This window comes from Paracandidimonas lactea (assembly GCF_021653995.1).
Lineage (GTDB): Bacteria > Pseudomonadota > Gammaproteobacteria > Burkholderiales > Burkholderiaceae_B > Allopusillimonas > Allopusillimonas lactea.
In genome coordinates, this window is sequence record NZ_JAJJOZ010000007.1 from 228,834 (window position 1) to 274,252 (window position 45,419).

General features: G+C 61.5%; 45 protein-coding genes and 1 tRNA gene. 27 read left to right on the forward strand and 19 right to left on the reverse strand.

Going from position 1 to position 45,419, the window contains the following annotated elements; translation table 11 throughout:
• Window positions 1-192 precede the first annotated feature (192 nt).
• From LOL23_RS13985 to LOL23_RS13995, 3 genes are all read left to right on the forward strand, one after another.
• Window positions 193-1,473, forward strand: coding sequence for a 3-isopropylmalate dehydratase large subunit (locus LOL23_RS13985; protein WP_160979029.1), 1,281 nt, complete (start codon window positions 193-195; stop codon window positions 1,471-1,473).
• Window positions 1,470-1,979, forward strand: a complete 510-nt coding sequence (locus tag LOL23_RS13990; protein ID WP_237173759.1) for a LeuD/DmdB family oxidoreductase small subunit — start codon at window positions 1,470-1,472, stop codon at window positions 1,977-1,979. The genes LOL23_RS13985 and LOL23_RS13990 overlap by 4 nt, the downstream gene beginning before the upstream one ends.
• A 255-nt stretch (window positions 1,980-2,234) precedes the next feature.
• Entirely contained in the window at window positions 2,235-3,113 is an 879-nt protein-coding gene (locus LOL23_RS13995) for an isocitrate lyase/PEP mutase family protein (RefSeq protein WP_160979033.1), read from the forward strand.
• Here LOL23_RS13995 and LOL23_RS14000 read toward each other — a convergent pair.
• The 3 genes from LOL23_RS14000 to LOL23_RS14010 all read right to left on the reverse strand — a co-directional run bounded on the left by LOL23_RS14000 (window position 3,092) and on the right by LOL23_RS14010 (window position 7,354).
• A complete protein-coding gene (locus LOL23_RS14000; protein WP_160979035.1) occupies window positions 3,092-3,868 on the reverse strand; it encodes a GntR family transcriptional regulator in 777 nt (258 codons plus the stop codon). The two genes, LOL23_RS13995 and LOL23_RS14000, sit on opposite strands and share 22 nt — an antisense overlap.
• A 29-nt stretch (window positions 3,869-3,897) precedes the next feature.
• The gene (locus LOL23_RS14005; protein WP_160979336.1) at window positions 3,898-4,833 is read right to left on the reverse strand and encodes a Bug family tripartite tricarboxylate transporter substrate binding protein; all 936 of its coding nucleotides are present in this window, start codon (window positions 4,831-4,833) and stop codon (window positions 3,898-3,900) included.
• Window positions 4,834-5,008: 175 nt separating this feature from the next.
• The gene (locus tag LOL23_RS14010) at window positions 5,009-7,354 is read right to left on the reverse strand and encodes a cytochrome P450/oxidoreductase (protein ID WP_237173761.1); all 2,346 of its coding nucleotides are present in this window, start codon (window positions 7,352-7,354) and stop codon (window positions 5,009-5,011) included.
• Between the two features lie 234 nt (window positions 7,355-7,588).
• Between LOL23_RS14010 and LOL23_RS14015 the strand changes: the two genes are divergently transcribed.
• Complete coding sequence (locus tag LOL23_RS14015; protein ID WP_160979039.1) at window positions 7,589-8,392, forward strand: IclR family transcriptional regulator; 804 nt, start codon at window positions 7,589-7,591, stop codon at window positions 8,390-8,392.
• Window positions 8,393-8,657: 265 nt separating this feature from the next.
• On the forward strand, window positions 8,658-9,638 hold the full coding sequence (locus LOL23_RS14020) for a Bug family tripartite tricarboxylate transporter substrate binding protein (RefSeq protein ID WP_160979041.1): 981 nt from the start codon (window positions 8,658-8,660) through the stop codon (window positions 9,636-9,638).
• Window positions 9,639-9,757: 119 nt separating this feature from the next.
• On the opposite strand, the gene LOL23_RS14025 is transcribed toward LOL23_RS14020, so the two are convergent.
• The 5 genes from LOL23_RS14025 to LOL23_RS14045 form a co-directional block, all read right to left on the reverse strand.
• Window positions 9,758-12,613, reverse strand: a complete 2,856-nt coding sequence (locus LOL23_RS14025; RefSeq protein ID WP_160979043.1) for an adenosylcobalamin-dependent ribonucleoside-diphosphate reductase — start codon at window positions 12,611-12,613, stop codon at window positions 9,758-9,760.
• 109 nt (window positions 12,614-12,722) lie between these two features.
• Window positions 12,723-13,487 carry a YggS family pyridoxal phosphate-dependent enzyme gene (locus LOL23_RS14030; protein WP_160979045.1) on the reverse strand — a complete coding sequence of 255 codons (765 nt, stop codon included), beginning with the start codon at window positions 13,485-13,487 and terminating at the stop codon, window positions 12,723-12,725.
• Entirely contained in the window at window positions 13,484-14,473 is a 990-nt protein-coding gene (locus LOL23_RS14035; protein ID WP_160979047.1) for an LLM class flavin-dependent oxidoreductase, read from the reverse strand. The genes LOL23_RS14030 and LOL23_RS14035 overlap by 4 nt, the downstream gene beginning before the upstream one ends.
• Before the next feature lie 44 nt (window positions 14,474-14,517).
• Window positions 14,518-15,282, reverse strand: a complete 765-nt coding sequence (locus tag LOL23_RS14040; RefSeq protein WP_160979049.1) for an alpha/beta hydrolase family protein — start codon at window positions 15,280-15,282, stop codon at window positions 14,518-14,520.
• Window positions 15,283-15,317: 35 nt separating this feature from the next.
• Window positions 15,318-16,535, reverse strand: a complete 1,218-nt coding sequence (locus LOL23_RS14045) for a DUF3182 family protein (RefSeq protein ID WP_237173762.1) — start codon at window positions 16,533-16,535, stop codon at window positions 15,318-15,320.
• Between the two features lie 321 nt (window positions 16,536-16,856).
• Between LOL23_RS14045 and osmB the strand changes: the two genes are divergently transcribed.
• The 3 genes from osmB (at window position 16,857) to LOL23_RS14060 (ending at window position 18,484) form a co-directional block, all read left to right on the forward strand.
• On the forward strand, window positions 16,857-17,072 hold the full coding sequence (gene osmB, locus LOL23_RS14050; RefSeq protein WP_237173763.1) for an osmotically-inducible lipoprotein OsmB: 216 nt from the start codon (window positions 16,857-16,859) through the stop codon (window positions 17,070-17,072).
• Window positions 17,073-17,208: 136 nt separating this feature from the next.
• Complete coding sequence (locus tag LOL23_RS14055) at window positions 17,209-17,355, forward strand: lmo0937 family membrane protein (RefSeq protein ID WP_160979053.1); 147 nt, start codon at window positions 17,209-17,211, stop codon at window positions 17,353-17,355.
• A 295-nt stretch (window positions 17,356-17,650) separates the two neighbouring features.
• Complete coding sequence (locus LOL23_RS14060; RefSeq protein ID WP_237173764.1) at window positions 17,651-18,484, forward strand: mechanosensitive ion channel family protein; 834 nt, start codon at window positions 17,651-17,653, stop codon at window positions 18,482-18,484.
• Here the strand turns inward: LOL23_RS14060 and LOL23_RS14065 are convergent.
• On the reverse strand, window positions 18,479-19,249 hold the full coding sequence (locus tag LOL23_RS14065; protein WP_160979057.1) for an IclR family transcriptional regulator: 771 nt from the start codon (window positions 19,247-19,249) through the stop codon (window positions 18,479-18,481). The genes LOL23_RS14060 and LOL23_RS14065 overlap by 6 nt on opposite strands.
• Window positions 19,250-19,379: 130 nt before the next feature.
• Here LOL23_RS14065 and LOL23_RS14070 point away from each other — a divergent pair, with 130 nt between their 5' ends.
• On the forward strand, window positions 19,380-20,372 hold the full coding sequence (locus tag LOL23_RS14070) for a tripartite tricarboxylate transporter substrate binding protein (protein WP_160979059.1): 993 nt from the start codon (window positions 19,380-19,382) through the stop codon (window positions 20,370-20,372).
• Window positions 20,373-20,485: 113 nt separating this feature from the next.
• Here the strand turns inward: LOL23_RS14070 and LOL23_RS14075 are convergent, their stop codons facing one another.
• Window positions 20,486-21,232, reverse strand: a complete 747-nt coding sequence (locus LOL23_RS14075) for an RNA methyltransferase (protein WP_237173779.1) — start codon at window positions 21,230-21,232, stop codon at window positions 20,486-20,488.
• 166 nt (window positions 21,233-21,398) lie between these two features.
• Here LOL23_RS14075 and LOL23_RS14080 point away from each other — a divergent pair, with 166 nt between their 5' ends.
• The 3 genes from LOL23_RS14080 (at window position 21,399) to LOL23_RS14090 (ending at window position 24,844) form a co-directional block, all read left to right on the forward strand.
• A complete protein-coding gene (locus LOL23_RS14080; RefSeq protein ID WP_160979063.1) occupies window positions 21,399-22,190 on the forward strand; it encodes an inositol monophosphatase family protein in 792 nt (263 codons plus the stop codon).
• 196 nt (window positions 22,191-22,386) lie between these two features.
• Window positions 22,387-23,958 (forward strand): TerC family protein, encoded by a 1,572-nt coding sequence (locus tag LOL23_RS14085; RefSeq protein ID WP_160979065.1) that lies wholly within the window; start codon window positions 22,387-22,389, stop codon window positions 23,956-23,958.
• Between the two features lie 10 nt (window positions 23,959-23,968).
• Window positions 23,969-24,844: an undecaprenyl-diphosphate phosphatase gene (locus LOL23_RS14090; protein ID WP_160979067.1), complete on the forward strand. Its 876-nt coding sequence runs from the start codon at window positions 23,969-23,971 to the stop codon at window positions 24,842-24,844.
• Between the two features lie 71 nt (window positions 24,845-24,915).
• Here LOL23_RS14090 and LOL23_RS14095 read toward each other — a convergent pair whose 3' ends face one another.
• From LOL23_RS14095 to LOL23_RS14105, 3 genes are all read right to left on the reverse strand, one after another.
• Complete coding sequence (locus LOL23_RS14095) at window positions 24,916-25,686, reverse strand: UDP-2,3-diacylglucosamine diphosphatase (RefSeq protein ID WP_160979340.1); 771 nt, start codon at window positions 25,684-25,686, stop codon at window positions 24,916-24,918.
• 14 nt (window positions 25,687-25,700) lie between these two features.
• Window positions 25,701-26,210 carry a peptidylprolyl isomerase gene (locus LOL23_RS14100; protein ID WP_202411692.1) on the reverse strand — a complete coding sequence of 170 codons (510 nt, stop codon included), beginning with the start codon at window positions 26,208-26,210 and terminating at the stop codon, window positions 25,701-25,703.
• Window positions 26,211-26,350: 140 nt separating this feature from the next.
• Entirely contained in the window at window positions 26,351-27,097 is a 747-nt protein-coding gene (locus tag LOL23_RS14105) for a tetratricopeptide repeat protein (protein WP_237173765.1), read from the reverse strand.
• A 153-nt stretch (window positions 27,098-27,250) separates the two neighbouring features.
• Here LOL23_RS14105 and cysS point away from each other — a divergent pair, with 153 nt between their 5' ends.
• The 8 genes from cysS to LOL23_RS19200 all read left to right on the forward strand — a co-directional run bounded on the left by cysS (window position 27,251) and on the right by LOL23_RS19200 (window position 34,700).
• Window positions 27,251-28,708 (forward strand): cysteine--tRNA ligase, encoded by a 1,458-nt coding sequence (gene cysS, locus LOL23_RS14110; RefSeq protein ID WP_160979069.1) that lies wholly within the window; start codon window positions 27,251-27,253, stop codon window positions 28,706-28,708.
• Window positions 28,709-28,720: 12 nt separating this feature from the next.
• A complete protein-coding gene (locus LOL23_RS14115; protein ID WP_160979071.1) occupies window positions 28,721-29,368 on the forward strand; it encodes a DNA-3-methyladenine glycosylase family protein in 648 nt (215 codons plus the stop codon).
• A 35-nt stretch (window positions 29,369-29,403) separates the two neighbouring features.
• On the forward strand, window positions 29,404-30,366 hold the full coding sequence (locus LOL23_RS14120) for an acetyl-CoA carboxylase carboxyltransferase subunit alpha (RefSeq protein ID WP_160979073.1): 963 nt from the start codon (window positions 29,404-29,406) through the stop codon (window positions 30,364-30,366).
• A gap of 6 nt (window positions 30,367-30,372) precedes the next feature.
• The gene (gene tilS / locus LOL23_RS14125) at window positions 30,373-31,419 is read left to right on the forward strand and encodes a tRNA lysidine(34) synthetase TilS (protein ID WP_237173766.1); all 1,047 of its coding nucleotides are present in this window, start codon (window positions 30,373-30,375) and stop codon (window positions 31,417-31,419) included.
• Between the two features lie 250 nt (window positions 31,420-31,669).
• Complete coding sequence (locus tag LOL23_RS14130; protein ID WP_160979077.1) at window positions 31,670-32,938, forward strand: aspartate kinase; 1,269 nt, start codon at window positions 31,670-31,672, stop codon at window positions 32,936-32,938.
• Between the two features lie 154 nt (window positions 32,939-33,092).
• Window positions 33,093-33,185: transfer RNA gene (locus LOL23_RS14135), tRNA-Ser, on the forward strand.
• A 151-nt stretch (window positions 33,186-33,336) separates the two neighbouring features.
• Window positions 33,337-34,113 carry a tyrosine-type recombinase/integrase gene (locus LOL23_RS14140; RefSeq protein ID WP_255772772.1) on the forward strand — a complete coding sequence of 259 codons (777 nt, stop codon included), beginning with the start codon at window positions 33,337-33,339 and terminating at the stop codon, window positions 34,111-34,113.
• Window positions 34,113-34,700, forward strand: coding sequence for a YjaZ family protein (locus LOL23_RS19200; RefSeq protein WP_500797217.1), 588 nt, complete (start codon window positions 34,113-34,115; stop codon window positions 34,698-34,700). The genes LOL23_RS14140 and LOL23_RS19200 overlap by 1 nt, the downstream gene beginning before the upstream one ends.
• Here the strand turns inward: LOL23_RS19200 and LOL23_RS14145 are convergent.
• The 3 genes from LOL23_RS14145 to LOL23_RS14155 form a co-directional block, all read right to left on the reverse strand.
• A complete protein-coding gene (locus tag LOL23_RS14145) occupies window positions 34,593-35,159 on the reverse strand; it encodes a transposase (RefSeq protein ID WP_237173768.1) in 567 nt (188 codons plus the stop codon). The genes LOL23_RS19200 and LOL23_RS14145 overlap by 108 nt on opposite strands.
• A gap of 48 nt (window positions 35,160-35,207) precedes the next feature.
• On the reverse strand, window positions 35,208-35,420 hold the full coding sequence (locus LOL23_RS14150; RefSeq protein ID WP_160979084.1) for a hypothetical protein: 213 nt from the start codon (window positions 35,418-35,420) through the stop codon (window positions 35,208-35,210).
• 123 nt (window positions 35,421-35,543) lie between these two features.
• Complete coding sequence (locus LOL23_RS14155; protein ID WP_160979086.1) at window positions 35,544-35,726, reverse strand: hypothetical protein; 183 nt, start codon at window positions 35,724-35,726, stop codon at window positions 35,544-35,546.
• Window positions 35,727-35,862: 136 nt separating this feature from the next.
• On the opposite strand from LOL23_RS14155, the gene LOL23_RS14160 reads away from it, so the two are divergent.
• Window positions 35,863-37,245, forward strand: a complete 1,383-nt coding sequence (locus LOL23_RS14160) for a chloride channel protein (protein ID WP_237173769.1) — start codon at window positions 35,863-35,865, stop codon at window positions 37,243-37,245.
• Window positions 37,246-37,274: 29 nt separating this feature from the next.
• The gene (locus LOL23_RS14165; RefSeq protein ID WP_160979088.1) at window positions 37,275-38,171 is read left to right on the forward strand and encodes an HpcH/HpaI aldolase/citrate lyase family protein; all 897 of its coding nucleotides are present in this window, start codon (window positions 37,275-37,277) and stop codon (window positions 38,169-38,171) included.
• Window positions 38,172-38,317: 146 nt separating this feature from the next.
• Here LOL23_RS14165 and LOL23_RS14170 read toward each other — a convergent pair whose 3' ends face one another.
• Complete coding sequence (locus LOL23_RS14170) at window positions 38,318-38,932, reverse strand: transglycosylase SLT domain-containing protein (protein WP_160979090.1); 615 nt, start codon at window positions 38,930-38,932, stop codon at window positions 38,318-38,320.
• Between the two features lie 183 nt (window positions 38,933-39,115).
• Between LOL23_RS14170 and LOL23_RS14175 the strand changes: the two genes are divergently transcribed.
• The 4 genes from LOL23_RS14175 to LOL23_RS14190 all read left to right on the forward strand — a co-directional run bounded on the left by LOL23_RS14175 (window position 39,116) and on the right by LOL23_RS14190 (window position 42,925).
• The gene (locus tag LOL23_RS14175; protein ID WP_160979092.1) at window positions 39,116-40,099 is read left to right on the forward strand and encodes an NUDIX hydrolase; all 984 of its coding nucleotides are present in this window, start codon (window positions 39,116-39,118) and stop codon (window positions 40,097-40,099) included.
• Window positions 40,100-40,362: 263 nt separating this feature from the next.
• Complete coding sequence (nadC, locus tag LOL23_RS14180) at window positions 40,363-41,262, forward strand: carboxylating nicotinate-nucleotide diphosphorylase (protein WP_237173770.1); 900 nt, start codon at window positions 40,363-40,365, stop codon at window positions 41,260-41,262.
• Window positions 41,263-41,347: 85 nt separating this feature from the next.
• The gene (locus tag LOL23_RS14185) at window positions 41,348-42,301 is read left to right on the forward strand and encodes a tripartite tricarboxylate transporter substrate binding protein (protein WP_237173780.1); all 954 of its coding nucleotides are present in this window, start codon (window positions 41,348-41,350) and stop codon (window positions 42,299-42,301) included.
• A 33-nt stretch (window positions 42,302-42,334) separates the two neighbouring features.
• Entirely contained in the window at window positions 42,335-42,925 is a 591-nt protein-coding gene (locus LOL23_RS14190) for a phenylacetic acid degradation protein PaaY (RefSeq protein ID WP_160979098.1), read from the forward strand.
• On the opposite strand, the gene LOL23_RS14195 is transcribed toward LOL23_RS14190, so the two are convergent.
• The gene (locus tag LOL23_RS14195; RefSeq protein WP_160979348.1) at window positions 42,922-44,064 is read right to left on the reverse strand and encodes an alpha-hydroxy acid oxidase; all 1,143 of its coding nucleotides are present in this window, start codon (window positions 44,062-44,064) and stop codon (window positions 42,922-42,924) included. The genes LOL23_RS14190 and LOL23_RS14195 overlap by 4 nt on opposite strands.
• A 260-nt stretch (window positions 44,065-44,324) precedes the next feature.
• Window positions 44,325-44,741 carry an IS200/IS605 family transposase gene (tnpA, locus tag LOL23_RS14200; protein WP_237173771.1) on the reverse strand — a complete coding sequence of 139 codons (417 nt, stop codon included), beginning with the start codon at window positions 44,739-44,741 and terminating at the stop codon, window positions 44,325-44,327.
• Between the two features lie 21 nt (window positions 44,742-44,762).
• On the opposite strand from tnpA, the gene LOL23_RS14205 reads away from it, so the two are divergent.
• On the forward strand, window positions 44,763-45,419 hold a 657-nt coding region (locus tag LOL23_RS14205; protein ID WP_237173772.1), incomplete at its 3' end, for an RNA-guided endonuclease InsQ/TnpB family protein.

Consider the following 45,419-nt stretch of genomic DNA (forward strand, 5'->3'; position numbering starts at 1 on the left):
GGCTTCCCTGCGCCGGCATATGCCGGCGCATCGCAAGTGCCTGTGTCCGCGGTTCGGTGTGTCTCAATGCCGAGCCGTGTTTTTTTTTGGGATCAAGTTGTATTGCTATAAATACATCTTTACAATAACGCCTGAGCTGACCCAAGCTGAGCGCGTAGGGCCGGCGCCGCTTGATTCGTTGCCAGAGAGCCCATGCAGAAGCAGACACTTGCCCAGAAGTTGATTGCCAGCGCCTGTCATCAGCCGCTGGTGCGGGAAGGCGACATCGTCACCTGCGATGTCGATCTCGCCATGTTCCACGATTCCAGCGGCCCGCGGCGCCTCCAGCCTATGCTCGAGTCGCTCGGGGCCGAGATCTGGGATCCCGCCCGTGTGGTTCTGGTCATGGACCATTTCGTGCCCGAAGAAGACGACGATTCGCGCCGCATCCTGCGCATCGCGCGCGAGTGGGCGCGAGAAAAAAGGCTGCCGCACGTGTACGACTCCATCGGCATCTGCCATGTCGTGCTGCCGCAGCAAGGGCATCTACGCCCCGGCATGTTCTGCGTGGGTGGCGATTCGCACTCGCCCACTGGCGGGGCGTTTGGCACCTACATGTTCGGTGTGGGCAGCACGGAGATGCTGGGCGTGGTCGTCACCGGCAAGATCTGGCTCAAGGTACCGCGCACCATCATGATGCACTGGTCGGGCCGCCTGCAAGCGGGCGTCACAGCCAAGGACATGATGCTGCGCATGATCGGCGAGTACGGCACGAACGGTGCCGCCTATGCCGCGGTTGAGTTTGCCGGCCCCGCCGTGCAGGCGTTGTCCATGCGTGAGCGGATGACGCTGTCCAACATGAGCGCCGAACTGGGTGCGCAGACTGGCTTGATCGCGCCTGACGGTGTGACTGCGGCCTGGTTGCGCGAGGCCGGCGTCGCCGACGCCAATGCGGACGACTACGCTCACTGGCGCACCGACGCTGGCGCACCGGTGGATCTGCGCAGCTTCGACGCCACTACGCTTGCGCCCATGGTCGCGCTCCCGCACAGCCCATCCAATGTTCTGCCTATCGGGCAGATCGGCCGCACACCCGTTCAAGTTGCCTATATTGGTGCCTGCACGGGTGCCAAGCTTGATGATTTGCGCGCGGCTGCGGCGGTCTTGAAAGGCCGGCGCGTGGATCCGGGCGTAACGCTCATGGTTGCGCCCGCGTCGGTGAAAGACCAACAGGAGGCCGAGCGCGAAGGCATCATGCGCACGCTCGTCGATGCCGGCGCCAAGGTATACGCCACATCCTGCGGCGCCTGTTCAGGCTACGGCAATGCACTCAAGGGCGCACACAATGTCGTGTCCAGTACTGCACGCAACTTCAAGGGGCGGATGGGGTCGGATAACACGCAGGTCTTCCTGGCATCGCCCTACACCGTGGCTGCGTCGGCACTCACCGGCTATATCGCGGATCCTCGCAACGTAATGGAGGACGAGGCATGACGACGCATCGCGTATGGCGGGTGGGCGAGAGTATCGATACCGACGCCCTGGCTCCGGGCGCATACATGAAATTCGATGTGGATCAGATCGCACGGCACTGCCTGGAAGGTCGCCACCCTGGCTTGGCGCAGCAAATCGCGCCGGGTGATGTACTGGTGGCGGGGCCTGATTTCGGCATTGGCTCGTCGCGCGAACAGGCGGTGGGCGTGCTGGTGGCGCTGGGCGTGCGGGCCGTGGTCGCACCGTCGTTCAGCGGCCTTTACTTTCGCAACGCCTTCAATCTCGGGCTTTTAGCTATTGTGTGCCCCGATGCGGACCAGATCGAGCAGGGTGAGCGTGTGCAGATCGATACTGCGGAATCAGTGATACGCGTGTATGCCGGCGACGCGCAAACGCCTCGGCTGATACTGGATTGCGAGCACCTGCCGCCGTTTCTTGTGGAGATGGCCGCGTCGGGCGGCCTGCTTGCGCAGCTCAGGCAGTCGCTGGCTGCGCGGCGTGTCTGACTGCGCTGCCTGCGTGCATCACGCCTGGTCGTGCAGCTCATGAAGTCGCCAGCACCTGTGAATGTGCCGCGTGCGTGTTCCGGGCCTGCCTGCATTCATTTGGCAAACAGCCTAGGTGATGAACGCACCGCGCATGTTGCAGGCCTTTACCTCCGCCGATTTGATCCTGAGCGTTTCTCACCCCATACCCATGGATGCAACGAACCTGCCGCCACGCGACGGCCTGCGCGATGATTTCTCACCCCATACCGAGGGATGCAATACATGAACATACTGAAGCAAAAGCTCAGCCAGGGCGTCGGCGTACTGGCGCCCGGTGTCTATGACAGCCTCTCCGCCCTCATCGCCGAGCAGGCCGGGTTCGACGCGATCTACCTGTCGGGTGCGTCGATCGCCTATTCGAGGCTGGGCCGGTCTGACGTGGGGTTGACCACGTACAGCGAGGTTGAACAGGTGCTGTCCCGCATCACTGATCGTACGCCACTGCCCGTCATCGTCGATGGCGATACAGGCTTTGGCAACGCGCTCAATGTCGTGCGCACCGTAAAAGGCCTGGAAAAGGCCGGCGCCGCGATGATACAGCTTGAAGACCAGTCTTTTCCCAAACGCTGCGGCCATCTGGCGGGAAAATTCGTCGTACCGGTAGAAGAAATGTGCGGCAAGTTGAAAGCAGCGCTGGACGCGCGCCGCAGCGAGGAAACGCTGATTCTGGCGCGTACTGATGCAGTCGCCGTTGAAGGGCTGCAGGCTGCGCTGGCGCGGGCCGAGGCGTACCTGGAATGCGGTGTGGACGCGCTCTTCATCGAAGCCCTCAGAACCGAACCCGATATGCGTGCGGCCTGCGCGCAGTTTGAGGGCAGGGCGCCATTGCTTGCCAATATGGTAGAGGGCGGGCAGACGCCGCTCAAGAGCGCGGCGGCGTTGCACGATATGGGCTTCGGCATTGTGATCTTTCCGGGCGGCGCGGCGCGGCGCGTGGCCCATGCACTGCAAGAGTACTATGCCTGCCTGCGCGCACACGGCACCACAGCGCCGCTCGCGCACGCCATGCTGGATTTCGACCAACTCAACGAGGTGATCGGCACGCCAGACTTGCTGGCGCTGGGCGAGCGCTATGGGCCTGGCGCGCTGTAGTCGGGCACCCACACGTCTTTGTTGCGAGTGCGTTTATTAGAAAGCACCATGCGGTATTCAAAGCGCTGCGGGTTGTAGGCGGCTACCAGCGCTTCTACCGGCCGGTTGGCCGTGTCGCGGGTAACGCGCCGGATACACAGTAGCGGCGCGGCGATCCCCACCCCTAGCGCTTTGGCGTGGTGTGCATCGGCCGCAATGGCCGTGAACGACTGTTCAGCAGCCCCGAGCTTGATACCCTGCTTCTTCAGGATGGCCTGCAGCGGCGCTGATTCCAGGTCGGCGCGCGTAAACCGGCGGCCGATCGCCTCGGGCACATATGTCACCAGGTACGAAAACGGCACGTCGCCATAGTAGCGAATGCGCACCGCCTTCTGTACCGTCTGTCCTTCGGGTAATTCCAGCTGTGTGCGTATGTGAAGCGAAGGCTGTTCGTAGCCGAACTCCAGCACCTGCACGCGCGTGCCAGCACCCATCTCGTTCAAATGGGCAACCAGCGTGTTGATGTCGGCCGATACGGGCTGCAGCCTGACGCCCTGCTCGACGGCGAACGTGCCCGCTCCCTGGCGGCGCTGCACCAGCCCTTCGCGCTGCAGCAGCTCGAGCGAACGCCGGATCGTCAAGCGCGACACGTCATAGCGCTCCGCCAGCGCGTTCTCGCCCGGCATTGCCCTCTCGGGCGGAAACTGCCCGTTTTCGATAGCCAGCTTCAGGAGCCGGTAGATTTTGTAGTAGCGAGGGGTTGGATTATCGATCATTGCATCGCCCCATTCGCACGAGCGTGGGGTCAGTCGGCCGTTACACCCGTGAATTCTACGACCTTTGCGTACCGTTTGATGTCCGCAGCCACGAAATCACGCAGTGCCTCGGGGGTGCTAGTGATCACCGTGCCGCCTTCGGGCTCGAACAGTTTCACAAAGTCCGCATGCTTGGCCCCTTCCACCGCTGCGTGGTTGATTTCCGCGACACGGTCGGGCGCCATGCCCGCCGGACCAAACATGGCAAACCAAGCCTTGGACGTGAAGCCATCCAGCGTCTTGCTGATCGGCGCCAGGCCGGGAAACTGCTTGATCGGTTCAGGGCTGGACACGCCCAGGAACTGTACCCGGTCCGAGCCAAGCAAAGGCATGACGTTCACCGCACTGGCGAACATCAGATCCACTTGCCCTCCGACTACGTCCTGCAGAGCGGGCGAGGTGCCTTTGTAGGGCACCGTCAAAGCTTTGATGCCTGCATCCATCTGGAAACTTGCCGTGGCCATATGCAGCGAAGAACCGATTCCACCAATGGCAAAGGAATAGGCGCCGGGATTCTTGCGCGCCAGGGCGATCAGCTCAGCCACATTGCGTGCGGGGAAATCCTTTCGAGCGATTAACACGCTGGGTACTTCCGCCAGCATGGTAATCGGTGTGAAATCCCGTTCCGGATCAAATGGCAGCTTCTTGTACAGGCTGGCGTTGACGGAGAAGCTGCTGAAGCTGATCAGCAGCGTATTGCCGTCCTTGGGCGCCTTGGCCACATACGCCGCCGCAATATTGCCGCCCGCGCCGGGCTTGTTCTCGACGATTACCGTCTGCTTCAGTATGTCCGACATCTCCTTGGCAATACCGCGCGCGACACGATCTGTCGTGCCGCCCGGCGAGGCACCCACGACCAGTGTGAGCACCGGACCGTCCGCCATGGCGGCGGGCAGCGGGGCAATACCCAGTGTTGCGGCGGCCATCAAAATGGCCAGCGGCCGCAGCAGTTGTCGGATTTTCAACATCAGATGTCTCCCTCTAGAACTCATTCCATAGTGGTGGATATACTCTTTTTTGAATTATATAAATGTATTGATAACAGTACAACTAGTGGCGAAAAAACACACTGGTTCTGGATGCCTTGGTCGTCCTGACGCCTTACAGATCCAGCACCAGCTTTCCCTTGCTCGCCCGCGAGCAGCACGCCATCATGCGTGTGTTCTCGCGTCTTTCGGCGGGGCTCAGGATGCTGTCGCGGTGATCGACGTCGCCGCACACGACACTTACCTCGCACGCGCCGCACAGGCCTTCTTCGCAATCGCTTTGCACGTCGATGTTCTTGGCGCGCAGTGCGTGCAGCAAGGTCTGGTCGGCGGGCACCGATACCGTGAAGCCAGAGTTTTTCAGCTCTATGTCGAAGGCGATTTCATTGGCGGGGTCGAGGGTGTCGGACACGCTGGCGAAGTGCTCGACATGCAGCCTGTCGTCGGGCCAGCCGCGCCGGGTGACGGCGGCTTGCAGCCCGTCCAGCATGCGGGTGGGGCCGCAAGCGTACACATGCACGTCGTCGCCGGCAGCCGCGAAGAGCGCATCGAAATCGTTGCGTAGCCCCTCCGCGCTCACGTAAATATGCAGCCGGTCGCCATGCAAGGCCCGCAGGGCATCCAGGAAGGGCAGCGCTGTTCGAGCGCGGCAACTGAAGTGGATCTCATAATCCATGCCGCAGGCCTGCGCGCGCTGGGCCATGGCCATGATGGGGGTAATGCCGATGCCGCCTGCCACGAAGATCACGCGGCCAGCGTGTGTTTCATCCAGGTGAAAGTGGTTGCGCGGCCCACGCACCCTAAGCTTGGCGCCGGGTGCGGCATGCTCGTGTATCCAGGCGGAGCCGCCGCGGCTGTCAGGGTCGCGCAGCACGGCCACTTCCCACGCGTGGCGTTCGTCCAGGCTGCCGCACAATGAGTATTGGCGCGACAGGCCTGTGTCGCCGCATTCAATGTCCAGATGCGCGCCTGGCGTCCATTGTGGCAGTGTTGCGCCAGAGCTTGCGCGCAGACGCAGCAGCAGTATGTCGTCGGCAACCAGCTTTGCGGACTCCACCTGCAGGTCCCGCACCACATGTTTGGCCAAGGGGGCGCCCAGCCTCACTTCGTGTGTTGACGCGCGGGCCGCTGGGTTGCTGCGCTCCGGGTTCTGGGCGGGATCCCATTCCACCACCAAGCTCTTGGGGCCGCGGAACGCCACATTGTGCACATAGCTATACGTTTGCTTGGCCAGGCGCATATGCGGCAGGCGCCGCGACAGTTCGCCGACAATGATTTGCATCTCCATGCGGCCAATGTTCTTGCCCAGGCATTGGTGAGCGCCAAAACCAAAAGTCAGATGCTCCACCGTGTTGTCGCGGCGGATATCGAAGAAATCCGGATCGCCGAAATGGCGGGGATCATGGTTAGCGGACGACACCACCAGTAGTAATCGCGACCCGGCGGGAATCTTCACCCCCTCGATCTCCACGTCGCGCGTGGCGCGGCGGCGCCAGGAGCCGATCGAGCCATTGTGACGCAGGCACTCTTCCATGGCGGGGGAAATCAGGCTTGGGTTGGCGCAGATATCGCGCCAGGCATCGGGGTGCTCCAGCAGCAGCCGGATCGCATTGGCAGAGGCAAACGACGTGGATTCGTGCGCGGCAACGATGATGGCCATCATCATCGAATGCAGATAAGAATCAGTGACAACGTCGGGGTAGAGTCTCTGCTGTCGAATGGAATAACGCATCCAGCCTGGCCCGTCCGGCGTGCGCTTCATCTTTGCCAGCACCTCGCCGGAAAACTGCCAGAATTGGCCCACAGTATGCGCCACGGTGTTTTGCTCCTCGGGCGTGGGACGGCCAAAGGCATTGACGGTATGCGCCATCGAAAACCGATGCATGGTCTCGCGATCGGCGTCGTCGTCGATGCCCAGAAAATGCAGCGCCACCGAAAACGGCACATCCCACAGCAGCTTCTTCATAAGGTCAACCCGGCCGTCGTCGATGAAGCCATCGATGGCCTGGGTGACCAGCCGCCGCACCATGGGCTCGTGCTCGCGCAGATGTTCCGGCGTAAATGGCTCCATCAAGACGCGACGGCGCGCCATATGTGCGGGTTCGTCTTCGTTGACCAGCGTACGGCTCATCCCATAGTTGTATTGCTTGAGGATGTTGGCCGCTTCAGGCGAGCGTTCGCCGAGCGGTTCAAGCACATTGGAGGGGCTGAATGTGATCGGGTCGCGGAAAATATCTTTGATCGCCTTGTAGCGCGTGACCACCCAGTAATCCAGCTTAGGGCTATAGAATACGGGCTGCTCCTCCCGCGCCCAGCGGACAAATTCCGATGGGTTCTCCATATAGGCGTCTTGAAACGGATCGAAGGCCGCCGCCATGTCGCCCACGGGGCACGCAGACGACGCGGCGTTGGGGGCTTGATGAAAAGGACAGGTTCCGGGAGCGGAAGCATGGGCTGTCATCGGTGTCTCCTGGGTATATGGTCTGTTTGGGCAGTGCGACTCTTCCGGCAGCGGTGGCCGAGCGATTGGCGGCGTCGATGACGCTTATGGCGCAGGCCGTGGCGTTTTTACGCCAGAATCCGGTCACAAATTTCTATTTGCGTAATCGTAACACGCGTTGCGTAATTATTTAAGTAAAAAGTTTTCCCTGGGGATATACTTGTGGCCTTCCAATCGAAGGCTCCGCACACATCCATGACCGCAAGCAAACCCGCCGCGCCCGCCCGAGACAGACGCCAGCGTGTCCAGTCCGCTTCCACAGGCATGGTGGTGCTCAAAGGCCTGGCCGCGCTGGGTGGGCGTGCAAGCCTGTCAGTGCTTGCCAAGCACGTGTCCGAGAACCCTGCCAAGGTACACCGCTATCTGATCAGCATGGTGGAAGAGGGCTTGGTGGATCAGGATCCGACTACGCTGCAGTACAGCTTGGGTGCCGGATCCATACAGATCGGCCTGGCCGCCATGCGGTTGGCGGATCCCATCCGGGTTGCCGAGCCCGCGTTGGTACGCCTTCGGCAGACGCTGGAGATGACCTGCTTCATTGCCGTCATGGGCAACAAAGGGCCAACCATCGTCCGCTTCGAAGAGCCTGGCCTGCCTGTCACGCTCAACGTGCGCGTAGGCTCTGTATTGTCGCTACTCTGGTCCGCCACGGGGCGGGCCTTCCTGGGTTACCTTGACGACACGCGCATCGAAGACATGGCGCGCGAAGAGCTCGCTCATGTTTCGGCTGAGCGGCGTGCCATGCTGGATCCGCGCGACCCCATCGGCAAGATCAAGCGCGATGTCCAGAAATCAGGCCTCGCCGTGGTTAAAAACACTAACCTGCAAGGCATCAGCGCCATTGCACTGCCAATTTTCGATTTTTCGGATCGAGTGGCCGCCGTGCTTACCGTGCTGGGCACTACGGGCAGCTTTGAAGCCTCAGCCAGTGGGCCTGTGGCCCAGGCCATGCGAAAAGAGGGCGAAGCCATCAGCGCTGCGTTGGGGCATGTAGCGTAGGCCGCCTGCCGCTGTCTACCGCTTGCCCAAGCCCCACGCCCCACGCCCTGAGCCCTGGCAAGCGCTGCGGGCAGGGCTCCGCACGCTCGCCGCAGCTCTCACCTAGGGTTTATGGGGATATATCCGAATTACGCAACGCGTATATATTTTACGCCTATACATTCGAGGCAAAATACGCACAGCCCAAGGCCGCCGATCCAGGCCCATCCGCAAGGCGCTACACCGGTTCGGCACCTTTTTTCGATCATCCCGCTCAAGAGGAAACATGAGACACTTCAAGAAACTGGCCTCCATCGCTCTGATGAGCCTGCCGTTCGCATTCATCACCGCACCGGGCCATGCCGCCTATCCCGACAAGCCGGTGCGGTGGCTGGTGCCTTATGCGGCTGGTGGTGGTTCTGACTTCCTGGCTCGCACCATCGGCAACGCACTTTCGCCGCTCATCGGCCAGCCTGTCGTCGTGGAAAACAAACCGGGCGGCAACACCGCCATCGCCGCCAGCGAAACCGCCCGCGCCGCACCCGATGGCTACACCGTCCTGTCGGCAGACAACGGCACCTTGGTCTTCAATCCGGCCCTGTACAAAAAGCTCAGCTACGACCCCGCCAAAGATTTGGCGCCCGTCACCCTGCTTGGGCGTTTTCCCATGATCCTGGTGGCCAGCCCACAGTCAGGCATCAGCAGCGTCAAAGACCTCGTTGATCGCGCCAAGGCAAATGAGCAGGGCGTGAGCTACGCATCCGCTGGCGCGGGCAGCCCCCACCACCTGGCCATGGAATTGCTCAAGTCGGAACTCGGCCTCAGCCGTATGGTTCACATCCCCTATCGCGGCGCCAATCCCTCGCTGGTCGATGTGGCGGGCGGCCAAGTGCCCGTGATGATGGTGGACTTGGCCGCGGGCGCGGGCTTTCTTAAGGACGGCAGAGTCAAGCCCATCGCCGTTGCCAACCCCGAACGCCTGCCCCAGCTTCCCGATGTGCCTACTTTTGCTGAACTGGGCTACAAGAACATCGTCGCTGCCGCCCACGTCGGCATGGTCGTACCGGCCGGCACGCCCCAGGACACCATCGACGTACTCAACAAAAAAGTCGTCACCGCTCTTAACGAGCCAGCCACCCGTCAGAAACTGATCGACTTCGGCATCCAGCCTGTGGGCAACACGCCGGCGCAGTACAGCGAACTGCTGAAGGCTGACACGGCGAAGTGGCAGGCGCTGATCCGTGAATTGAAGATTACGCTGGATTGACGGCGCACAGGCCTTGCCGCTTTGTGCGTGCAAGGGCCTGCGTGGTGGATGCGCCCGGCAACACAAGGGCGCCAGACGCGCAGACGGGCAAACCCACCTTGCCCGTCTGCGCAACACCTTTACCCGCAGGCCCCGATCGCCCCACACACCGTGCAGAACTCGCAGCCATCTTTCTTGATCACTGCCAGGTTGCCGCATTCCACGCAGCGCTTGCCCGCCATGCGCGGCGCTTCGAGCGAAGTGTGGTGGTCGGGCTCGTCGGCTACCACGCCCATGGCGTTGATGGGCACGCCATCTTCGGTCAGGATGCCTAGCATGGCATAACGGTGGATGACCAGCCGCGCAACATAGGCAACCGTCGAGGGGTAGTTGGCCTGTTTCTCGCTGCCCGGCACACGGGCCAGGAAGTCGCCGCGCGGTTCGGCATAGTTCAGCAGTTTGCGCAGCTTCATGGCGATCCAGGCGGGGTCGATGACGCGCATGTCGAGGCTGAGCAGCTTGCACAGGCCGTCCAGTGCGGCGGGGTGGGCGCCGGTAAGCCACATGCTGTAAGGGCGGCGGCTGCCGTCAGGCATCTGCAGCTCTTTCAGCATCAGTACAAAGTCGTCATCGGTGGCCGGGTTGCGTACGTCGGCCACCCAGGCCAGCGTTCCGTCGGTGCCGGTCTTGGGTTCGCGTGGCGCGAACAGCGCATTCAGTACGGGTGCGGGGTCGTCGTCGCGCTGCGCCAGTGCACCTAGGTCGTTATAGCGCCACTCAAGCAGGCGGGCCAGGGCGGCAGTGGCACTGGGTACGGTAACCGGCCGCCCGTCGGGCGGCATAGGCATCTGGAAGCTGTCACCGTAGTCCCGGGCCAGCATGGACAGTTTCTTGTGCAGCCAGCCACGGTCGTTGGCCCGCATATCGGCCGATAGTGTCTTGGCGATGGCATCCAGGCCGCGCGGCGGCTGGCCGCCAAGCACCCAGATTTCGAAGGGGACTTTGTCTTTGTCGGCGACGGCGATGGCAAACTCGCCTTGCGGGGTATGGATGGTTTCGCTGACCCAACCCGACGCACCCGCGGGCAAGGCGGGGCGAGACGGCCAGCGTAGCGATGCCAGCGGTGGGGACTTGGCTACTTCGGTCAGTACCATGCGCTTGTCTTGTTCAGAGAGCGTGATCGGTGCGGGTGTGCTGGGGGAGGAAGTTTCTTCGGCCACCGACAGCACCGCGCCCAGGATTGCATTGGGCCGATATGTGGTGATGCCTTTAAGCCCCTTGTGCCATGCCTGGGTGTAAAGATCCTTGAAGTCTTCGTAGGGGTAGTCGGCCGGTACGTTGACGGTTTTGGAAATGGCCGCGTCTACATAGGGCGCAACAGCCGCCACCATCAGCATATGGTCGAGCGCGGAAATATCCAGCGCAGATACGAAGGCGGGTGGTAGATGCGCGGTATCACCGCCCATGGCGCGATAGACGCGGTAGGCGTGGTCTTCGACGGTGTAGTCTTTTTTGCTGCCATCGGCCATGCGCTTGGTGCGCTTGTACGTCCAGGAAAACGGCGGTTCGATGCCATTGGAGGCGTTGTCGGCGAAAGCGAGTGAAATCGTGCCCGTGGGCGCGATGGACGTGAGGTGTGAGTTGCGCAGACCATGCGTGCGGATGTCGGCCTTGACGGCATCAGGCAGGCGCGAGGCAAAGCCTGATTCCAGATACTTGTCGGCATCGAACAACGGGAACGCGCCGCGCTCGCGCGCCAGGCCGATTGAGCTTTCGTAGGCTGCGTCGCGCAGCGCGCGCGCCATGTCGCCCGCCAGCGCCCGCCCTTCGTCCGAGTCGTAGCGCAGGCCCAGCATGATGAGCGCATCGCCCAGCCCGGTAAAACCCAAGCCCAGGCGGCGTTTCGCTTCGGCTTCGCGGCGCTGTTCGTCCAACGGCCAATTGGTGACGGTGAGCACATTGTCGAGCATGCGTACAGCCAGCTTGGCGACCTCGGCCATACGGTCGAAGTCGAACGCGGCCTTGTCGGTGAATGGATCGCGTACATAAGCGGCCAGGTTCAGGCTGCCCAGACAACAGCAGCCATAATCGGGCAGTGGCTGTTCGCCACAGGGGTTGGTGGCTTCGATGGTTTCGCAATAGGCCAGGTTGTTTTCTTCGTTGATACGGTCGATGTACAGCACCCCAGGCTCCGCCGCCGCGTAGGTGCTTTGCATGATGAGATCCCACACCTCACGGGCGCGCACGGTTTTGTAGACCCACAGGCCGTCATCGCGCAGATAGGCGCCCTGTTCTTTGAGCAGGGCGTTGGGTTCGACGGCGTGCACCAGCTCGAAATCAGTGTCTGCCTCTACGGCGCGCATGAAAGCGTCTGTGACGCCCACTGACACGTTGAAGTTGTTGAGCTGGCCGCGCTCTTGCTTGGCGGTGATGAAATCGGTGATGTCGGGGTGGGTAATGTTGAGCACCCCCATCTGGGCGCCGCGCCGGGCGCCGGCCGACTCGACCGTTTCGCACGAGCGGTCGAATACGCGCATATACGAAATGGGGCCGGATGCGCTGCTGCCCGTACCTTTGACCAGCGCGCCCCTGGGCCGGATCGCGGAGAAGTTGTAGCCCACGCCACCGCCGCGCCGCATGGTTTCGGCAGCCTGTGCCAAGGCGGTATAGATGCCCGGCTTGCCGCCTTCGGCTTCGGTGATGGAGTCGCCCACTGGCTGCACGAAACAGTTGATCAGTGTACTGTGCAGCTGGGTGCCGGCGGCGCTGTTGACGCGCCCGGCGGGAATGAAGCCGTGCCGCATCGCCCACAGAAAGGCTTCGGCGTATTTTTTGCGAAGTTTCGGAGGCTCTGCCTGAGCGAGCGCATCGGCGACCCGCGTATGTACTTCGTCGATCGAGGTTTCGCCGCCTTTGGCGTACTTTTCGACCAGGACTTCAATGGAAATATCTTGAGGCTGCGCCAGAAGGACGGCGACGTGTTCGAGCTGTTGCATAGCGGTTCCTGTGGCCCGGCGGCACAGCGGAAACGCGTGCCGCTACGCGGGCAAATCAGCGTCAGAAGATATCATACAGGCCCGGGCCAACCTTTGATATAGATTAGGTTCAGGCCCCGCCCGAGGGCTTGCCCTCTGGCCAATAATAGGCGTCGTTGTAAATCCGCCCGCCAAAGATCGCCGTGCCGATGCGCACCTCGGTCGCCCCTTCTTCAATGGCGATTTCAAAGTCGCCGCTCATGCCCATGGACAGCTGCTCCATCACCACGCCGTCGATTGCTTCGTCTCGCATGCGGTCGCGCAGTTCGCGCAGGGAGCGAAAGCAACCGCGCACGGCGTTGTCGTCGCGTTCGTTGATGGCAAGTGTCATCAGGCCCTTTATGCGCAACGTCGGCATATTGCGCGCCACGTGCCGCAAGAACTGCGGCAGCTCGTCGGGCGGCAGCCCGTATTTGGTTGGTTCGGTGGAGGTCTTGACCTGCACCAGCGCGTCGATGGCACGGCCTTCCTGTTGCAGGCGGCGGTCCAGCGCCACAGCCAGATCGAGGCGGTCCAGTGACTGGATTTCGGCCGCCATGCGGGCGATATCCTTGGCCTTGTTGGTTTGGAGGTGGCCGATCATCACCCAATCGATGTGGCAGTCTGCCAGCAATTCGAACTTGCTGCGGATCTCCTGGGCTTTGTTTTCGCCCAGGCGGTGCACACCTGCGGCCACGACGGCTCGGATGGCCGCTTCGCCGAAGGTTTTGCTGACCGGCAGTAGTGCAACCTCACCCGGCGAGCGGCCCGCTCGCAGCGCAGCGGCATCGATGCGCTGTCGTACCTTGGCCAGGCGAGCCGCGATTGAATCATCTGTTGCTACATATTGTGTCATGCCACGGCCTCCCGCAGGCTGGCCACGATTTCGTAGGAACGCAGCCGCGCGGCATGGTCGAACATATTGCAGGTAATCATCAGCTCATCGGCGCGTGTGCGGTCGATGAAGGCCTGGGTTTGGGCGGCGATCGTGTCGCGGGTGCCAATGGCTGCACAGGACAGCACGTGGTCAATGAGCTCGCGGGCAGGCGGGGGCAGTTGCGCCAAGTAGCCCTCGCGCGGCGGTGGTAGTTTGCCGGGATGGCCGCTTCGCAGGTTCACGAATGACTGCTGCCAGGAGCTGGCCAGATAATGCGCCTGCGTGTCGGTGTCGGCCGCGAACACGTTGAAGCCGAGCATGACGTAGGGCTTGGCCAGATGTGCCGAGGGGCGGAAGGTGGCGCGGTAAAGTTCGATGGCCTGCATCATCTGGGCTGGCGCGAAATGCGACGCGAAGGCGTAGGGCAGGCCCAGGGCCGCGGCCAGTTGGGCGCCGAACAGACTGGAGCCGAGAATCCAGATGGGCACTTTCAGGCCGCGCCCTGGAACTGCCATGACGGTTTGCCGCGGCTCGTCGGACATGAAGTCCATCAGTTCGACAACGTCTTGCGGGAAATCGTCGGCGTCGGAGGACAGATTGCGCCGCAGTGCTCGAGCCGTTGCCTGGTCCGAGCCCGGGGCGCGGCCCAGGCCGAGGTCGATACGGCCCGGAAACAGCGATTCGAGGGTGCCGAACTGCTCGGCAATCACCAGCGGCGAGTGATTGGGCAGCATGATGCCGCCCGCGCCCACCCGCAGATTGCGGGTAACCGCCGCCACCTGGGCGATCAGTATCGATGTTGCCGCGCTGGCAATGCCGGGCATGCCGTGGTGCTCGGCCATCCAATAGCGCCGAAAGCCCCAGCCGTCGGCATGGCGGGCGAGATCCAGCGTATTGCGGAATGAATCGGCGGCGGTGCCGCCTTCGATGATGGGTGCGAGGTCAAGGATGGAAAAAGGCGTCATGCGGAAAGGGGAGCGAACGGTGGGCGCGGCATGCACCCGTGGTATCAGGGCCTGGGGACGCCCGCCCGGCTGCCCACGCGGGCCCCGACGACCATCTCCGTAATCCAGTTTATCAACACCGAAGTATAGGCTTCCTGCGCGGTTTTTTCGCTCAAGGCATGGTCGGCGCCATCAATGACCCGGTGCGTCATGGAGTGGGAGGCCCCGAAAGCCGACCGGTAACTCATGATGGTTGCGTGCGGCACCAAATGGTCGTGTTCCGACTCGACCAGCAGGACGTCCCCCGCAAACGCCGCGCACGCCGCCAGGGCGCGGTTTTCATCCGGCAGCACCGGTGCCCCGCGATATACCGCGAGGTCTTCCCTGTTGAGCTGGCGCTTGGGCAAGGTCCATTGATCGTCCCGGTACAGCGAGGGTACCCGCAGCGACAGCCACTTGACCGGCCGCAGCGTGGTGAGAATGGTGGAAAGATAGGCGCCGTAGCTGGTGCCCACCACGGCCACGGCGTTGGAGTCGATGGCGGGATGCTGCACCAGCTTGTCGTAGGCGCAGACGATGTCGTGCAAATTTTCGGCGCGGGTAACGGTTTTCTGGCGTTCGGAGCCCTTTTCGTGCCCGCGCAGGTCGAAGGTAAGGCAAACACAACCCAGGCCGGCAATGCCCCGGGCGCGCTCCAGATCGCGATCCTGGCTGCCGCCCCATCCGTGCACAAAAAGCACGCCGGGCACTTTGGAACTGGGCGTCAGGAATGTGCCGGCCAAGTGTTCTTCATCGACGACGAGTTCTATTTTTGTACTGTTTGTCCCCATAATCTGAACCGTTGGAAATAAAACCTTTATTCATATTATGACGCCATCCCGTACTGTGCGGGTGGCCAGTGGTCTTCGCCCTCGCACCCCGCGCCTGAGCGGGGCAACGTGTGGCGCGGCGCGTCGTGGATGGCGGGCTGGACCAGGAGGTATTTGCAGAGTGGGCCGATATGCGGATCGTCGCCCTGGTACAGCAGTTGGGCGCCGGCGGGCAGTGACGGGTTTGCACCAAAACGTTCCACAGTGGCGGCGTTCACCGCTCGCACAGCAGGGTTGTCGCGCAGGGCCTGCAGGGCGGCAATCTCCGCCGCACTGGCGCCGCCGATGCGCCATGACTGCTCCAGTACGCCACAGCGCCATTCACCACGCGCATCGCGGCCCAACGCGATGTCATAATTTCGGCGCGACGCCAGCAGGCCAGGGTAGCAGGCATTGGCCGCCTCGTCATAGCGCCGAGCCTGTGTAATGGCAAGGCGGCTGTTGTCATCCAGGTCCAGCGATAGCAGCGCGTCAAACCCGCCGCGCGTCACAAGCAGGCTGGAGCCGCCGTAGACCAGTTCACCAGTATTGTCGGGTGTCAGTGATTGGGTGCCGACATAGCTGGCTTCGTGCGGGCCCACACGCACTCTGCCCACGCTGAGGGTCTGCACTGATTCCAAGTGCTCCTCAAGCACAATGCCGTAGTCGGACAGGCGCTCAGTGTCAGCCAGTTGCAGGGCTTTGCCCAGGGCGGCGGCGTCGTGCACCAAAACCTGGCCGCGCCCGGCAGTGGCAAGCACGGGTTTGACGCGCACGGGGCCTCGGCGCAGCAGCAGTGTGCCTGCGCGCATTGCGTCGTCCAGAGAAAATGCGGTGTAGCCTGCCAGCACAGCATCGCGGGTGCGGGCGCTGAATGCGGTGGACCATCCTTCCGGAACCACTGCGGCTTCATCCAGTACTGGATGGGTAATGGCCTTGGTAGGCACAAAGGGGTAGGGGGCTGCGCCGCCGAACAGATCTGTTTCGGTCAGCAGGCGCAAGCGCCGTGTGTGCGTGACGCCGATTATCGTGTCGGTGGGGATAAGATAAACACGGCCGGTGTAGTCGGTATCTGGCTGGCGGTGGCCGCCATAGCGCATACCCAGCAGGTCTGCGATACGCCGGCCCAGGGCTTCGTGTACGGTGCGCTCATGGTCCGGCTCGCGCGCGCGCACAGAAAAAATAAGGACGGTTCCCTCTCCATCGTTATTGTTGTGCTCCATGATTGGGCTCATATGGCCTCCATCGTCCGGGTGTAAGGGCGAAACCGGCAGGCCGGCGCGCTGTCTGTCGCTCGCCGCGTCGGCCCCAGTATGAGAAGCAGTTGGGCAATTTGTATGCCGCGCATGCGACGCAATACAGCAAGCCAGGATACAGCCCAATGCGGCTAGCGGCGATATGCCGCGGCCAACGATGCGCAACGGTTGTTCGTGCCTGCAACCCGGGCTGGGCCGAAAAGGCCCTGGGTGACATTCGCCATAGGCACGCGGATTGCTGCGGCATTTGTAACCTGGCAAATCCCGCCGGGGCCATTTCAATAAGCAGGGGGTATGCACATGAAACCGACCAAACGATGCGCGACTGTTGCTGTCATGATTGTTCTGGCGAGTAGCCTGGTGGCATGTAGCGGCATGTCGCGGCAAGACCGGAGCACTGTCATTGGCGCAGGCGCAGGCGCACTGGGCGGTGCTGTACTGACGGGTGGAAGCACCCTTGGCACCGTTGGCGGCGCGGCCGTTGGCGGCATTATTGGCCACGAGGTAGGCAAGTAAACCGTACGGTAGCCAGAACTTGTGCGCATTACGCACGTAAATCCCGTACGACGTGTAAATCGTACATTTAGCCAATATGCAGGCCGATTCGACCTTTTTTAGGGTATCGGCCATGCGGGGAAGAGGAGCTTCGTCGATGCTTTATACAATCGCTGTCATTCTGATCGTGCTGTGGCTGCTGGGGCTGGTCACGTCTTATACGATCGGTGGATTCATCCATGTCCTGCTGGTTATCGCGATCATCGTGGTGCTGGTTCGTCTTATCAGCGGCCGTTCACTTTAGGCTGCGCTCTCCGCTCGGGCTCGATAATGGGCTGCCCTTGGCTGCAATGGCGGGAGCGGCCTGAGCCCGACTGGGCGAAAACTGCTCTGTGCTGCTAATGCGCTGAAAAATAAAACATAATTTGAGTAGTGCCCAATTTATCCGACCATTTGTCCACAATACCGGTGGATAAGTGGCCGTTTGGCTGTCTACAATCACCTCAGGCGCGGCAGCTATCCTGGCCGGCGGATACACCGATAGTTCGTCATCCCCGGCCCGCGCCGCATCGCAGACATTCACAGATTGAAGGATTTCCATGCCGGATCAACTTTCCGACCTGCCCACCTATTTGCCCGTCTTCCAGACACTTGCGCTGAACCTGCTCATCATGGTCATTATCCTGGCGGCGGGATGGTGGCTTTCGTCCCTGGCCGGCCGCACGCTGCGCAAGTTGGCGCATCGGTCGGCGCGTGTGGATCCCACTATCGTGCCCATGATTTATTCGGTCACGGTGTGGTCGATCCGTGTATTCGTGGTGGTGGCGGCGCTGGCGCGGTTGGGTGTGCAGACAGCCAGTATCATCGCCGTACTGGGTGCCGCCGGCCTGGCCATCGGCCTGGCCCTGCAAGGCACACTGCAGAACATCGCCGCCGGCATCATGCTGCTGGTGCTGCGCCCGCTGCGCGTAGGCGAATATGTTTCCGTGGTGGGCAAGGGGGATGGCACGGTTGCCGAAGTAGGCCTGTTCCTCACGCACTTGATTCAGTTCGACGGTATACATCTCACGCTGCCCAACAGCCTCGTATGGGGCAATCCCATCATCAATTACAGCCGCAATGAAACACGGCGCCTCGATGTAGAGGTAGCAGTGCGTTACGACGAAGACCTCGAGGCTGCGCTGCGTGTGCTGGGTGAATTGGTGCGCGCGCATGCAGACGTGCTGCCCGACCCGGCGCCGCAGGTCATGGTGACGCAATACAACGAAAGCACGGCCACCGTGAACATGCGTGTGTGGGTACCCAACGATAAATATTGGGCGGTACGCTTCGACCTTTACCGCACGGCATTACAGCACCTAGTCCAAGCGGGGCTCAAGCTGCCCGTACCCATCCGTGAAGTGCGTGCTGTGGGCGCGGACAACAAGCTATAGCTTGCCCGCGATGGCCTTAAGCTCTTCCTGGATCATTGCGGCGATCTCGCGCTGTCGGGTGGCCGGCATACGTTCCGTGATCGCGGTGACACTGATTGCCAGCAGCGGTTCGTTATGCGCGTCACACAGGGCGCATCCCACCCCCAGCGCTCCCCGCACCGCGTAGTTGCCCACCACCGAATAGCCGCGTGTCCGGGTATTGAGTACGAGTTGGCGCATCTCACGGGTGGACATGCCGCCGTATTGCTCCAGTTTGTCGCTGTTGTAATCAATAATCGATTCAACGGTGTCATCGTTCAGCTTCGCCAGCAAGGCCATGCCGCCCGAGCCGACGCCCAGCGGCTGGCGTTTGCCCGCGTAGGTGGCCAATATTTGTACAGGATACGCGCCGATCTCGCGCCACAGGCTCAGCGATTCGTACCCGTCCCGGACCACAAGGAATACGGCGTCCCCGGTTGCCTCGGCAAGTTTGCGCAACGACGGGTAGGCGAGCGCGATGCGCGCATCTTGCTCGAACGCTGGCGCGGCTGGGGGCGACATGGTGGCGGCGTAGCGTTTTGTGCCGGCCAGCGCGCGCACGAACCCCGCCTCCATCAGTGCCGCCAGCAAACGGTAGATGGTTGGGCGCTGCAGGCCCGTTTCACGAGACAGGGCGGTAATATTCAATCCCGTTTCAGGGTGCTCTTGGAGAGCACGCAGAACGGTTAGCCCACGCCGGAGTGTGCGGGGCCCAGTGTCCGAGGGGTTTGATGCCGAAGTGTCCACAATGCGTACGCAAAGATTGAAAAGTTACAAAAAACATCAGAGAATTCTGAGGTTTATTATACGACCGTCCGTTTCGTGGACATTGTAAGTGCGGGCCCGCTGTATGGGCCCTTCACCGAGGAGCCTATTCATGTTGTTCAGCACCACCTTTGCCGCAGGCCTCAAGAAGCTCGCAGTTGGCGCAGTCGCCACCGCAGCTGCCGTGGCTGCGCCCTCCGCCTTCGCCGCTTATCCCGAGCAGCCCATCCGCTTGGTTGTCGGTTTCTCCGCTGGCGGCACCACCGATGTATCGGCCCGCATCATCGGCAAAGAGCTTGGCGATGCGCTGGGCCAGCCCGTGGTGGTCGAAAACCGCCCCGGCGCCGGCAGTAATATTGCGGCAGAGCAGGTGGCCCGTGCCAAGCCCGATGGCTATACCCTTTACATGGTTGCGGTAACCAGCACGATCAACCAGACGCTCTACAAAAACCTTCGCTTCGATATCCAGAAGGATTTCGACCCGGTTGCGTTGGCTGTGAAAGTGCCCAATGTGCTGGTGGTCAACCCCAAGGTACCCGCCAAATCGGTCAAGGAACTGGTCGATTACGCCAAGGCCAATCCAGGCAAGATGAACTTTGCATCTTCGGGTAGCGGCACGTCCATCCACATGGCGGGTGAACTGTTCAAGCAACTGGCCGGGGTCGATGTGGTGCATATCCCCTACAAGGGCAGTTCGCCCGCCGTTACCGATCTGCTCGGTGGCCAGGTGGACTTTATGTTCGACAACATGCCCTCGGCATGGCCGCACGTCGAAGCGGGCAAGCTGCGCGCGCTGGCTGTGACCACCGCCGAGCGTTCGGAAACGGCGCCCAATCTGCCCACGATGAAAGAGTCGGGCTTCCCAACGTTTGATGTGTCGTCGTGGTTCGGTGTGCTCGCGCCTGCCGGCACGCCCAAGGACATCGTCGAGAAGCTCAACGTTGCGATCCGCGAAGCGCTGAAGAAACCCGAGGTCAAGAAGCAGCTCGCCCAGTTGGGTGCGGTGCCCGCCGACACGACGCCCGAGCAGTTCGGTGCCTTCATCAAGTCCGAGGTGGAAACCTGGGGTAAGGTGGTGAAGACTTCGGGCGCGACGGTGGACTAATCACGCCCATGACGGCGCCCCGCAAGGCGCCAGCGCCCTGCGCAATTGACAAACCCCAGGGGGCGGCGGTGTCCGGCCCCTGGGGTTTGGTGTTTTCGCGCAACGGTTTGATTCTACTTGTCGCGTACTTTCTGCGCGGTTTTGATCATGGCTGAGCACAGCCCGCGCATCATATCCACCTCATCTTGTGTCAGCGCGTTGCGGCTGAACATATGCCGCATGCGAGGCATGAGCTTCTTGGGATGCAGGGGATCGAGAAAGCCCACTTCGGTGATGGCTTGTTCCCAGTGCGTGAGCAAGGCCTGCACTTTTTCGTTGGGCGCCAGTTGGCTGCCCGCATCAGGCCGTCCCTCCGTCGTGGGCATGAGCGGCAGGCCGGCCGTGATGGCCAGGGCGTAGCGCAGCTCCCATGCGGCAAGCTGCAAGGCCTGGGACACGTTCAGGGAGCTATAGGCCGGATTGGCCGGGATATGGCAAATGCGCTGGCACATGGCGATGTCTTCGTTGGTAAGCCCCGAACGTTCGGTGCCCAGCACAACCGCGACACGGTTCAGCGGCAGCGCCAGATGTTCGCGGCTGGCTTCGGCGGCTACACGGATGTCGCAGGCTGGCGGCCCGATGACACGCGCGCGGGCTGTCATGGCAAACGCCAGCGTCACCCCCTCCAGCGCGTGTCGCAGATCCGGAAAGATCTGTACCGCGGCCAGAACGTCTGTGGCGCCGCTAGCCAGTGATTGCGCCTCGGGCTGGCTGAGTACATCGGCAAACCGTGGCGCCACCAGGCAAAGATCGTGGAACCCCATGGTTTTGATGGCTCGCGCAGCCGCACCCACGTTGCCGGGGTGGCTGGGCTGAACCATGATGAAGCGTACGCGATTGAACAGCGCTGCCGGGCTGGCGGCGCCTGAATCAGAGGGATGTGCCGGAGTCATTTAAAATAGCTGGTTTGAAGTGCCGCGTGCGCGGTAATGGTTTGCGCGGCACTATGATTTCTGCAGTTTCTGCACGTTAACAATACGGAATTCTATGCACCCGATGCTCAATACCGCCATCAAGGCGGCACGCCGCGCCGGCGCCATCATCAATCGCGCCAGCCTGGACCTCGAACGCCTGCAGGTGGCGCGCAAAGGGCCCAAAGATTATGTCACGGAAGTCGATCACGCCGCAGAGGCGGCCATTATCGACGTGCTGCGCACTGCCTATCCCGATCACGGCTTCCTGGGCGAAGAGTCCGGCACCCACCCGGCGGCAGGCCAGAAAGACGGCGTCACGCCAGAAAACCAGTGGATTATTGATCCCCTGGACGGCACGACCAACTTCATTCACGGCATGCCTATCTACGCCATTTCAATTGCGCTGGCCCAGCGCGGGCAGATTACACAGGCCGTGGTCTACGATCCATCTCGCAACGAACTGTTCACTGCCAGCCGGGGTGGTGGCGCATTTCTGAACGACCGCCGCGTCCGGGTGTCGGGCCAATTGCGTTACCACGATGCGCTGTTGGGCGCCCACTTGCCGCGCTCGGCTTCCGGCAGCCAGGGCAGCCGCTTCGAAAAAATGCTGGCAGAATGCGCCGCCGCCCGGCGCCTGGGTTCCACTGTGCTCGATATGGCCTATGTGGCAGCGGGGCGCCTTGATGGTTTCTGCGGTTTCAATCTCAAGCCCTGGGACATGGCTGCAGGCGGCCTGCTGGTGCTCGAGGCCGGTGGCCTGACCGCCGATTTCTCGGGCGAACAAGGGTGGATGCAGAGCGGAAGCATTGTGGCGTCCACACCCAAGATATTCCCGCAGATGTTGGCCTATCTGCAGCAGCCCTGATGCAGACGTGCGGCGATACGGGCTTGGGCGGTGCTTGTTTCGCGCCCTGTGTCCGAATGCGCTGCCTTGATGCGCCACCGCCATACGGCGGGCAGGTAAGTTGCGGCACTGACCCTGTCGGCGCCTATGCCGGTCCGGCGGCGTCAAGGCGTCATGGATGGCCGCCTGCCGCGGCTTTTCAGATGAGGATTGCCTGATGGAGTGGATGCTGGAGGCGTCGGGCTGGTTGGGCCTGCTGACGCTGATTATTCTCGAGATCGTACTCGGGATCGATAACCTCATCTTCATCGCAATACTCGTCGACAAGCTACCACCGGCTCAGCGTGATCGCGCCCGCATCACCGGCCTGCTGCTGGCCTTGCTGATGCGGCTTGTGCTGCTGTCGGTCATGTCATGGCTCATCAAGCTCACTGCGCCGTTCTTCGCTGTTGGGCCGCTGCAGTTCTCAGGGCGTGACCTGATCCTCATTTTCGGCGGCCTGTTCCTGTTGCTCAAGGGTACGCTGGAAATCCACGAGCGTGTAGAAGGCAAGCCCGCGCGCGCTTCTGGCGCGCACGTGCATGCGGGCTTCTGGGTCATTGTCACGCAAATCGTCATCCTTGATGCGGTGTTTTCGCTCGATGCTGTGGTAACGGCCGTGGGGATGGTGGATCATCTCAGCATCATGATGCTGGCGGTCATCATCGCCATTGGCCTCATGGTGGTCGCGTCCAAGCCGCTCACGCAGTTCGTCAATCACCACCCTACGGTCGTCATGCTGTGCCTGGGCTTTCTGCTGACCATTGGGTTTTCGTTGCTCGCTGAGGGCTTTGGCTTCCCGGTGCCCAAAGGCTACTTGTACGCGGCCATTACTTTTTCGGTTGTTATCGAGATATTCAATCAATTGATGCGACGTAATATGCGGCGCATCGACGCCAGGCGTCCGCTGCGCGAACGCACGGCTCAGGGCGTGCTGCGCATGCTGGGTATGGACAGAGGGCATGACGCCGCCAGGGCCACTGCGGGCGGTGCTCCGAGCAAGATGTTCCAGGACGAAGAACGCTACATGGTCAGCGGCGTGCTGACGCTCGCCGAACGGTCTATTCATTCCATCATGACGCCACGCAATGACATTTCCTGGATCGACCTGAATGATCCACCCGACGTGCAGCGTGCCCAGATTGCGCAGTCACCGCACAGCTTCTTTCCGGTCTGCCGGGGTACGCTGGACGAGGTGATGGGCGTGGGCAGGGCCAAGGAGATGATTGCCGACCTGATTCGGCAAGGTTCTTTGCGGCTCAGCCGCCTGCGCGAGCCAGTCATTGTGCACGAATCAATTGGCGTGCTGCGGCTGATGGACACCCTTAAGCGTTCGCGGGGGCAGTTGGTGTTGGTGGCTGACGAATTCGGCGCCATCCAAGGCGTGGTCACGCCCATCGACGTTTTCGAGGCCATTGCCGGAGAATTTCCCGACGAAGACGAAACGCCCGACATCACCCCTGAGGGCGAAGATAGCTGGCAGGCCGATGGCGCCGCCGACTTGCACCACCTCGAGCTGCTGCTGAATACTGATGGCCTGGTTGACGAGCACGCAGACTATGCAACACTTGCGGGTTACCTGCTCGATCGCTTCGGCCACCTGCCAACAGAGGGAGAAAGTTGCGAAATGAAGCATCAGGAAGTCGTGTTCCGGTTTACAGTGGTGCGGCTCGATGGGCGCCGGATCGCAACCGTGCGCATCGAACGCCTGCCTATCAAGGCGGCGCACTCCGACAACAACAATCTGTGAAGCAGCATCTATGACCGATTCAGTATGGTTCATGCTCAAGGCAACACTCCTGGGGCTGATCGAAGGTTTTACCGAGTTCATTCCAGTATCCAGTACCGCACACCTGCTCCTCCTGGGAGACTGGATCGATTTCTCATCCGGCAGCGACAAGGTTTTCGAGGTGGTCATTCAGTTCGGGTCCATACTTGCCGTCATCTGGATTTTTCGCATGCGGCTGTGGCAGCTCATCGCAGGCACCTTGCGGGGCGAGCGCAGCGAAATCATGTTCATGCGCAATCTCCTCATTGCCTTTCTGCCCGCTGCGGTGGTGGGGGCGCTCGCCATCAAATACATTAAAGCCCTGTTCCACAACCCCGGGGTGTTCGTGGTAACGCTGGTGGTAGGGGGCATCATCATGCTGTGGGTCGAGCGAAAGCCCCAGTACGCCAAACATACGGCCGACACCTTTGGCCACGACGCCTCCCATGACAGCATGTCGGCAACGCGGGTCACGGCGCGTACGCTAGAGGAAATCAACTGGAAGCAGGCGCTGGTAGTTGGCTTCGCGCAGTGCTTGGCCATGGTGCCGGGCACGTCACGTTCGGGCGCTACCATCATCAGCGGCATGATTGCTGGCATCCAGCGCAAGACAGCCACTGAATTCTCGTTCTTCCTGGCAATGCCCACCATGCTGGCTGCAACGGTCTACGATCTGTATCGCAATGCAGGTGCGCTCACCGAGGCGCAAACCACCGCTATCGTGGTCGGCTTTATTGCGGCATTCTTGAGCGCACTCGTAGTCGTGCGGGCGGTCCTCAAGTTTGTATCGCGGCATACGTACCGGCCATTCGCCTGGTATCGCATCGGGTTGGGGGTTGTCGTGGCCATCTGGCTGTTAGCCCGCTGATCGGGGCGCCAGGCTCGCACAGGTGGGCGGGTGCTCACCGCCCCTGCAGGGCCAACAGGCCCGTGTTTTCTTTACTTCTTGAGTGTGTGCAGCACGGGGCCATGCCGGTCTATGGCCAGCCAGCCGCCGCGCCCTGGGTGGTCGTGGTCGAAGTCCCAGTCTGGCAGCACGATGCGGGTGCAGGCCCCGGCAGGCATCTGCACAGCGTGTACCGCAGGCCTATGGGTATGCCCGTGCACCATAATGCGCGCACCGCTGTCCGTGAAAGCTTTTTTGATCGCCTCGGGCGCCACGTCCATGATGTCGCGAGGCTTGTAGCGGTTGGATGCCTGGCTGCGCCGGCGGGCCCAATCGGCAATGCGCCGTCGCGTGGGCAGCCCCAGTGATAGAAACACGCGCTGTACTCCGGGGTGGCGCACCACGCGCCGAAAGCGCTGGTAGCCCGGGTCGCCGGTGCAGTATTCGTCGCCGTGCGACAGTAGGATAAAGCCAGCGTCGGTGTTGAGCATGACGGGTTCGGGCAGTAGCTGTGCGCCGAGCGCCCGTGCCAAGCCGAGGCCCATCAGAAAATCGCGGTTGCCGCGCCCCAGCCACAGCGGGATGCGCGATGCCGTGTGACGCAGATGCCCTAGGGCATCTGCCAGCCAGGCCGGTGGCTCGCGCAGGGCATAGTCGTCGCCTATCCAGGCGTCGAAAATGTCGCCGCACAAAACCAGCGCATCGGCGCGCGTGGCGGCGTCATCCAGAAAACGATAGAACGCCTGGGCGGTGGCGGGCACCGCGGGGCCGAGATGAATATCCGAGGCAACCCAGACGGTGCCCGCCAGCGCCAGACGCGCAATGGGGGCGGGCAAGCTTATTCGACGACTGTCGCCTTCTCGATCACCACGTCTGTCACCGGAACGTCTTGATGAAAGCCCTTGCTGCCGGTTTGCACGCCCTTGATCTTATCGACCACCTCGGTGCCTTCGACAACTTTGCCGAACACGGCGTAGCCCCAGCCGTTAGGCGTGGGGGCGGTGAAATTGAGAAAGTCGTTGTCGGCCACGTTGATGAAGAACTGCGCGGTGGCCGAGTGCGGATCGGCCGTACGGGCCATGGCCAGCGTGTAGCGTTCGTTCTTCAGGCCGTTGTTGGCTTCGTTCTCGATGGGGGCGTGTGTTGGCTTTTGCTTCATGCCTGCTTCGAAGCCACCACCCTGGATCATGAAGTTATTGATGATCCGGTGAAAAATGGTGCCATCGTAGAAGCCTTCCTTGACATAAGTAAGAAAGCTTTCGACGGTTTTGGGCGCCTTTTCTGCGTTCAGTTCAATCAGGATATCGCCCTGGCTGGTTTGCAGGCTGACGCGGGGAGATGTGCTCATAGAGGTACCTTGGTTGGATGAGGTTGGCGCGGCCTGCCCGGCCCCGCTGAAGAACAGCGCCGGCAGCGCCGCGCAAACAACGATGCTCAGAACGGCCGCCGGCCGGGCGAGCATGCGGGTGGAGTGTACTAGGAAAGTATTCAACGCTTGATGATCCTTGTGGTTTCCTCTGCCCGTGCGGCGGCATCGCTGACACCCAGGCGTGCGGCATGCTCGAATTCGCGACGCGCCAGCATAAGATCGACATCGCCCAGGTTGGCTCGCGCCGTGGCATAGTTGGGATCGGCCGCCAATGCCATGTTCAAGGCCTCGCGCGCCATGTCGAGCTTGCCTTGCTTGACGTACTCCGACGCGAGGTTGTTCCAGGGTTCGGGCAGCTCAGGGTATGTGGTTGTCATGTGACGGTAGACATCGATCGCTTCATTGTGCCGCTCCAGCCCCGCCAACGCGCGGCCATGCAGGAACATAAGCTGTACATCAGTGCCGATGCCGCCCTGGTCGGCCAATTGTGTTTCACGTTTTTCGATGATGCCGAGCGCCTGCTGGTAGTCGCCCTGGTCGATCAGCGCCTGAATGCGGTCGGTGATCTGGGAGGGTGTCAGGGGAATGCTTGTGTCAACCTTTGGGGTGGCCGCTTCGAGCAGGCGAGCCAATGCTTTCCATCCTTTCTGAGGCTCCGGCTGATCGTCGAACAGCGGGCCGGTAGCATGCCGTACCGGCAAAGCAATGGTGTCGCCACTGAAAACAGGGTTGGCTGGACCCACCCCGATGGTCGCGTTAAGATCGACATGTGGTGTCAGCGCGGCCATTTGGGCCTGGCTGGCGCCAGACGCCACAGCCCCTGCTGCCAGGGCAATTGTCAATACATAAGGTGAAATTCGAGCCACGGGTGGTGCGCCTTCTGTAAGTACTGTAAGGGCTTGCTATACTAATCGACCGCCATTTTAGCCTTGCCTGCTGTCTCGAATCGAGTTTACAGCATGCGGTTCTATTGTTGACCAGGGCGCCGGGCTCCGACTGATATTCGTTTTTGATCGCACATGCTGCACATTTATAACACCCTTTCTCGTACCAAAGAGCCATTCAAAACCGTTGAAGCGGGCAAGGTGCGCATGTATGTGTGTGGCATGACAGTCTACGATTTCTGTCATCTCGGCCATGCGCGTATGCTGGTCAGCTTCGATGTCGTGCAGCGTTGGCTGCGGGCCAGCGGCTACGATGTCCGCTATGTGCGCAACATCACCGACATCGACGATAAAATCATCCGCAAGGCGGTGCAGACGGGCCAGCGCATGAGCCAAGTCACTACCTTCTACATTGATGCCATGCACGCCGACGAGCGCGCGTTGGGCGTGCAGACGCCCGACTACGAACCTCGCGCCACCGAGCACGTTGGCGATATGCTCGGCATCATCAGCTTGCTCGAGCAAAACGGCCTGGCTTACCGCTCCGACGACGGTGACGTCAACTACGCCGTGCGCCACTTCGAGGGCTACGGCAAGCTGTCCGGCCGTTCGCTCGACGACCTGCGCGCTGGCGAGCGTGTGGCCGTGTCCGCGGGCAAGCACGATCCGCTCGATTTCGTGCTCTGGAAAACCGCCAAAGAAGAAGAGCCACCCGAGTCCAAATGGGAGTCCCCGTACGGCCTGGGCCGGCCGGGCTGGCACATTGAATGCTCGGCCATGAGCAAGGCATTGCTTGGCTTGCCGCTCGATATCCATGGCGGCGGCCCCGATCTCAAATTCCCGCATCACGAAAACGAAATCGCGCAAACCGAAGGCGCATTCGGCGGTACTTTGGCGTCGGTGTGGATGCATTGCGGCCCATTGATGGTGGATGCCGACAAGATGTCCAAATCGTTGGGTAATTTCCGCACCATCCGCGCCACCATCGCGGCAGATGCCAAATTGCCCGACAGCAGCGCCAACTATCGCGCCAATCCGCGCGAGGCCGAAATGCTGCGCTTCTTCATTGTGCGCAATCATTACCGCAGCCCGCAAAATTACGCGCCCGACAACCTGCTTGATGCGCAGAACGCACTTGACCGGCTGTATCAGGCATTGCACAACGTGCCGCCTGAGTCTGTCGAGATCAATTGGGACCATCCACATCCGCAGGCCTTCCGCGCCGCCATGGATGACGACTTCAACACATCGGGCGCGGTCGCCGTGCTGTTCGAGTTGGCCAGCGAGGCCAATCGCACCCAATCAGCGCACGCCAGCGGCCTGATGCGCGCGCTGGGCGGCCTGCTCGGTCTGCTGCAGATGGATCCGGCGCAGTATCTGCGCTCGCCCAGTCGTTATCTGCAGCGCGCCGGTGGCGCAACGGTGGGCGAGGCGCTGGCCGACGAGGCCATCGACGCGCTCATCGATGAGCGGGCGGCGGCCAAGAAGGCCCGCGATTTCGCCCGTGCCGACGAAATCCGTGCGTCGCTGCATAAGCAGGGCATCGAACTCGAAGACAAGCCGGGTGGCCTCACCCAGTGGCGTCGCGCGTAACGGGGCGGTTTCATGTCAGACAGTATCGTGCCCGATAACGTCAAGCCCCTATTTTGGGACGAAGCCTCCGCTCATTTGATGGGCCGCGACCGCATCCTTAAAAAGCTCATCCCGCAGCATCGCACCGAATGGCTCGCTGCGCCCGGCACGCCTTTCGTCACGCTGGCCCGCGCCATCGTTGGCCAGCAGATTTCCGTGAGCGCCGCCAATACACAATGGGCGCGCTTCATCCAGGCATGCGGGCGCACGCCTACGCCGCGCACCGTCATCCGAGTCGCCGAGGCCGGTATCCGCGAGCTTGGCCTGTCCAAGCGCAAGGCCGAATACATTCTCGATCTCGCGCTGCATTTCGCTGATAAAAAGGTCAAGCCGTCCGCGTGGCAGGGCATGGACGACGAAGCCGTCATTGCCGAACTGTGCGCGATTCGCGGCATCGGCCGTTGGACGGCTGAAATGTTTCTAATCTTCAACCTGCAGCGGCCAGATGTCCTTCCCCTGGACGACCTGTCTCTGCTCAAGGCAATTTCGCTACACTATTTCAGTGGCGAACCCGTGTCGCGCTTCGAAGCGCGGGAAGTTGCCCAGGCTTGGGCGCCGTGGCGTACAGTCGCCACTTGGTATCTCTGGCGCAGCCTCGACCTTGCCTGCGTACGCTACTGACAACGCATTGCCTCATTCGGGATAACATAGCTCCTATGCGTAATACCTACCTGGAATTCGAGCAGCCGCTGGCCGAGCTCGAGAACAAGATTGAAGAGTTGCGTTTCGTGCAAACCGACTCTGCCGTCGATATCTCAGAAGAGGTCAGCCGGCTGCAACAGAAAAACCAGGCATTGGCCAAGAGCATCTATGCCAAGCTCACGCCTTGGCAAACGGCCCTGGTCGCGCGGCATCCGCAGCGGCCTTACACGCTCGATTACCTGCGCGAGCTTTTCACCGATTTTCACGAGTTGCACGGCGACCGCATGTATGCCGACGACCAGTCCATCATTGGCGGCCTGGCGCGTTTCAACGGCATACCCTGCATGGTCATCGGCCACCAGAAAGGCCGCGACACCAAAGAGCGCGCCATGCGTAACTTCGGCATGCCTCGCCCCGAAGGCTATCGCAAGGCGCTGCGCCTCATGCGTCTGGCCGAAAAATTCAAGCTGCCCATCTTTACCTTCGTCGACACCCCGGGCGCGTATCCCGGCATCGGTGCCGAGGAACGCGGGCAATCAGAAGCCATCGGCCATAATCTGTACGCCATGGCCGAGCTCAAGGTGCCCATTATTGTTACCGTGATCGGCGAAGGTGGGTCTGGCGGTGCGTTGGCCATCGCCGTGGGCGACGTTGTCATGATGCTGCAATATGCCACTTACGCGGTAATTTCACCCGAAGGCTGCGCCTCCATTCTCTGGCGCAGCGCCGATAAGGCCTCGGTAGCCGCCGAGGCGCTCGCCATCACGGCGCCGCGCCTCAAAGAACTCGGCCTGATCGATCGCATCGTCAACGAGCCTGTCGGCGGCGCGCACCGCGACCCAGCCATGATGGCTCGCCAGCTCGGCCGGGCCTTGTCCGATTCGCTGCGCCAGGTGCAAGGCTTGTCCACCGAACAACTTCTTCAGCAGCGCCTGGCCCGCCTGATGTCTTACGGTCGCTTCCAAGAAGCCGGCTAAACAGCCATGCCTGACGCGGCGTTCTGGCAAACGCCCGCTAGCGGGCCACTGCTGCGGGCCATTGCGAGCGCGCTGGACGGGCTTGCGCAGGGCAGCGCAGTGAATGCGTCCATTGCCGTCGCGCTCAGCGGCGGGGCCGATTCCGCCATGCTGGCCGCGCACGCTGCGCGCGTTGCGCGCCAGCGTGGCTTGGCCTTGCATTGCCTGCATGTGCATCACGGCCTGCAAGCCAGCGCCGACGACTGGCAGGAACACGCCCATACGCTGGCGCGCTTGCTTGGTCTGTCATGCCACACCTGTTATGTGCGTATCGAGGCGGCCGCAAGCCGCAGCGACGGCATCGAATCCGCCGCGCGCGATGCCCGCTATGCTGCGCTGGCTGGCTTGGCACATGCCCTGGGCATACAGCATGTTCTGCTGGCGCATCACCTCGACGACCAAGCCGAAACCGTGCTACTGCGCCTGCTGCGCGGGGCAGGGCCTACGGGCTTGGCCGCCATGGCGCCGCTTACCGTACGAGACGGCATTACCTACGCGCGCCCGTGGCTGGACATCCGCCGCGACCTCATTCTGGCCCAGGCGGGCGCCTTTGCCCGGCACACGGGCTGGAAGCCAGTGCAGGATCCCACCAATGTCGACGAGCACTACACCCGCGCTGCTGTGCGCGAACGGTTGGCCCCAGCGCTCAATGATCGCTGGCCGGGCTGGCAGGACGCTCTGGCCCGCCATGCGCGCCAGAGCGCCGAATTGCGGGACATCCTCGATGAGGTAGCGGCGCAGGATTTCGCGACACTGGCGCCGTCCGCCGACGGTACTGATTTTTCGCTGGCGGCTTGGCGGCTGTTGTCGGCGCCGCGCCAGGCGCTGGTCTTGCGCCACTGGCTGGCAGGCCTGGGCCTGCGGATGCCCACCGACGCGCGCCTGCGCGATCTCATGCGCCAGCTCAGGCAGTTGCATGCCTTGGGGCATGATCGGCAGATGCAGGTCAAACACGGCGACTACCTGATCGTGTGTAAGCGGGGAAGGGTGGGTGTGGAGCGCGCGGTCTATTGATCTGTTTGGCTGGCGCGGCGTGCGCATGCCGGTGGTGGCCATGTCCCGCGTTCCTTGCGCACCGGGCCTTGCTGATTTCGCCGGCGCATGCTGCGGCTGGCAAGCTTGGCCCGCCGTACCGCACTGCGCCGACAGCGCCTGCGAAAAACGCTAAAATAGCCCGTTTGCCTATCTGCGTCGGGGTAAAGCCGGCACGTTCAGCGCGGATCCAGGCTTTTCACTGATGTCATCCATTAACGCAGAGTAAAAGATGTCCCTGATCGTTCACAAATACGGCGGCACTTCGATGGGATCCATCGAGCGCATCCAGAATGTCGCCCGCCGCGTCGCCAAGTGGCAGGCAGCCGGGCACCAGGTTATCGTGGTGCCGTCCGCCATGTCAGGCGAAACCAACCGCCTGCTGGGCCTAGCCAAAGAAATCACGCCCCAGCCCGATACCCGCGAGCTCGATATGCTGGCAGCCACGGGTGAACAGGCCAGCAGTTCCCTCTTGGCCATGGCGCTGCTGTCGCAGGGTGTGCCCGCGCGCAGCTATGCTGGCTGGCAGGTGCCGGTGCGCACCGATTCCTCGTACACCAAGGCCCGCATCGAATCGATCGACGACTCCCGCATCCGCGCCGATCTTGACGCCGGCCGCGTGGTCATCGTCACCGGCTTTCAAGGCGTGGACGCAGAAAACAACATCACCACGCTGGGGCGCGGCGGCTCCGATACCTCCGCAGTGGCCGTAGCCGCCGCGCTGGGCGCCGACGAATGCCTCATCTTCACCGATGTCGACGGCGTCTACACCACCGATCCGCGCGTCGTGCCCGAAGCACGCCGGCTCAATGTCGTCTCCTTCGAGGAAATGCTGGAAATGGCCTCGCTGGGCTCCAAGGTGCTGCAGATACGCTCGGTCGAATTCGCCGGCAAATACCGCGTGCCTGTGCGTGTGCTCTCATCCCTGACCGACCCCATGATTCCGCTCGAAGAAGAAATGTCTTCGGGCACACTGATTACTTTCGAGGAAGATAAGAAAATGGAAGCTGCCGTTGTTTCGGGCATCGCCTTCAGCCGCGACGAAGCCAAGCTTACCTTGCTGGCCGTACCCGACAAGCCGGGCGTCGCATTCGCCATCCTGGGCCCCGTCGCCGCTGCCAACATCGATATCGACACCATCGTCCAGAACCAGTCTGTGCAAGGCACGACTGACTTCTCCTTCACCGTCAATCGCAACGATTTTGCGCGCACGCTCGATCTGCTCAAGAACCAGATCGCGCCCGCCGTCGGTGCCGCCGAAGTCGTTCCCGACGACAAGGTCTGCAAGGTGTCCATCGTCGGTATTGGCATGCGCAGCCACGTCGGCGTCGCCAGCCTGATGTTCCGTACGCTGGCCGAAGAAGGCATCAACATCCAGATGATCAGCACCAGCGAAATCAAAACCTCGGTCATCATCAACGACAAGTATATGGAACTTGCCGTGCGCGCCTTGCACAAGGCCTTTGGCCTCGACCAGGACACGCCCACCGTCAAGCTTTGATCGTTACATAGGCCGGCACCGTGCCCCACATGTGCCGGCCGTCCGCATGATCGCTGCGGCGCGTGTCCAATCCACACCAAGCCGCACACGCAAGCATGGCCCGCGTTCCATGCAGAATGCCAAAATATCATGCTAGAATACCGGACTTGAATTCGGAGACATGGCCGAGAGGTTGAAGGTACTCCCCTGCTAAGGGAGCATACGGCTTATACCCGTATCGAGGGTTCGAATCCCTCTGTCTCCGCCAATTCATTTTCCACAACAGTGGATCACAACACAGAAACCCGCATGTTTAAACGCATTGCGGGTTTTTTATTATCTATGGCCGTATACGACAGTGTATGGACATACAGCGTTAGCGGGGGGGTATATTGGGGGGTATCTGCTAAATCTTCAGTTTGGATACCCCAAAATGGCCTTATCCGATACCACCATTCGACAGAAAGCCCGCCCCCAGGCCCGTTGCGTTCAAGCTGGCCGATAGCGGCGGGCTGTTCCTTTATGTGACTCCGGCGGGTTCCAGGCTATGGCGTTGGAAGTATCGCCACAGTGGCAAAGAGCGCTTAATGAGTTTTGGCGCTTACCCTGATGTATCACTCGCCCAGGCGCGTGAGTTGCATAGACAGGGCAGGGCCGTCCTAGCTACGGGCATCGACCCAATGGCTGAACGCAAGGCGGAAAAGCAGACTGATACCGTGACCTTTAAAGCGGTAGCCGAAAAATGGCATCAGCACTGGAAACCCGGCAAGACGCCCAAACATGCCAAGGACGTTTGGCGCCGCTTGGAACTGGATATTATATTGCCGACATTGGGCAGGGTGCCGGCTGGCGATCTGACGGCGGCCCAGGTTCGCGACTGCGTGAAGGCTATCGAGGCGCGGGGCGCGCTGGACATCGCCAAGCGCCAGCTACAGAAGTGCAGCCAAATCATGCGTTATGCGGTGGCCCACGACTTGGCCGAGCGCAACCCGGTGGCCGATATTCAGCCATCTGACATTTTGCCCGCACGTAAGAAGCGCAACTATGCGCGCCTGGATGCCAAAGATTTGCCGCAGTTGTTGCGGGACATGGACGGTTATGTGGGCGGTGAGCATACCCGGCTGGCCCCTTCAACTGATGGCGCTCACTTTCGTGCGCACCGGCGAATTGATCGGTGCCAAGTGGGGCGAATTTGATGCGCTGGAAGCCGCACGTTGACGGAGCGGGCAAGGCGTACCCCCTGAACCATCTACATCCATTTCGCTATACGTTGGCCGTTAACCACAGCGCGGGGCCGGTCGAGGTTGAAATACGCGTGGCGTTCGCCATGCATTGCTTTACCCGTGCCCGTGCTGATGGTGATGATGACAGCCATCTGTACCGCGATGCCCGTGAAATCCGCAGCTTTTGCCCTGATCGATATGCCTTGTCCTGGCAGTTACCTGATATCGCCCGTACCTTGACTGAAAGGCGGTGCAGTTTTGCCAAGGCTGATAACTATGTGACCATCGATATGCAAGCGGTAGACGGGGTGGCCGCCCAGTACGGCGTCTTTTTCAACGTCATGCGCAAGGATGGCAATGCTGTGCTGTTGACCATCCAGAGTGCCTACCAACTGGGGGCCGGCAAACAGGTGCCTGGGCGCGGGTCGGTTAGATTTGCTCGTTTGGTGGAATTAACCCTTGCCAGGATCAAGCCACGGGTGCCGCGTTACCATCACGATGACGCGCACGTGCTCCTTGCCCGGCAATCGCTTCAAATAGCTGCGCAAGCTTGCCTCTGAGCGCCCCAGCACGACATCGAACACCTTGTGGTGCTTCAAATCGACCAACGTGGTGGCGTAGCCCTTCTTGCGGCTAAAGAAGTGCTCATCGATACCCAGCACCTGTGGGCAGGCTCGGCCAGAGAGCTCCGAGACCCGTTGCTTGATAAAGGACTGGTACCAGCGCTCGACGGTGGCGCTACCGATCCGGTGCGTGCGCGTCAGTTGGCGTTGGCTCACGCCCCCATCGTGGGCCTCGAAGACCTCCAGGCGATACGCCTCGGTGGCTCGGCGCCGGGGCCGGATGCCCGCAAAACGGTGGCGAAAATAGCGATTGCAGTCGGTGCAGTGATACTTGGGTACGGCCAGGTGCAGCACCATCAGTTGATTGCCCTGGCGAGTGTGCTTGAGCGTACGCGGGTGCGTCGCTTTAATCCGTACCGCCTCTTGCTGGCAATGGATGCACGTGTTTCTTTGCAAAAACGAGTTTAATGAATGTCGCTGTCTCCCTTTAACGATGAAGAGCCCCTAGTCATCATGCCACCGCCGCTGATGGCGCCATGGCCAGCCGCGGTGGTGATGCCACCCCCAATCGTGGTATGGCCGATACGGCTCAACATACCAATCATCGTACGGTTCGATATACACGCCGCCATAGTAGTGATGGCGGTAATAGCCATCGTCATAGACGACACAGCCGCCCAGCGTCAGCAACAGTGCGGCGATTGCCAGGATCTTCATTGATATCTCCGGGGTGTTCATCTGGTCTGGCGCAATTCGGCACCTGATCGCTGGAGCACCTGCCCGGGCAGGTCAGGGGGCAGGCTTATACACGGCGGGCCTGTGTTCCTGCATCGACCGCCTTCAGGGGCGGCGCGCGCCCTGGCCGCGATTGCGCTGGCTCAGTTGATCCTGGCTGGAGCCGATCTGGCTGGTGTGACCGTCCTTCTTGCTGCGGTTCTGCTGGTCACCGTGGCTTTTTTGCTCTTCGCGGCGAGTATCGTCGTTTTGTGCCTGTTCGCGTTGCGGGGTTTTTGAAGCGTTCATGATGGACTCCTTGTGACGCTGGGCCGCCCAGTGTCAGCAAGTGATGTGCCTGGTGTCTCCCGAAACTCGCATGCGGCGCGCCAGGGCGTCGCCCGAAACACGCTAGAATGATCGGCTCACATGAATTCCAAGACGCATGCGCCGCTTCGACTACATTGAGCTCGCCGTCATGCTCGCGACCGTCGTGCAATGGGTGGTCCTGGCAACGATCACCGGTATCATCGTCGGCACGGGCACGAGCCTGTTCCTGCACGCACTTTTCTTTGCCTCTGGAAAAACCGCAGGCGTTACACCATGGCTAACAATGATTTTGTTGCCGCTGGGCGGTCTGTGCAATGGGCTATTGCTGCATTATGGTTATCTTCGCCTTAATACAACCGGCCTCAAAGACTCTGTCATTGCATCCGTGCACAGCCAAGGCGGCCATATGCCGTTCAGAACCCTGCCGATCAAACCATTGGCCGCCATCATCACCCTGGCCTCGGGCGGTTCAGCGGGCAAGGAAGGCCCATGTTCACATATCGGCGGTACCCTGGCCTCGGGATTGGGCCGGGTACTGGGTGTGAACTCGGAAGTACAAAAGCGTCTGGTGGCCTGCGGTGTTAGCGCCGGTTTTGCCAGCGTATTCGGGACACCGATCGCGGGCGCTATATATGGCGTAGAGGTGCTGGCAATCGGTCGAATTCGGCACGATTTTCTGTTTCCGGCCATCATCGCGGGGGTCGCATCTTTCGAGATCAGCAAAATGTGGGGAATCCCGTACGAACACTACGATCTTGGGTTGTTACCTACGTTCTCCGAGATAGTTTTTCTCAAGACGATCATTATCGGCATCCTTTGCGGTGTGGCGGCGTGGATTTTCGTCGACCTGGTGGGGGCCAGTCGCTCGGGCTTCACGGCGCTGCGTAATCGTTTCAATATCTGGCCGCCGCTCATGCCTTTGCTGGGCGGGCTGCTGCTTGCGCTGCTTACCCTGTTGGTGTCTACCGACTACCTTGGTTTGAGTCTGCCCATGATGGACAATGCGTTGCATGGCCAGCCCTCCCCGTATTTCGGGTTTTTCTGGAAGGCGCTGCTGGTGGCGATAACGTTGGGCTCCGGTTTCTATGGCGGTATCGTCACGCCCCAATTCGTCATCGGGGCAATGGTCGGGAGCGCGTTCGCGCCGTTGTTGGGGATCACCCCCGCGCTGGGGGCGGCGGTCGGGTTGGTGTCCGTGGTTGCGGCGGCGTCCAATACGCCCGTCGCTGCTATCCTGATGGGGGTAGAGCTGTTTGGCGGGGTGGCGGGCACCGTCTATGTGGCGGGGGCGAGCATTGCGGCTTACTTGGTCATCGGGCATCGCAGTGTTTATCCAGACCAGATTCTCGCGTATTCGAAATCGTCCTGGATGCATGTGCCGCCCGACCTGCCGATTGGCACCGAAAAAGCACGGCTGTCTTATGGTTTGCTCAGGTCGCTTAGCCGATACCGCGTGGGGCATTGGATCAGGCAGCACAAAAAAAATCGAAAACCGTAACTTATGTCGACATAGACGAGGAAGTAATCATGGCTGATATCAATCTCTGGCGTTCGTTGCTATTCGTGCCGGCGTCCAGCGACCGTTTCATTGAAAGCGCAATGCGGCGCAGTGCCGACGTTCTGCAGCTCGATCTCGAAGACAGTGTAGCGCCACAGGACAAGGAAATGGCGCGCCGCAAAGTGGCCGAGGTGGCGCCGCGCTTTGTGCAGGCGGGTTTCGATGTGGTGGTGCGCATCAATCGGCCGTGGCGCATGGCGCTTACCGATATCGAGCACTCGGTGTGTGCGTCGGTGGCCGCATTAACGCTGCCCAAGGTGCCTGATGCCTCGTATATCCGCTATATCGGCGAGGTGCTGGACGAGGTCGAGGCCGAGAAAGGGTTGCCCATTGGCCACACCCGCCTGATCGCAATGGTTGAAGATCCGCAGGGCCTGGAAAACATGCGCGATATCGCCCGCGCACCAAGGATGTGCGGCCTGATTGTTGGCGCGGAAGACCTTGCCGCCACGATGCGCATGGCGGTCAGCGATGATTCACTCTACATCCCCAATGCGTTGGCTGTGGCGGCCTGCCGCGGTGCGGGTATCGTGCCTATTGGTTTCGTTGGCTCGGTGGCCGATTTCAATGACGAAGGCGTGTTTCGCGACAAGATCCGGCGCGCCCGCGGTCTGGGTTTTGATGCGGCGTTCTGTATCCATCCCAAGCAGGTCGAGATCGTCAATGAGGAGTTCTCGCCGCGCATCGAAGCAGTGGAAGAGGCACGTGCATTGGTGGTCGAATTCGAAGCCCAGAAGGCCGCCGGCAGGGCGGCCTGCACTTTCAAGGGGCGGATGGTGGATATGCCCGTCGTGATCCAGGCGAAGCAGCTGATCGAACGCTACGACGCCTTTGCCGCCCGCGCGGCCCGCAGGTCAGCGGCGTAGCGGGCGCGGGGTAGGGGGCTGCTGCGTCTTGCGGCTGCATAGCGCGGCGTCGTCGGTTGGTGTTCGCGACGCCGCACGCCTGTTTCCAGAGGGGCTGGCCAACCAGGGGCGGCGAGCAGCGTTGCAGGTGAAGGGCTGCTGTCTCGTCAAAGATCAGTTTTGCACGACCTGTACTGTGCGCCAAAGCGCTCGGCGCGGGCCTGCACTTGCCCGGCCACGCGCTTGAGCCAGGCCTTGCGGTCGTAGCTGCGGGTGCGAAACCCCGTCCAACCTTCGTGGTAGTTCAGGTACTGGTTGTACGCGTCCCACTTCGAGGTGCCATTCAGCCGCTGGGCTTTGTTCATATACCAGCCCATGAAGTCCAGGGCGTCGCCGAAGTTATCGCGACTGGCCAGCCAACTGCCCGCTTCCTGCTTGTAGTCGCTCCAGGTTTCATCTTTGGCTTGCGCATACCCATAAGCGGAACTGACTCGACCCCAAGGGATAAACCCCAGCAGATAGCGGCGCGGTGGCATCGCGTCATGGCGAAAGCTGGATTCCTGGTAAACCACGGCCAGCGCGACCTGTGGCGGCACCCCCCATTTGCGTTGCGTTGCCAACGCTGCATCGTGCCAGTCGGGTTTCTCGCGAAAAATCGCACAGATATTTTCGGGATTCTGGGGCGGTGTTGTGGCGCAGCCAGCGGCTAACGCCACCAATGACAGCAGCGCGAGGCGCGCGGGCCGGGCAAGTGGAGAGGGGTTGGTTCTTATTGATAGCATCGTGGAGGTTCGGCCGGCAGGCAAAAGGGCATTGCTGCCGTGAATGTCAGGCACCGAAATATCTCGTTACCCTAACACAACCTTGCAGGCGCCTTCAATCGCAGGGCGCCGGCATGGCATGCATGCTGGAGCATATGTTGCGCGCACGCCATTACCTATAATGCTGTTTTCCCTCCATCGACGATGTCTGTGCCATTGCAGAATACCCAGTCTCCTCTACACCCTGCCGAAGCCGTGCATGCCGAGCTCGTCGCCGTGCTGGTTGCCGTCAGCCAGGGGCAGCCCCGCGTGCTGGTTCGTGGCAACAGCCACGCCTTGCCGGCCGGCCCGCTTGAATCATCGCATCGATCATTGCAGGCTGGGCTCAGGGCCTGGGTCGAGGCGCAAACGCACCACCCGCTCGGCTATATCGAGCAGTTGTATACCTTTGCCGATCGCGACCGCGCCAACCGCGAAGGGCAGCGTGTGATTTCTGTCAGCTATCTGGGTCTTACCTGCGAACGCGATCCCGCCACCCTGGCCGGCGATGCAGAACTGGACACCGGCAACTGGCAGGATTGGTACCGTTATTTTCCCTGGGAAGACTGGCGCGGCGGCACGCCGGGCATGGTCACCCATCAGATCCGGCCCGCTTTGCTTGGCTGGAGCGAGGCGCCTGACGATGCCGCCGCACGTCGTCAGCGCCGTCAGCGTGTCGTCGACACCTTTGGCCGCGAGGATGATGACTGGAACGAAGAACTCGTGCTGCAGCGCTACGAGCTATTATTCGAGGCCGGGTTGGTGCCCGAGGCGCGTCAGCGCCTGGAAGCAGGCGTTCAGGGGCTGCCGCAGCCTATCCCGGGGGACGTCATGCTGCATGACCACCGTCGTATTCTTGCCACTGCCATGGCGCGCCTGCGCGCCAAGATCCGTTATCGGCCTGTGGTGTTCGAACTGATGGCGCCCGAGTTCACGCTGCTGCAACTGCAGCAAACCTTCGAGGCTGTGGCGGGCCGCAGCCTGCACAAGCAGAATTTTCGGCGTTTCATCGAGCAGCAGGCGCTGGTCGAGGAAACCGGCGCCATGGCGCGCGGTACGGCGGGCCGGCCGGCCAAGCTGTTCCAGTTTCGTGGCGACGTCATGCGCGAGCGTGCAATCGCTGGCAGTAAGTTGCCGCTGGCGCGCTGATCTTGCGTTAGCGCTATCGTCATTCCGCTGGGTGGAGCGCACGGCTCATAACTCACGTACTCCGCCTCTATTCCGGCCTCTGAGCGTTTGGAACCCAGTGATACGGATTCGGTTCGCTCTTGACCGTGCATGAAATGCAACATCCACGCTTGACGATCAATTATGCTCACTGCTAGCATAAGTAATCAGCCAGCCTAGGCTGGTGATGCTGTAGGGCAGGATGCGCCATTCTGCTCGTTTTTATTTTCCAGTTAATACTCAAAATGAGCATAATTGATCTCGACACCTCTTTGAGCACCGGCCAACAGGTGGTCGTGCCGCCATTGCCCGCTGTCATGCTTGAGCCGCTGGTGCGTGATGCCCTACGCGAAGACCTGGGCCGGGCAGGCGACCTGACCTCGGACGCAATCGTGCCTGCGCATGTCTGCGTTCGCCTAAAGCTTGCCGCGCGCCAGCATGGTGTGCTTGCAGGCCTGGACCTGGCGCGCATTGCGTTCCGTACCATGGACCCCGATGTGGTGATTTCCGCCCTGCGCGAAGACGGCGCGCGCCTGTTGCCCGGCGACGATATCGCTATCATTGAGGGCAATGCCAGGGCCATGCTGGGCGCCGAACGTACAGCGTTGAACCTGTTGTGCCATCTCAGCGGCATCGCCACGGCAACCGCGTCTATTGCAGACGCAATCCGCCCGTACGGTACCCGTGTGAGTTGCACGCGCAAGACGGCGCCTGGCCTGCGCGCAGTGCAGAAGTATGCCGTCCGCGTGGGTGGTGGCAGCAACCACCGCTTCGGGCTGGACGATGCCGTCCTGATCAAGGACAACCATATCGTGGTGGCGGGGGGCGTGGCTGAAGCTGTGCGGCGCGCGCGCGCTTATGTTGGCCATATGGTGCGCATCCAGGTTGAAGTGGACACGCTCGAACAGCTCGACGAGGCGCTGGCGTTGAATGTCGAGGCTGTTCTTCTGGACAACATGGAGCCCGATATGTTGCGCGAGGCGGTCCGCCGGGTGGATGGCCGTGCAATCACTGAAGCATCGGGGCGAATCACTGCTGAAACCGCCCCCGCCGTGGCCGCCACGGGCGTCAACCTGATTGCTGTGGGTTGGATCACCCACAGTGCGCCGGTGCTTGATATCGGCCTGGATGCCGAGTATGCCTGAGGTGAAACGTACCCCGTCGCGTCCGCGCAAAGCCTTGCGAGTCGTGAGCGTGGCCCTGGGTGCGGGCGCGCTGGCGCTTGCAGCGATGGTGGGCGCCGTGCAGTCGCGCGGCCAAGCCGTCGGTGCCGGGGCACACGATGTATTTCCAGATCGGCCTATTACCTTGGTCGTGACATTTCCGCCCGGCGGAGGTACCGACACGCTGGCGCGCCGCCTGGGCCAGCGGCTGGAGTCTGTCCTGGGCCAGCCGGTGATTGTCGAAAACCGCGCTGGCGCCAGCGGCAATATCGGCGCCAATTGGGTTGCCCGTGCCCGCCCGGATGGTTATACCCTGCTGGTCGTCAATAGTTCCTACGCGATCAATCCGGGTGTCTTCCGCGAGTTGGGTTTCGATCCGGTGCATGACCTGCGCGGCGTCATCAATGTGGCCTATGTGCCTTCTGTATTGGTGACCAAGCCCAACGCACATTGGTCCGACCTGGGCAATGCGCTCGAAGATCGCGGTGATCTGGAGCGACCCGCGCCATCCTTTGCCAGTTGCGGCAATGGCACGCCTCAGCACCTTGCAGGCGAAATGTTGATGGAACGTGCGCAGGCCGCTTGGCTGCATGTGCCCTACAAAGGTTGTGGCCCCGCACTGGCGGCCGTTACCGCAGGCAATGTCGATTTTGCGATCATTACCGCGTCAAGCGCGATCCCGCTTATCAATGCGGGGACGCTGCGGCCGTTGGCGGTAACCTCGCCGGCGCGATCCACACTGCTGCCGCGGGTGCCCACGGTTGCCGAGGCTGGGTATCCTGGTTACGCGTTGGACCAGTGGCACGGTTTGCTGGCGCCCGCTGCAACACCCGATGCAGTCATTGAGCGTTTGAATCAGGCAGTGGCTGACGTGATGCGTGACCCAGGCATGGTCGCTGGGCTCCGGGCGGTCGGCTATGCCACCACGACAACCAGCGCTGCGGCATTCCAGGAAATCATCGAGGGCGACATCACGCGTTTTGCCGCCTTGACGAAGAAAATGGGCTTGCGGGTAGACTAGCGACTGGTGCAATCATAACCAGGAGACGCCCGCATGATCACTGTATACGCCATCAACGGGGTGATACCCGTGGTGGATCCCTCTGCGTTCGTCCATCCCACCGCAGTGCTGATCGGCGACGTCATCATCGGGCCGGGGGTGTACGTGGGCCCTGCCGCCTGCCTGCGCGGGGATTTCGGGCGCATCGTGATGAACGCTGGCTCTAATGTGCAGGATTGCTGTGTGATTCACGGCGTATCCGAAAACGACACCATCATCGAAGAAGATGGCCATATTGGCCATGGTGCGGTGTTGCATGGCTGTCGCATCGGCCGCAATGCGATGGTGGGCATGAATGCTGTGGTGATGGATCAGGCCGACGTGGGCGAGGAAAGCATCGTGGGTGCCATGGCTTTCGTCAAAGCTGGCATGGTGATCCCTGCGCGCAGCCTGGTGATGGGTGCGCCTGCGAAAGTGGTGCGCCAGCTCGATGACGCCGCTGTGGCGCGCAAATCAATGGGTACGCAGCAATACAAAGACCTGGCGGTGCGGTCGCTGGCCACCATGCAGGCTACAGCGCCGCTGCCGGCACCCGAATCCGGGCGCCCGCATATCGCGCAGGTACTGAAGGGTGGTGCCGGCTAATCGAAGATATCGCCATTGACCAGGATAGACCGGTCAACCTTGCGGATGTCGGTGTGCCCGCAAAATGCCATGGACACATCCAATTCGTTCGCCAGCATCTGCAGGCAGCGCTGCACACCCGGCTGCCCCATGGCGCCGAGTGAATACAAGAACGCGCGCCCGATCATCGTGCCGCGCGCGCCCAGCGCGACGGCCCGCAGAATATCTTGCCCAGACCGGATGCCGCCGTCCACGAACACCTCGATATCCTTGCCTGCGGCCTGAACTACAGCCGGCAGGGCGGAGATGGACGATGGTGCGCCGTCGAGCTGGCGGCCGCCATGGTTGGAGACAACCAGCGCATCTGCACCGCACTGGGCGGCAATGCGCGCGTCGGCGGCATCCATTACGCCTTTCAGGATTAGCTTGCCGCCCCAGCGTTTCTTGATCCATTCGATATCGTTCCAGCTCAGTGTTGGGTCGAACTGGCTGGCGGTCCAGGCCGACAGCGAGCCGACGTCGGACACCCCCTTGGCGTGGCCAATGATGTTGCCGAAGCCGCGGCGTTGTGTGCCCAGCATGTCGATGCACCAGCGCGGCTTGGTAAGCAGGTTCAGCAGATTGGCCAATGTGGGCTTGGGCGGCGTCGATAAACCGTTCTTGATGTCTTTGTGGCGCTGGCCCATGACTTGCAGATCGAGCGTGAGCACCAGCGCCGAGCAGGCGGCGGCGCGCGCGCGGTCGATAAGGCGGCCGATGAAATCGCGGTCGCGCATTACATAGAGCTGGAACCAGAACGGCCGCGACGTATGCGCAGCCACGTCTTCGATCGAGCAGATGCTCATCGTGGAAAGTGTGAAGGGGATGCCGAAGGCCTCGGCCGCCTTGGCTCCTAGAATCTCGCCGTCCGCGTGCTGCATGCCTGTCAGGCCGGTGGGAGCGATCGCCACTGGCATGGCAACATCTTCGCCTATCATCGACGTGCGCAGATTGCGCGATTCAATATTCACGGCCACACGCTGTCGGAACTTCAATCGCTCCAGGTCGGTTTCGTTGGCGCGATATGTGGATTCCGTCCATGAGCCCGAGTCCGCGTAATCGTAGAACATGCGTGGTACACGTCGCATGGCCAGGCGGCGGAAGTCTTCGACACAAGTCATCTGGGCGGGGGTGGGCAAGGCGGGCTCCTGGGGCGAGATTGTTGGACCATGTGCACACGGCAGGGCGGCACAACCTGGCGCGCAGGACGTGCGGCCCCTGCCGGGCTACATTATCGCCGGCTCGGGCGGTCCGGGGCGTATTATTTTTTGTGGCCTTATTTTATGTGGCTTGTGGTGATCCGCCTTGATCAGGTGCGCGGCAAACCTCCCCCTTCAGGGCGGGGAAGGATAGCGCGGACGGCGAGCCGTCCTTTGGGTGGTCAGTGCGGCGTCCGCTGCTGTTCGATGTACTGGCGGATGACGTCGATGGGCGCACCGCCACAGCTACCGGCAAAATAGGACGGCGACCATAACGCGCCGCCCCACAGCTTCTGGCGAATGCTGGGGTGGTTTTTCTTGCGGATCATTCGGCTGGATACGCCCTTCAAGCTGTTGACCAACGCCGAAACAGAAACCTTGGGAGGGTAGTTCACCAGCAGGTGAACATGGTCATCCTCGCCATCGAACTCAGATAGCTGCGACTCGAAGTCGGCGCAGACGCTGGCGAAGATGCTGCGCAGGTCGTCCAGTATCTCTTTGGTGAAGACGTCGCGCCGATACTTGGTCACAAAGACCAAGTGAACGTGCATCAGGAAAACGCAGTGTCTACCCTGGCGAATATCGTTGTCGTTGTTCATAGACCAAACTATACTATGCCCATGCAACGCCTCCAAGCCTTCAAATACGAACTTCGGCCAGATGGCCAGCAAACACGCCAGATGGCGCGTTTCGCGGGTTCCTGCCGGTTCGTTTACAACAAGGCGCTGGCGATGCAACAAGCCAACCATGAAGCGGGCGGCAAGTTCATCGGCTACGTGGCGATGGCCAAGGAACTGACCGCCTGGCGCAACGGCAGCGAAACGCCGTGGCTCAAGGATGCGCCCGTGCATCCGCTGCAACATGCGCTCAAGGACTTGGAGCGGGCCTACAAGAATTTCTTCGCCAAGCGAGCGGCATTCCCGCGCTTCAAGAAGAAGGGCCAGCGGGATCGCTTCCGCTACCCCGACGCCAAGCAGATCAAGCTCGATCAGGTCAACAGCCGCATCTTCCTGCCCAAGCTGGGCTGGCTGCGCTACCGCAACAGCCGTGATGTGCTGGGTACTGTCAGGAATGCCACTGTCAGCCAATCGGGTGGCAAGTGGTTCGTGAGCATCCAGACCGAGCGCCAAGTCGCGCAGCCCATGGCGCAGTCCAGCAGTGCTATCGGCATCGACATGGGCATTGCCCGCTTTGCCACGCTGAGCGACGGCAGCTATCTGGCGCCGCTGTCCAGCTTCAAGAAGCACGAAGCCCGTCTGCGCCGTGCGCAGCAGGCG

Coding starts and splice junctions, on each gene's coding strand:
- LOL23_RS13985 (WP_160979029.1), top strand. CDS start 193: ATGCAGAAGCAGACACTTGCCCAGAAGTTGATTGCCAGCGCCTGTCAT.
- LOL23_RS13990 (WP_237173759.1), top strand. CDS start 1,470: ATGACGACGCATCGCGTATGGCGGGTGGGCGAGAGTATCGATACCGAC.
- LOL23_RS13995 (WP_160979033.1), top strand. CDS start 2,235: ATGCAATACATGAACATACTGAAGCAAAAGCTCAGCCAGGGCGTCGGC.
- LOL23_RS14000 (WP_160979035.1), bottom strand. CDS start 3,868: ATGATCGATAATCCAACCCCTCGCTACTACAAAATCTACCGGCTCCTG.
- LOL23_RS14005 (WP_160979336.1), bottom strand. CDS start 4,833: ATGGCCGCCGCAACACTGGGTATTGCCCCGCTGCCCGCCGCCATGGCG.
- LOL23_RS14010 (WP_237173761.1), bottom strand. CDS start 7,354: ATGACAGCCCATGCTTCCGCTCCCGGAACCTGTCCTTTTCATCAAGCC.
- LOL23_RS14015 (WP_160979039.1), top strand. CDS start 7,589: ATGACCGCAAGCAAACCCGCCGCGCCCGCCCGAGACAGACGCCAGCGT.
- LOL23_RS14020 (WP_160979041.1), top strand. CDS start 8,658: ATGAGACACTTCAAGAAACTGGCCTCCATCGCTCTGATGAGCCTGCCG.
- LOL23_RS14025 (WP_160979043.1), bottom strand. CDS start 12,613: ATGCAACAGCTCGAACACGTCGCCGTCCTTCTGGCGCAGCCTCAAGAT.
- LOL23_RS14030 (WP_160979045.1), bottom strand. CDS start 13,487: ATGACACAATATGTAGCAACAGATGATTCAATCGCGGCTCGCCTGGCC.
- LOL23_RS14035 (WP_160979047.1), bottom strand. CDS start 14,473: ATGACGCCTTTTTCCATCCTTGACCTCGCACCCATCATCGAAGGCGGC.
- LOL23_RS14040 (WP_160979049.1), bottom strand. CDS start 15,282: ATGGGGACAAACAGTACAAAAATAGAACTCGTCGTCGATGAAGAACAC.
- LOL23_RS14045 (WP_237173762.1), bottom strand. CDS start 16,535: ATGAGCCCAATCATGGAGCACAACAATAACGATGGAGAGGGAACCGTC.
- osmB (WP_237173763.1), top strand. CDS start 16,857: ATGAAACCGACCAAACGATGCGCGACTGTTGCTGTCATGATTGTTCTG.
- LOL23_RS14055 (WP_160979053.1), top strand. CDS start 17,209: ATGCTTTATACAATCGCTGTCATTCTGATCGTGCTGTGGCTGCTGGGG.
- LOL23_RS14060 (WP_237173764.1), top strand. CDS start 17,651: ATGCCGGATCAACTTTCCGACCTGCCCACCTATTTGCCCGTCTTCCAG.
- LOL23_RS14070 (WP_160979059.1), top strand. CDS start 19,380: ATGTTGTTCAGCACCACCTTTGCCGCAGGCCTCAAGAAGCTCGCAGTT.
- LOL23_RS14075 (WP_237173779.1), bottom strand. CDS start 21,232: ATGGTTCAGCCCAGCCACCCCGGCAACGTGGGTGCGGCTGCGCGAGCC.
- LOL23_RS14080 (WP_160979063.1), top strand. CDS start 21,399: ATGCACCCGATGCTCAATACCGCCATCAAGGCGGCACGCCGCGCCGGC.
- LOL23_RS14085 (WP_160979065.1), top strand. CDS start 22,387: ATGGAGTGGATGCTGGAGGCGTCGGGCTGGTTGGGCCTGCTGACGCTG.
- LOL23_RS14090 (WP_160979067.1), top strand. CDS start 23,969: ATGACCGATTCAGTATGGTTCATGCTCAAGGCAACACTCCTGGGGCTG.
- LOL23_RS14100 (WP_202411692.1), bottom strand. CDS start 26,210: ATGAGCACATCTCCCCGCGTCAGCCTGCAAACCAGCCAGGGCGATATC.
- cysS (WP_160979069.1), top strand. CDS start 27,251: ATGCTGCACATTTATAACACCCTTTCTCGTACCAAAGAGCCATTCAAA.
- LOL23_RS14115 (WP_160979071.1), top strand. CDS start 28,721: ATGTCAGACAGTATCGTGCCCGATAACGTCAAGCCCCTATTTTGGGAC.
- LOL23_RS14120 (WP_160979073.1), top strand. CDS start 29,404: ATGCGTAATACCTACCTGGAATTCGAGCAGCCGCTGGCCGAGCTCGAG.
- tilS (WP_237173766.1), top strand. CDS start 30,373: ATGCCTGACGCGGCGTTCTGGCAAACGCCCGCTAGCGGGCCACTGCTG.
- LOL23_RS14130 (WP_160979077.1), top strand. CDS start 31,670: ATGTCCCTGATCGTTCACAAATACGGCGGCACTTCGATGGGATCCATC.
- LOL23_RS19200 (WP_500797217.1), top strand. CDS start 34,113: ATGCGCTGGAAGCCGCACGTTGACGGAGCGGGCAAGGCGTACCCCCTG.
- LOL23_RS14150 (WP_160979084.1), bottom strand. CDS start 35,420: ATGAAGATCCTGGCAATCGCCGCACTGTTGCTGACGCTGGGCGGCTGT.
- LOL23_RS14155 (WP_160979086.1), bottom strand. CDS start 35,726: ATGAACGCTTCAAAAACCCCGCAACGCGAACAGGCACAAAACGACGAT.
- LOL23_RS14160 (WP_237173769.1), top strand. CDS start 35,863: ATGCGCCGCTTCGACTACATTGAGCTCGCCGTCATGCTCGCGACCGTC.
- LOL23_RS14165 (WP_160979088.1), top strand. CDS start 37,275: ATGGCTGATATCAATCTCTGGCGTTCGTTGCTATTCGTGCCGGCGTCC.
- LOL23_RS14170 (WP_160979090.1), bottom strand. CDS start 38,932: ATGCTATCAATAAGAACCAACCCCTCTCCACTTGCCCGGCCCGCGCGC.
- LOL23_RS14175 (WP_160979092.1), top strand. CDS start 39,116: ATGTCTGTGCCATTGCAGAATACCCAGTCTCCTCTACACCCTGCCGAA.
- nadC (WP_237173770.1), top strand. CDS start 40,363: ATGAGCATAATTGATCTCGACACCTCTTTGAGCACCGGCCAACAGGTG.
- LOL23_RS14185 (WP_237173780.1), top strand. CDS start 41,348: ATGGTGGGCGCCGTGCAGTCGCGCGGCCAAGCCGTCGGTGCCGGGGCA.
- LOL23_RS14190 (WP_160979098.1), top strand. CDS start 42,335: ATGATCACTGTATACGCCATCAACGGGGTGATACCCGTGGTGGATCCC.
- LOL23_RS14195 (WP_160979348.1), bottom strand. CDS start 44,064: ATGACTTGTGTCGAAGACTTCCGCCGCCTGGCCATGCGACGTGTACCA.
- tnpA (WP_237173771.1), bottom strand. CDS start 44,741: ATGAACAACGACAACGATATTCGCCAGGGTAGACACTGCGTTTTCCTG.